Annotated in this window: 44 protein-coding genes (1 of these 44 running past the window's edge); 29 read left to right on the top strand and 15 right to left on the bottom strand. The window is 66.8% G+C overall.

Going from position 1 to position 57671, the window contains the following annotated elements; all coding sequences use genetic code 11:
* Positions 1-37: 37 nt before the first annotated feature.
* From ACOQFL_RS19045 to ACOQFL_RS19035, 3 genes are all read left to right on the top strand, one after another.
* Positions 38-424 carry a DUF5313 family protein gene (locus tag ACOQFL_RS19045; RefSeq protein WP_435545537.1) on the top strand — a complete coding sequence of 129 codons (387 nt, stop codon included), beginning with the start codon at positions 38-40 and terminating at the stop codon, positions 422-424.
* A 171-nt stretch (positions 425-595) separates the two neighbouring features.
* Positions 596-1918 carry an aspartate aminotransferase family protein gene (locus tag ACOQFL_RS19040; protein WP_435545536.1) on the top strand — a complete coding sequence of 441 codons (1323 nt, stop codon included), beginning with the start codon at positions 596-598 and terminating at the stop codon, positions 1916-1918.
* Between the two features lie 203 nt (positions 1919-2121).
* Positions 2122-2781, top strand: coding sequence for a class I SAM-dependent methyltransferase (locus ACOQFL_RS19035; protein WP_435545535.1), 660 nt, complete (start codon positions 2122-2124; stop codon positions 2779-2781).
* 45 nt (positions 2782-2826) lie between these two features.
* Here ACOQFL_RS19035 and ACOQFL_RS19030 read toward each other — a convergent pair whose 3' ends face one another.
* The gene (locus tag ACOQFL_RS19030; RefSeq protein ID WP_435545534.1) at positions 2827-4362 is read right to left on the bottom strand and encodes a glycosyltransferase family 39 protein; all 1536 of its coding nucleotides are present in this window, start codon (positions 4360-4362) and stop codon (positions 2827-2829) included.
* A gap of 191 nt (positions 4363-4553) precedes the next feature.
* Here ACOQFL_RS19030 and ACOQFL_RS19025 point away from each other — a divergent pair, with 191 nt between their 5' ends.
* The 15 genes from ACOQFL_RS19025 (at position 4554) to ACOQFL_RS18955 (ending at position 22897) form a co-directional block, all read left to right on the top strand.
* Positions 4554-5174 carry a TetR/AcrR family transcriptional regulator gene (locus tag ACOQFL_RS19025; protein WP_435545533.1) on the top strand — a complete coding sequence of 207 codons (621 nt, stop codon included), beginning with the start codon at positions 4554-4556 and terminating at the stop codon, positions 5172-5174.
* A 695-nt stretch (positions 5175-5869) separates the two neighbouring features.
* Positions 5870-7750: a 2-oxoacid:acceptor oxidoreductase subunit alpha gene (locus tag ACOQFL_RS19020; protein WP_435545554.1), complete on the top strand. Its 1881-nt coding sequence runs from the start codon at positions 5870-5872 to the stop codon at positions 7748-7750.
* 23 nt (positions 7751-7773) lie between these two features.
* Complete coding sequence (locus tag ACOQFL_RS19015) at positions 7774-8808, top strand: 2-oxoacid:ferredoxin oxidoreductase subunit beta (protein ID WP_435545553.1); 1035 nt, start codon at positions 7774-7776, stop codon at positions 8806-8808.
* Positions 8809-8898: 90 nt separating this feature from the next.
* Entirely contained in the window at positions 8899-9639 is a 741-nt protein-coding gene (locus ACOQFL_RS19010; protein ID WP_435545532.1) for a polysaccharide deacetylase family protein, read from the top strand.
* A gap of 162 nt (positions 9640-9801) precedes the next feature.
* Positions 9802-11169 carry a nucleotide sugar dehydrogenase gene (locus ACOQFL_RS19005; RefSeq protein WP_435545531.1) on the top strand — a complete coding sequence of 456 codons (1368 nt, stop codon included), beginning with the start codon at positions 9802-9804 and terminating at the stop codon, positions 11167-11169.
* An 11-nt stretch (positions 11170-11180) separates the two neighbouring features.
* Complete coding sequence (locus ACOQFL_RS19000) at positions 11181-12536, top strand: carboxylate--amine ligase (protein WP_435545530.1); 1356 nt, start codon at positions 11181-11183, stop codon at positions 12534-12536.
* A 12-nt stretch (positions 12537-12548) separates the two neighbouring features.
* Positions 12549-13778: an NAD(P)-binding domain-containing protein gene (locus ACOQFL_RS18995; RefSeq protein ID WP_435545529.1), complete on the top strand. Its 1230-nt coding sequence runs from the start codon at positions 12549-12551 to the stop codon at positions 13776-13778.
* On the top strand, positions 13775-15229 hold the full coding sequence (locus ACOQFL_RS18990) for a sugar transferase (protein ID WP_435545528.1): 1455 nt from the start codon (positions 13775-13777) through the stop codon (positions 15227-15229). Before ACOQFL_RS18995 ends, ACOQFL_RS18990 begins: the two co-directional genes overlap by 4 nt.
* Positions 15229-16380, top strand: a complete 1152-nt coding sequence (locus ACOQFL_RS18985) for a glycosyltransferase (RefSeq protein WP_435545527.1) — start codon at positions 15229-15231, stop codon at positions 16378-16380. Before ACOQFL_RS18990 ends, ACOQFL_RS18985 begins: the two co-directional genes overlap by 1 nt.
* Positions 16377-17381, top strand: a complete 1005-nt coding sequence (locus ACOQFL_RS18980; protein ID WP_435545526.1) for an NAD-dependent epimerase/dehydratase family protein — start codon at positions 16377-16379, stop codon at positions 17379-17381. Before ACOQFL_RS18985 ends, ACOQFL_RS18980 begins: the two co-directional genes overlap by 4 nt.
* 21 nt (positions 17382-17402) lie before the next feature.
* Complete coding sequence (locus ACOQFL_RS18975; RefSeq protein ID WP_435545525.1) at positions 17403-18551, top strand: glycosyl hydrolase family 18 protein; 1149 nt, start codon at positions 17403-17405, stop codon at positions 18549-18551.
* 42 nt (positions 18552-18593) lie between these two features.
* Positions 18594-20006 carry a glycosyltransferase family 2 protein gene (locus tag ACOQFL_RS18970; RefSeq protein ID WP_435545524.1) on the top strand — a complete coding sequence of 471 codons (1413 nt, stop codon included), beginning with the start codon at positions 18594-18596 and terminating at the stop codon, positions 20004-20006.
* A 152-nt stretch (positions 20007-20158) separates the two neighbouring features.
* Positions 20159-20827: a LuxR C-terminal-related transcriptional regulator gene (locus tag ACOQFL_RS18965; RefSeq protein WP_435545523.1), complete on the top strand. Its 669-nt coding sequence runs from the start codon at positions 20159-20161 to the stop codon at positions 20825-20827.
* A gap of 5 nt (positions 20828-20832) precedes the next feature.
* The gene (locus ACOQFL_RS18960; RefSeq protein ID WP_435545522.1) at positions 20833-21963 is read left to right on the top strand and encodes a glycosyltransferase family 4 protein; all 1131 of its coding nucleotides are present in this window, start codon (positions 20833-20835) and stop codon (positions 21961-21963) included.
* 265 nt (positions 21964-22228) lie between these two features.
* Positions 22229-22897 carry a LuxR C-terminal-related transcriptional regulator gene (locus ACOQFL_RS18955; RefSeq protein ID WP_435545521.1) on the top strand — a complete coding sequence of 223 codons (669 nt, stop codon included), beginning with the start codon at positions 22229-22231 and terminating at the stop codon, positions 22895-22897.
* A 123-nt stretch (positions 22898-23020) separates the two neighbouring features.
* Here ACOQFL_RS18955 and ACOQFL_RS18950 read toward each other — a convergent pair whose 3' ends face one another.
* The gene (locus ACOQFL_RS18950) at positions 23021-24091 is read right to left on the bottom strand and encodes an aldose 1-epimerase family protein (RefSeq protein ID WP_435545520.1); all 1071 of its coding nucleotides are present in this window, start codon (positions 24089-24091) and stop codon (positions 23021-23023) included.
* 121 nt (positions 24092-24212) lie between these two features.
* Positions 24213-26069 carry a glycoside hydrolase family 2 protein gene (locus ACOQFL_RS18945; protein ID WP_435545519.1) on the bottom strand — a complete coding sequence of 619 codons (1857 nt, stop codon included), beginning with the start codon at positions 26067-26069 and terminating at the stop codon, positions 24213-24215.
* A 1213-nt stretch (positions 26070-27282) separates the two neighbouring features.
* On the opposite strand from ACOQFL_RS18945, the gene ACOQFL_RS18940 reads away from it, so the two are divergent.
* The 7 genes from ACOQFL_RS18940 (at position 27283) to ACOQFL_RS18910 (ending at position 39236) form a co-directional block, all read left to right on the top strand.
* Positions 27283-28980, top strand: coding sequence for a glycine/sarcosine N-methyltransferase (locus ACOQFL_RS18940; protein WP_435545518.1), 1698 nt, complete (start codon positions 27283-27285; stop codon positions 28978-28980).
* A gap of 66 nt (positions 28981-29046) precedes the next feature.
* Positions 29047-30240 (top strand): methionine adenosyltransferase, encoded by a 1194-nt coding sequence (metK, locus tag ACOQFL_RS18935; RefSeq protein WP_435545552.1) that lies wholly within the window; start codon positions 29047-29049, stop codon positions 30238-30240.
* Between the two features lie 146 nt (positions 30241-30386).
* A complete protein-coding gene (locus tag ACOQFL_RS18930; RefSeq protein WP_435545517.1) occupies positions 30387-31361 on the top strand; it encodes a carbohydrate kinase family protein in 975 nt (324 codons plus the stop codon).
* A 21-nt stretch (positions 31362-31382) separates the two neighbouring features.
* Positions 31383-34988 carry a methionine synthase gene (metH, locus tag ACOQFL_RS18925; protein ID WP_435545516.1) on the top strand — a complete coding sequence of 1202 codons (3606 nt, stop codon included), beginning with the start codon at positions 31383-31385 and terminating at the stop codon, positions 34986-34988.
* A 63-nt stretch (positions 34989-35051) separates the two neighbouring features.
* Positions 35052-36515 (top strand): adenosylhomocysteinase, encoded by a 1464-nt coding sequence (gene ahcY / locus ACOQFL_RS18920; protein ID WP_435545515.1) that lies wholly within the window; start codon positions 35052-35054, stop codon positions 36513-36515.
* A gap of 163 nt (positions 36516-36678) precedes the next feature.
* A complete protein-coding gene (locus tag ACOQFL_RS18915) occupies positions 36679-37572 on the top strand; it encodes a methylenetetrahydrofolate reductase (RefSeq protein ID WP_435545514.1) in 894 nt (297 codons plus the stop codon).
* 314 nt (positions 37573-37886) lie between these two features.
* Positions 37887-39236, top strand: coding sequence for an alkaline phosphatase PhoX (locus ACOQFL_RS18910; protein WP_435545513.1), 1350 nt, complete (start codon positions 37887-37889; stop codon positions 39234-39236).
* 93 nt (positions 39237-39329) lie between these two features.
* On the opposite strand, the gene ACOQFL_RS18905 is transcribed toward ACOQFL_RS18910, so the two are convergent.
* The 6 genes from ACOQFL_RS18905 to ACOQFL_RS18880 all read right to left on the bottom strand — a co-directional run bounded on the left by ACOQFL_RS18905 (position 39330) and on the right by ACOQFL_RS18880 (position 47666).
* The gene (locus ACOQFL_RS18905; RefSeq protein WP_435545512.1) at positions 39330-39758 is read right to left on the bottom strand and encodes an ester cyclase; all 429 of its coding nucleotides are present in this window, start codon (positions 39756-39758) and stop codon (positions 39330-39332) included.
* Between the two features lie 42 nt (positions 39759-39800).
* On the bottom strand, positions 39801-42020 hold the full coding sequence (locus ACOQFL_RS18900; protein ID WP_435545511.1) for a thiamine pyrophosphate-dependent enzyme: 2220 nt from the start codon (positions 42018-42020) through the stop codon (positions 39801-39803).
* Between the two features lie 58 nt (positions 42021-42078).
* A complete protein-coding gene (locus ACOQFL_RS18895) occupies positions 42079-43038 on the bottom strand; it encodes a LysR family transcriptional regulator (protein ID WP_435545510.1) in 960 nt (319 codons plus the stop codon).
* Between the two features lie 68 nt (positions 43039-43106).
* The gene (locus ACOQFL_RS18890; RefSeq protein ID WP_435545551.1) at positions 43107-44585 is read right to left on the bottom strand and encodes an aldehyde dehydrogenase family protein; all 1479 of its coding nucleotides are present in this window, start codon (positions 44583-44585) and stop codon (positions 43107-43109) included.
* A gap of 583 nt (positions 44586-45168) precedes the next feature.
* Complete coding sequence (locus tag ACOQFL_RS18885) at positions 45169-46794, bottom strand: amidohydrolase (protein WP_435545509.1); 1626 nt, start codon at positions 46792-46794, stop codon at positions 45169-45171.
* Positions 46794-47666, bottom strand: coding sequence for a hypothetical protein (locus ACOQFL_RS18880; protein WP_435545508.1), 873 nt, complete (start codon positions 47664-47666; stop codon positions 46794-46796). Before ACOQFL_RS18880 ends, ACOQFL_RS18885 begins: the two co-directional genes overlap by 1 nt.
* Before the next feature lie 417 nt (positions 47667-48083).
* Here ACOQFL_RS18880 and ACOQFL_RS18875 point away from each other — a divergent pair, with 417 nt between their 5' ends.
* A complete protein-coding gene (locus ACOQFL_RS18875) occupies positions 48084-49019 on the top strand; it encodes an NAD-dependent epimerase/dehydratase family protein (protein ID WP_435545507.1) in 936 nt (311 codons plus the stop codon).
* Positions 49020-49110: 91 nt separating this feature from the next.
* On the opposite strand, the gene ACOQFL_RS18870 is transcribed toward ACOQFL_RS18875, so the two are convergent.
* From ACOQFL_RS18870 to ACOQFL_RS18845, 6 genes are all read right to left on the bottom strand, one after another.
* On the bottom strand, positions 49111-49296 hold the full coding sequence (locus ACOQFL_RS18870; protein ID WP_435545506.1) for an Rv3202a family protein: 186 nt from the start codon (positions 49294-49296) through the stop codon (positions 49111-49113).
* Between the two features lie 148 nt (positions 49297-49444).
* A complete protein-coding gene (locus tag ACOQFL_RS18865; protein WP_435545505.1) occupies positions 49445-50221 on the bottom strand; it encodes an enoyl-CoA hydratase-related protein in 777 nt (258 codons plus the stop codon).
* Positions 50222-50364: 143 nt separating this feature from the next.
* On the bottom strand, positions 50365-50799 hold the full coding sequence (locus tag ACOQFL_RS18860) for a thioesterase family protein (protein WP_435545504.1): 435 nt from the start codon (positions 50797-50799) through the stop codon (positions 50365-50367).
* Positions 50796-51758, bottom strand: a complete 963-nt coding sequence (locus ACOQFL_RS18855) for a 3-hydroxyacyl-CoA dehydrogenase NAD-binding domain-containing protein (protein ID WP_435545503.1) — start codon at positions 51756-51758, stop codon at positions 50796-50798. The genes ACOQFL_RS18860 and ACOQFL_RS18855 overlap by 4 nt, the downstream gene beginning before the upstream one ends.
* A 65-nt stretch (positions 51759-51823) precedes the next feature.
* Positions 51824-52705 (bottom strand): beta-keto acid cleavage family enzyme, encoded by an 882-nt coding sequence (locus ACOQFL_RS18850; RefSeq protein WP_435545502.1) that lies wholly within the window; start codon positions 52703-52705, stop codon positions 51824-51826.
* A 96-nt stretch (positions 52706-52801) separates the two neighbouring features.
* Positions 52802-53686, bottom strand: a complete 885-nt coding sequence (locus ACOQFL_RS18845) for a TetR/AcrR family transcriptional regulator (RefSeq protein ID WP_435545501.1) — start codon at positions 53684-53686, stop codon at positions 52802-52804.
* A 412-nt stretch (positions 53687-54098) separates the two neighbouring features.
* On the opposite strand from ACOQFL_RS18845, the gene ACOQFL_RS18840 reads away from it, so the two are divergent.
* The 3 genes from ACOQFL_RS18840 to ACOQFL_RS18830 all read left to right on the top strand — a co-directional run.
* Entirely contained in the window at positions 54099-55715 is a 1617-nt protein-coding gene (locus tag ACOQFL_RS18840; protein ID WP_435545500.1) for a BCCT family transporter, read from the top strand.
* Between the two features lie 129 nt (positions 55716-55844).
* Positions 55845-57296: an MFS transporter gene (locus ACOQFL_RS18835; RefSeq protein ID WP_435545499.1), complete on the top strand. Its 1452-nt coding sequence runs from the start codon at positions 55845-55847 to the stop codon at positions 57294-57296.
* A 203-nt stretch (positions 57297-57499) separates the two neighbouring features.
* Positions 57500-57671 carry the beginning of an acyl-CoA synthetase gene (locus ACOQFL_RS18830; RefSeq protein ID WP_435545498.1) on the top strand. It continues 1301 nt past the right edge of the window, so only the first 172 of its 1473 coding nucleotides appear in the window; it begins with the start codon at positions 57500-57502; the stop codon falls past the right edge of the window.

The raw sequence follows: 57671 nt of genomic DNA, 5'->3' as shown, positions 1-57671 counted from the left end.
GCGAGCGATTCGCGCCAAGGGGACTATCGTCGAGGCGATGGGCAAGCACCGTCCCAATCCCCTGCAATGGGTCTGGTACACGTTCGGTGGCAAGCTGCCCGCTCACCTGGCCGAATGGGTACTGCACGACGTGACCTGCCGTACCTGGGTGCTTCGCCATCTCTTCCGCGCCCTGACGCAGCTCGCCCCGTTCTGCGTGGTGGTGCTGTTGTTGCCGGGCCCGCTCTACATCCGGTGGTCCTCGGTGGCACTGGGGCTGCTGGTGGGATTGTTCTACTCGGTCAGCGCCATGGGCGAGAGCTGTGAACACCGCGTGATCAAACACGGCTATCCCCCGGGGATCGGGCGGGAGACCCGCGCGATGTACCGCGAGATCCGCAGGGCCACCCGGGAGGAGGCGCGCAGGCGTAGACCACCCGAATGAGCCCATCAGAACGAGCCCACCCGGACGAACACAGCCGAATGAGCCGCTTCCCGAGTTCGGGTCGTTCGCGCGCTTCGGTATTGCCCCGACCCCGGTTCGCCCATAGGTTCGAGACCACGCTGGCCCGAAAGACGGTCCGGTGGCACAACGGCGGGGCTGACAGGAGTGACGATGAGCGTCGAAGCGGGCTTCGAACAGGGCGGAGAGCACGCACGTTTGGCGCGGCGGCGTGCCGCGGTGATGCCGTCCTGGCTGTCGACCATGTACTCCGAGCCGATCGACATCGAGAGCGGCTCCGGCAGACACGTGTGGGACGGCGAGGGGAACCGCTACCTCGACTTCTTCGGCGGCATTCTCACGACCATGACCGGTCACGCCGTGCCCGAGGTGACCAAGGCTGTGGCCGAGCAGGCGGGCAGGATCCTGCACTCCTCGACGCTGTACCTGAACCGACCGATGGTGGACCTGGCGGAACGGATCGCCGAGTTGTCGGGCCTGGACGACCCCAGGGTCTTCTTCACCACCAGTGGCACCGAGGCCAATGACACCGCCCTGCTGCTGGCCACCGGTTACCGGGCCTCCAACCAGATCCTGGCGCTGCGCAACAGCTACCACGGTCGTTCGTTCGCCTCGCTGGCCGTGACCGGCAACCGGAGCTGGTCGCCGAGCAGCCTCTCACCGGTGCAGACCAGCTATGTCCACGGCACCCGCAGGCGCGGCACCATGCTGGAGGGGTTGACCGACGCGGAGTTCACCGAGGCCTGCGTGCGCGACCTGGAGGACACCCTCGATCAGCTGCACGGCAACGTGGCGTGCCTGATCGCCGAACCGATCCAGGGCGTCGGCGGGTTCGCCGCGCCCCCGGACGGCCTGTTCGCGCGGTTCAGGGAAGTGCTGGACCGGCACGGCATCCTGTGGATCAGCGACGAGGTGCAGACCGGCTGGGGACGTACCGGCGAGCACTTCTGGGGTTGGCAGGCGCACGCCGACAACGGCGCGCCGGACGTGGTCACCTTCGCCAAGGGCATCGGCAACGGTCTTCCGATAGCCGGGGTGGTAGCCAGGGGAGATGTCATGGACAGCGTCGCCGCGAACTCGATCTCCACCTTCGGCGGCAGCCCGCTGACGGCCGCCGGTGCGCTGGCCAACCTCGACTACCACCAGCGCCACGACCTGCGGGAGAACGCGCGTCGGGTCGGTGCGGTGCTGCGCGAGGAACTCCGGCCCGCCGAGTCCCTGCGCTCGGTCGCCGAGATCCGCGGCAAGGGGCTGATGCTCGGTGTCGAGCTGGTGCGAGCGGACGGAAACCCCGCCCCCGAGGTGGCCGCCGCCGTCACCGAGCGGGCGCGGGAGCGCGGAGTGCTGATCGGTAAAGGGGGCCTGGAGGGAAACGTACTGCGTATCGCCCCGCCGCTGAGCGTTACCGAGGAAGAGGCGACCGAAGGGGCACGGGCGCTGATCGAGGCGTTGCGCGCCGCGGCATCCGTGGTGTGACGTCCGAACGGACGTCGTCGCGGCCACGGCCGCGGCCTCGCTTTGCCGGGCGCTAGGCTGGTGGCCAGTAGGGCGGGTTCGCTCGGCGGAGCCGTCCCGAACCCCGTGACGCCCGGAATCAGAGCCCGTGCCGGGTTTCCGGTCGAAATATCGCCACGATCGGTGATCCCGGCGTGGACAGGACCGAACGAGAAGGCCATTCGTTGACACGATCCCAGCAGACCGGATCCGGTGACCTCGCCGGACCGGCAGCCCACAGCAGTTCGTTGCTGTCCGAGTACCGCACTTTCGTGAACCGGGCGGTCCGCGAACCCTCGACCGTCGGTGCCGTTCTGCCCAGCTCTCCCGTGCTGGCCAGGGAGATGGCAGTCGTCGTGCCGAGCGTCGAGCAGCCGGTCGTCGTCGAGCTGGGGCCCGGAACCGGCGCGCTCAGCGGTGCCATCGCCGAGCGCGTCCCGGAAGGTGGACGCCACGTCGCCGTCGAGGTCGACCCAGGAATGTGCGAGCACCTGCGCACCGCGGCGCCTTGGCTGGAAGTCGTGCAGGGGGACGCGATGCGACTGGGCGAGTTGCTCGCCGAGAACGGGATCGAGTCGGCGGACGCCGTCGTCAGCGGGCTGCCCTGGTCGCTGTTCGCCGCCGAATCGCAGCGCCGGATCCTGCGCGAGATCGGTTCCGTACTCGCACCCGGCGGCGGATTCACCACCATCGCCTATGCGCACGCGTTGGGGATGTCGGGTGCCCGGCGATTCCGTGATCGGCTGGGCGCGGCATTCGACGAGGTGATTACCTCGCGTACCGTCTGGCGCAACGTGCCGCCCGCGCGCGTCTACGTCTGCCGCAGGCCCGTGGCGCGTCGCTGAGCTTCCGGGCACAGCCGAACTTTTGGTCGGCAGGGTGAAGCGCACTCACATCTTCCGGATGCGTGGCCACAGCTCGGACCAGCTCAGCTGGGGCTCGGTGTAGAGGGTGACGGCGACGCCACGCGCGATGTTGACCACGTTGTGCTCGGTGCGCACGGTGTCCAGCTGCCGCCGCTCGCCGAAGTGGGGAGCCAGCGGGTGCTCGCTGCCGACGTAGAGCATCGCGCGTGCCGAGTCGGGCGGGGCCCCGAAGAACCAGTACCCCCGGTGCGGGCTGTAGACCCGCGGTATCCCGAGTTCCCGCCCGTGCACGTCAAGTGCCGCCGCCAGCGGGTAGTTCGCCGCGACCACCACGGTGTCCTCGCGCAGTTCCGCGGGCAGCTCGCGGTAGGCCCTCGCGGTGGTTCGTGCCAGGGCTCGCCATCCCGTCTCGTACATTCTGCTGTAGCTGGGCAGCTCGGGGTGGGCGGCCAACAGCGGCAAGGGATAGATCGGCAGCAGCGCGATCGGCAGCAACGCCGACAGCGGGTAGACCACCCACGGGACCAAACGGGCCCTGTTGCGCCCGCGTAGTTCGCGGCGGCGTCGCAGCCCCACCGCACCCGCGGCGAACAGCAGCCCGAACGTTCCCGCCGGATAGTTCGGTCTGCCACTGGCCGCGAGGAAGAACAGCACCAGGCCCAGTACCGTCCAGCCCAGGAACCGGTACTCGGCGAGTTCGGGAGCTCGCAGCAGTTGCCACAACCCGTAGCAGCCCAGCACGGCGCCCACCGCGACCCCGGAGTAGAGCAGCGCGTTCGGTACGAACAGCAGGCGCCGTGTCTCACCAGCCACCACCGCCCCCATCTCCAGGGCGGGCCAGCCGTTCCGGTGCTGCCACCACAGGGTCGGCAGGGAGGTGACCAGCACGACTCCGGCGCCGAGCCACAATGGGGGACGGCGCAGCATCCGGCGCGGCCCGACGGCGAGAACCGCCAGTAACACCGCCACGCACAACAGGAGCACCTGGAACTTGGTCTGCACCCCCACGACCACGAGCGCCGACGTGCCCCACAGCAGTCTGTCCCTGCGTAACCCGGCTCGGTGCCACCTGCTCCAGCGGATCAGCGACCACAGGATCAGACCCCACTCCAGTGGTGCCAGCGTGGCCGCCGCCAGCCAGTGACCGCTGAGCAGCAGCCACGGCGAGATCGCGTAGGCAGCGGCCGCCAGGGTCTGCGCCCGGTGATCCCCGCCGAGGTCCCGGGCGATCAGGGCGGTGAGCACGATTCCGCCCGCGGTCACCAGGGCTGGGACGAGCCGAAGCACGAGCAGTGAGTCCGGAGCCAGTGCGTCGGCCCACCGCGCCAACAACGGGACCAGCGGTTGCTGGTCCATATAGCCCCAGTCCGGGTAGTACTTGCCCGCGGCCAGGAAGTACAGCTCGTCCGAGAGATAGCCGTAGCGAGGGCTGAGCAGCAGCAACAGAGCGCTGATGGCTCCCGCGAGCAGCAGTACCGGTACGCGGGCGAACGAGGTGCCCTTCAACGCCCCACACTTGCTCGGGTTGCGTTGCTCGGACGTGGACAGGGACACGGACACCGAAACTCCTCCAAGCGAACTCGACCACGATCAGCTTAGAGCCAGCTTCGGCCGGGTGAGACCACGTGCCCGAGGCCGATCGGCCCGTGGGTGGAGAAGACCGGACCGCGAGCGGGGGAGTCCTCGTCGGCCGGGGCCTCCGCCGCACTGTTTCCCGGCGAACTCGCGCGTGCGCCCGGATAATGTCGCCGATGACCGGTGGGAATCGGAAGAGCGGCAGGGAGCGCGGTTCCGGGCGCAGGGCGGAGTTGTTGACCATGGCGGCCCGGATGTTCGCGACTCGCGGGATCGCGGCCACCACTATGCGTGAGATCGCCGACGAGGCGGGAATCCTGTCCGGCAGTCTCTACCACCACTTCGACTCGAAGGAGGCGATGGTCGACGAGATCCTGCGGGAGTACCTGAACGCGCAGCTGGAGCGGTTCCGGCGGGTGGTCGATGCCGGTCACGACCCGCACACCACGGTGGGCGAGCTGATTCACGAGGCGTTCGCGGCGTTGCATCGCCATCGGTGGGCGATGGCCGTCCTGCACAACGAGGCCGGGTACCTCGCGGGGTTCGACAGGTTCGGCTACATCGACACCGCGAACCGCGACTTCGAGCGCCTCTGGGTACGTGTGCTGCGGCAGGGTCAGCGGACGGGGGTGTTTCGCGCCGAGCTCAGTCCCCGGCTGGCGCACCGGTTCATCCGGGATTCCGTCTCCGCCGCAGTGCGCTGGTACAACCCCAGTGGCCGCATGAGTGTCCAGGGGATAGCGGAACAGTACACTCGTATTTTCCGCGACGGCATGGTGGTTTCCGAGCGGGGCTGAACCGCGGGAACCGGACGCGGGGGCGCCATACTTCACGACCCGTGCCGAACGAGGACACCTCGGCTTACCCGTCCCGGAGTGGGTGGGCCGAGCGTCGTGGGGTGTAGCTGTCACCTGGTGGCTGCGGAAGAGTTCGCCGTTCGATATGGTGGAAATCACATTTTCCTTTTCGCTCGAACGGTGGGAAATCGTACTGCCGATCAGATGTCTCGTGGAATGGGCCTCCGCCGTTTCGAATGCACGGACAGGAACGGGTTCTCGCGCCCAGGTCCCGCAGCCGTTCACGTTTGGACTCGAAACGCACGACCGGCACCGTGCCGAGTCGGTCGTGCCTGCCCCGCCTCGCTCGGCCGTCGCTGGGTGGGGGGTCTCCGCCTCCCCGTACCGGTCGCGGCGGTTTTCACTCTGGGGCGAGGTATTCGAGACGGTCGCGGTGGTTTTCGTTTCCGTGCTCGCTCGCGGTTCCTCCTCGCTTCGCGAGGAATGGAGTTTCCCGGAAAACGGAATGCGACGACTGCCGTGTTCGTTGTGCCACGAGTATGCTGCGTACGAGTTGCGGCTTGATCGCCGGACGCGGCTCACGGTACGAACAGCGGCGGTGGACGAGTCGCCCATTCCGCGATGGGGACTTCCTCGCACGGTGAAAGGGAACTGGTCAAGTGGTGGCGACGAACGGGCAACAACCCGCTGAGCGGATGGGACCCGGGGCTGACGAGCAGCAGCCGGACACGCAGCGCAAGGTGAACCGTGTCGTGATCCGGTTTGCGGGGGATTCCGGTGACGGTATGCAGTTGACCGGTGACCGTTTCACCTCGGAGGCCGCTGCGTTCGGTAACGATCTGGCCACCCTGCCGAACTACCCGGCCGAGATCCGGGCACCGGCGGGGACGTTGCCGGGGGTGTCGAGCTTTCAGTTGCACTTCGCAGATTACGACATTCTCACGCCGGGGGATCGGCCGGACGTGCTGGTGGCGATGAACCCGGCCGCGCTCAAGGCCAACCTCGGCGATCTTCCACACGGCGCGACCGTGGTGGTCAACACCGATGAGTTCACCAAGCGGAATCTGAAGAAGGTGGGCTACGAGCGGTCTCCGCTGGAGTCGGGTGAGTTGGACCGGTTCACGCTGCATCGGGTGGCGATGAGCGAGCTGACCAAGGGTGCGGTGGCCGAGACGGGGTTGACCCGCAAGGAGGCGGAGCGCTGCAAGAACATGTTCGCGCTCGGGCTGTTGTCGTGGATGTATCACCGTCCCACCGACAACACCGAGCGGTTTCTGCGTGAGAAGTTTTCCGGTAAGCCGCAGGTGGCCGAGGCGAATGTGCTGGCGTTCCGTGCCGGGTGGAACTACGGGGAGACCACCGAGTCGTTCGCGGTGAGCTACGAGGTCGAGCCGGCCAGTCTGCCCGAGGGCACCTATCGGCAGGTCACCGGCAATCTCGCGCTGTCCTACGGTCTGGTGGCGGCCGGGCAGCGCAGCGAGCTGCCGGTGTTTCTGGGCAGCTATCCGATCACGCCGGCCTCGGACGTGCTGCACGAGATGGCCAAGCACAAGAATTTCGGTGTGACGACGTTTCAGGCCGAGGACGAGATCGCGGGTGTGGGGGCCGCGCTGGGAGCCGCCTTCGGTGGTTCGCTCGGTGTGACGACCACCTCAGGGCCGGGGCTGGCGCTGAAGTCGGAGACGATCGGACTGGCGGTGGCCCTGGAGTTGCCGATGCTGATCTGCGATATCCAGCGTGGCGGCCCCTCGACCGGGCTGCCCACCAAGACCGAGCAGGCCGATCTGCTGCAGGCACTGTACGGCCGCAACGGCGAGTCTCCGGTGCCGGTGTTGGCACCGCGGTCACCGGCCGACTGCTTCGACATCGCCCTGGATGCGGCACGGATCGCGTTGACCTACCGCACGCCGGTGCTGCTGCTGTCGGACGGAGCCACGGCCAACGGCTCCGAACCCTGGATGATCCCCGACGTGGCGGACCTTCCCGACCTGCGGGTCGACTTCGCGACCGAGACCAACGCCACCGACGGCTCCGAGGAGTTCTGGCCGTATCTGCGTGACCCGCAGACCCTCGCCCGGCAGTGGGCGATTCCCGGCACGGCCGGTCTGGAGCACCGCGTCGGCGGGCTGGAGAAGCTGGACGGCAAGGGCAGCATCTCCTACGACCCGGACAATCACGACGCGATGGTGCGGCTGCGGCAACGCCGGGTCGACGGCATCGAGGTCGACGATGTCGAGGTGGATGATCCCGACGGGCAGGCGCCGGTGTTGGTGCTGGGGTGGGGCTCGTCCTACGGGCCGATCGGCGCGGCCTGCCGCCGGTTGCGGGCGCGCGGCATGTCGATCGCGCAGACACATCTGCGTCATCTCAACCCCATGCCGGGCAACCTCGGCGAGGTGCTGCGGCGCTACGAGCGTGTGGTGGTGCCGGAGATGAACATGGGGCAGTTGGCGATGTTGCTGCGATCGCGGTACCTGGTGGATGTTCAGTCCTACACCAAGGTGGCGGGCTTGCCGTTCCAGGCCGAGGAGTTGGAAACCATGCTGGTCGATGTGGTTGGAGGAGTCGAGCTGTGACGACGAATCTGGGACTGCCCACGATGGGCGGGCTAGACGGGGTGCCGGCCACCGACGAGGAGTACTCGGCCAAGGACTTCACCAGCGATCAGGAGGTGCGCTGGTGTCCCGGCTGTGGTGACTACGCGGTGCTGGCGGCGGTGCGTGGCTTTTTGCCCGAGCTGGGCATCAAGCGGGAGAACACCGTGTTCGTGTCCGGTATCGGCTGCTCCGCCCGTTTTCCGTACTACATGAACACCTACGGGATGCACTCGATCCACGGCCGGGCACCGACGATCGCCACCGGACTGGCCACCACCCGCCCTGACCTGTCGGTGTGGGTGGTCACCGGCGACGGCGACGGCCTGTCCATCGGTGGTAACCACCTGATCCACGCGCTGCGGCGCAACGTCAACATCACCGTGTTGTTGTTCAACAACCGCATCTACGGGTTGACCAAGGGGCAGTACTCACCCACCTCGGATCAGGGCATGGTCACCAAATCCACCCCGGCTGGTTCGGTGGACACCCCGTTCAACCCGGTCTCGCTCGCCCTGGGCGCCGAGGCGAGTTTCGTGGCCCGCACCCTGGACTCCGACCGCGCTCACTTGACCGAGACACTGCGGGCCGCCGCGGCCCACCGTGGTTCGTCGCTGGTGGAGATCTACCAGAACTGCCCCATCTTCAACGACGGCGCGTTCGAGGTGCTCAAGGATTCCGACGAAAAACAGCGCAGGCTGATCCAGTTGCGGCACGGTGAGCCCGTCACCTTCGGCCCCGAGACCGAACGCTGCGGAGTGGTCCGCGACGAGCGGGGCGAGCTGGCAGTGGCCAAACTCGACGAGACCGACGAGCGCGACCTCATCATCCACGACGCCCACCGCGCCGACACCGGGCACGCCTTCGCCCTGTCACGGCTGGGCGGGCAAGACCTCGACCCCACCGTCACCGGTATCTTCCGCGACGTCGACCGCCCCACGTACGACGACCAAGCCAGACAGCAGCTCGACGACGCGGCCCAACAACGTCCCGCCGACCTGCAGCAGCTACTCACCGGCCGCGACACCTGGACAATCTGAGGTAGACACGATACCCGCCTTGACGGATCCGTCGGGGCGGGTCGCCGATTACCGTCGAGTCCGCACGAGTGCCCGTCGCGGAGGAGGACGATGATCGGCTCGGAAACGGCAGGCACTGTTCAGCGGCTGTCGAGCGGCGTGCCGCCGGTGCTGATGTATCACTCCGTGGCGGAGTACACCACTGACCCCTATCGGGTGACAGTTCGCCCTGAGAGATTCCTCCGGCAACTGCGTTGGCTCCGCCTGCGTGGCTGGACCGGGGTAGGAGTGGGGCAGCTGCTCCGTGCGCACCGGCAGGGACGCGCGCGTGGGCTCATCGGGCTCACCTTCGACGACGGCTACGCGGACTTCGACACCACCGTGCTGGGCGCACTGCGTGAACACGGTTTCACCGCGACCGTGTTCGTGCTGGCACGACGGATCGACGGGCACAACGCGTGGGACGGTGACGGTCCACGCAAGTCCCTGATGAGTGCCGAGCAGATCCACCGTGCCGCCGAACTGGGGATGGAGATCGGCTCCCACGGGCTGCTGCACCGCCCGTTGTCCACCCTCCCCCGCGCCGAGATGGCCGAGGAGGTTCACCGCAGCCGTTCTGAACTCACAGAGTTACTGTGTCAGCCGATCGAGGGTTTCTGCTATCCCTACGGCGATCTCGATCGGAACACGATACGCGAGGTTCACGAGGCCGGTTATTCCTACGCCTGTGCCGTTCGGCCGGGTTCGCTCGCCTGCGGATTCGCCATACCGCGAATTCACGTCGGTGACCGTGACAACGGGCTGCGACTCGAAGCAAAGCAGTGGCGCGCCCGGCTACGCCCGAGCCGCTGACGGTGCGCCCGGTGCGGCCTCCGGGCGAGTGGTGGAGGAGTTCCCTCCTGTCGGGTGGGTAGACGCTTTTCCCCACTGCGGAGGAGGACCCCACGGGGCCGCCGATGGCATGGTCGAACGGCATCGGCAGTGATACCGCACCGTCGATCCTGGGGAGGAATCGTGGGGGAACTTCCGCTCTCGCTGGCGGTCAACGGCCGGGAATACGAATTCAACGATCGGCTGGTGACCCATTCGCCGCTCGGGGACGGCGAAGACGGTCCCGCCGCTTCCGCCCCCGCCAGAGTGGCGGTGGTGGGATTGGGGTACGTCGGTCTGCCGACCGTTGTGGAGTTCCACTCCAAACGGATCGAGGTGATCGGAGTGGACACGAGCAGCGAGCGGCTGCGCACCATCCTGGACGGCGACGTGGAGTTGGCCGAATCCGATCGGGAAGAGCTGCGGCACGCGCTCGGCACGGGAGGAATCCGACTCACCTCCGACAGCGGAACCATCGCCGAAGCGGAGGCGATAGTCATATGCGTTCCCACGCCGGTGCGTGAGGACGGAACTCCCGAACTGGCCGCGCTGCGGGCCGCCTGTACCGAAGTGGCCTCGCAGGCCCGGCCGGGCCAAACCCTGATCCTGACCTCGACGACTTATGTGGGCACCACGCGGGAGCTGCTGGTCGAGCCCCTGCGGCGACGTGAACTGGTCCCGGGGCGGGACGTCTACGTGGCATTCAGCGCCGAACGGATCGATCCGGGAAATCCGGACCACCGGCAGCAGGACACGCCGCGTGTCGTGGGCGGGGTCACCAAGGGCTGTTCGGCGCGCGCGGCGGACGTGATCAACCAGGTAACCGACTCGGTGTTCCTGGTCAGTTCTCCGGAAGCCGCCGAACTGACCAAGTTGTACGAGAACATATTCCGCGCGGTCACACTCGCGTTGGCCAACGAGTTCGCCGAGGTGTGCCGGAACCTCGAACTGGATCCCATCGAGGTCACCCTGGCGGCGGGGACCAAGCCCTACGGGTTCCTGGGTGGCTTCCCCGGCCCCGGTGTGGGAGGTCACTGCATTCCCTGCGATCCCTACTACCTGCTGTGGCAACTACGCTCGCAGGGAGTGTCCGCTCCGTTGCTGGAGCAGGTGATGCGTGTGATCCGGGACCGGCCGCAACAAGTGGTGGCGCGGGTCGCCGAACTGCTCGAGGAGGCGGGGCTCACGCCGGACGGGGCGCGCGTTCTGCTGGTCGGGGTCAGCTACAAGGCCGGCGTTGCCGATCTGCGGGAGTCACCCGCACTGTCCATTCTGTCCGGGCTCGCGGAGCTGGGGGCCGAGATCGGATACTACGATCCGTTGGTTCCGCGAGTCCGGCTCTCCGAAAGCACCGAGCTGGCCAGCGAGCTCAGCCCCGCCGAGGGGCCGTGGGATCTCGTGCTGGTGCACACGCCCCATCCGGAGTTCGACTACCGCTGGGTCGGTCACTTCCCACTGGTGCTCGATGCCACCTATCGGTTCGACCACGCGCCGCATCGCAGGCTCGTGTGAGGAGGTGTGCCGTGCCCGGTTCACGAAACACACCGTCGCCCGCCGCAGGGGCCTTCGACACCGCCACACCCGTGGTGGTACTCAAACTGGACGACAATCCGCTGCACCACGGCGGTCTGGGGGTAATCCGTGGTCTGGGCAGGCTGGGGGTGCCGGTTTACGGGGTCTGCGAGGACCCGTTGGTGCCCACCGCCCACTCCCGTTACCTGCACGGCCAGTGGCAATGGCGTGCCGGGGAGGGCACCGAGCTCGACGTCGTGGACGGGCTGGCACGGATCGTCGAACGGCTCGGAGGACCGACGGTGGTGTTGCCGACCGACGACGCGGGGGCCATCCTGTTGGCCGAACACGCGGCCGGACTGCACCCGTGGTTGTTGTTCCCCCGCCCTCCCACCGACCTGCCGCGAAAACTGGCGGGCAAGGACTCGCTGTACCGGCTCTGCCGGGAACACGGAGTTCCCGCCCCCAGAACCGAGACGGTCACCACCTGGCCGAGAGCCCGCGCCTTCGCGGCCTCGGTCGGTTATCCACTGGTCGCGAAGCTGGCCAGCCCCTGGCGCCGCGCCGGCCACCGCGTTCCCAGCACAAGCGTGGTGCGCACCCCGAATCAGCTCGCGGAGCTGCATCGCGCAGCGGGCCAGCCGATCGTGTTGCAGGAGTTCCTTCCCCACGCGATGACGCCGGGACGGGGCCAGGACTGGTTCCTCCACGGTTATCTTGGTGACGATCCGGCACAGAGCCCGGTGTGTACCGGGGTCAAGGAACGCTCCTACCCGGCCGCGGCGGGACTGACCAGCTTCGGTCGCTGGGTGGCCAACCACGAGCTGGGAAAACAAGCCGTCGAACTGCTGTGCCGTACCGGTTTCCGGGGCCTCGTGGACATGGACTGGCGTTGGGACCCCAGGGACGGCCACTACAAACTGCTCGACTGCAACCCCAGGTTGGGCGCCCAGTTCCGACTTTTCAGCGATCGGGCAGGGTTGGATCTGGCGGTGACGGCCTACCTGGACCTGACCGGACAGCGTGTCCCGCACATAGCGCACGGTCCCGAGCGTCGCTTCGTGGTGGAGAACTACGACCCACTGGCGGCGTTCGGGGGATGGCGCGGCGGGCGCCTCGGTCTCCGAGAGTGGATCACCTCGCTACGCGGCACCGAGGAAACCGCCTGGTTCGCACGGGACGACCTCGCTCCGTTCGGGCTGATGTGTCTGCGTATGGGATGGCGAGCGCTGTCGCGCCGGATACCGGTCTCGCGTCGACCACAACGAGCGCGCGCACCCGAGTTCCGTTTTGGACGAGCGGGTTCCCGGCGGGGCTCGCCCATCGTGAACCAGTCGCACGAGTCGAATACTTCAGTTCCGAGTTGAGGGGGTCCAGCGATGAACGAAACAGTCGACGTCGCCATTGTCGGAGCCGGTCCCTACGGCCTGTCGTTGGCGGCCCACCTGCGAGCCGCCGGAGTGAGCCACAGACAGTTCGGAGTTCCGCTCAACCTCTGGCGCACCGCCATGCCTCGGGGGATGTACCTCAAGTCGCAGGGATTCGCCTCCAACCTCTCCGATCCCCACGCCAGCCACACACTCGAAAAGTTCTGCCGCGAGACCGGACGGGCCTACGCCGACATCGGAATACCGGTTTCGCTGGAGACCTTCCTGGAATACGGTGCGTGGTTCGAGCGCAACCACGCACCCGACGTGGAGCAGGTGCTGGTCGAGGACGTTCGGCGCGCCGGGGACCACTACGAACTGGAGCTGACCGACGGCAGGAGCGCCACCGCCCGAAACGTCGTGATAGCCACCGGTGTCGAACACTTCACCCGGGTTCCGGACGTGCTCGCCCAGCTACCGGCCCATCTGGCCTCGCACAGCAGCGCTCACGTGGACCTCGGAGTGTTCCGCGACCGCGAGGTGGCCGTTGTCGGCTCCGGACAGTCCGCGCTGGAGACCGCCGCCCTGTTGCGGGAGTCCGGTGCCTCGGTCCGGATCATCGCCCGAGCCAGTGACATCGTGTGGAACGGTCTACCCCCCACCGACGACAAATCGCTGCGCCGCAGACTCCGCGAACCCGAGGCAGGACTCGGCTCGGGCTGGGCGACCTGGTTCTACTCCGAGCACCCCGACCTGTTCCGTAGACTGCCGGTGAGTACCCGCGTTCGGTTGGCCCGCACCGCGATGGGTCCCGCAGGGGCTTGGTGGTTGCGGGAACGCGTGGACGGACGTATCCCGATGCTGCTGGACCGCCAACTGGACTGGGCCGATCCCACCGGGGACCGGCTGAGGCTGGGACTGCGTCGAGGCGCAGAGACCACCACGCTCACGCTGGATCACATCATCAGCGCCACCGGTTACCGCCCCGATCTCGGCCGATTGCCCTTCATCAGCCCCGAGCTGCGGGGGAGGGTGGGGACGCTGGACCGCGCGCCGCGGGTGGATCCCGGCTACCAGTCCACTGTGCCGGGACTGTACTTCATCGGACCCGCCGTCACTCCGACGTTCGGTCCGGTGATGCGGTTCGTCTACGGTGCTGACCACGCTGCTCGCGCCGTCACCGGCCGGATCTCGCCCGCCAGGGAGCGCCGCGCGTTCGCCCTGCCGGGGGTGGGTAGATGAATTGGCAACCGGTGCGCGATCGGCATCGGGCGGTGCCCGCTCCACGAGCGGCGGGACCGGGGGAGACGCGGTGGCCCGGTGAGTCGGAGGGACTCACCGGGGCCCCCGGCACCGAGGCGCCGCTGCCCCCGAGCTGGACGCCCTCGCTGCTCCCACGGCTGTTTCCGGCTGTCGATCTGCTCGTGCTCGGCGCGGTGGCGATCGCGCTGCGACTGCCGGTCCCCGCGGCGTTGCTCTACGTACCCGCGGTGCTGCTGTCGCTGGCGGTTCGCGGGACGCAACGGCTCCCGCTGCGTGGCAGGATCTCCGACGACGCCGGAGCCCTGGTGACCGCGGCCGGTCTTCCGCTGCTGGTGTTGTTCGCCTGGTTACCGGTACCTCGTGTGCTGCTGCTGGGAGCCTGCTCCGCCGCGGCGCTGCTGTGCGGTAGGTCGGTGACCGTGTTGGGGCTGCGCGCGGCCCGTAGCCGGGGAAGGCTGCTCGAATCCGTGGTGATCGTCGGACGCAACGAGGCCGCGACGGAGCTGGCCCGTGCAATGACGCGGCGTCGTGAGCTCGGGCTGCGGTTCGTCGGATTTCTCGATCACCCTCACACGGCCGAGGAGACGGGGCGGGACGTGCTGGCCCGCCCAAGGGATCTGGCCGAGGTCGTTCGGCGCTACCGCGTCACTCGCGTGGTGCTTTGCTGCACCGACGAGATGATTCCCGAGGTCACCGGTGTGGTGCGCCGGTGCCGGAGCTCGGCGTTGGACATCTGCGTGCTTCCCCGGATGCCCGGGCTGGGGGTGGCCGCCTCGCGAGCGTCGCTGGACGAGGTGTGGGGGATACCGCTGTTGCCGCTCCGCCGCGGCGCACACGTTCTCGGTGGGAGTTTCGCCAAACGAACCCTCGACCTGCTGCTCGCCCCGGTACTGCTGTTGGCGACCTTGCCGGTACTGCTGCTGCTGAGCATCGCTGTGCGCTGCCGGAACCCCGAGGCGTTCTTCCGGCAGGAGCGGATCACCGCGGCCGGAGCTTTGACCCGCGTGACCAAACTCCGCACCGTCGACGTGAACGGTCATACGGGGTGGACGCCCACCCCCGCGCAGTGCGGAAAGCTGGGTGGCTGGCTGCGCGGCAATCACCTCGACGAGTTACCACAGCTCTGGAACGTACTACGGGGCGGGATGTCCCTGGTCGGGCCACGTCCCGAACGGCCGTACTACGCGGTGCGCTTCGCGGCGGCGATACCGAGCTACTCCGACCGGCATCGCGTTATGGGAGGGCTCACCGGGTGGGCACAGGTGCACGGATTGCACGGTGACACCTCGATCGCGGAGCGGGCCCGTTTCGACAACCAGTACATCGAGTACTGGTCACCCTGGCTGGACCTGGTGATTCTCGTGCGCACGGCCGGAGCCGTGCTCAGGGGACTCCTCGGGTCGCGCCGCAACCGGCAGAGGGGGCAATAGTGCGAGTCCTACACGTGATCACCGGATTGGGGATCGGCGGAGCCGAACTGCAGCTTTACGAGCTGGTACGCCGCAGCAGACACGAATGCGAGGTCGTGACGCTGTACAACGCGGGCGAGGTCGCGGACATGATCTCCGGGTCCGGGATTCCAGTACACGATCTCGGCATGACCAGCAACACCGAGTTGGGCGCGCTGTTCCGGCTCCGTTCCCTGATGCGCTCCGGCGGGTTCGACGCCGTACATACGCATCTCTACCGTTCCTGCGTCTACGGCCGCATAGCGGCGCGACTCGCGGGCGTTCCCGTGGTGGTCGCCAGCGAGCACTCCATCGGCGAAACCCACCTCGAGCGCAGACGCATGAGTGCGGGTGTGCGGCTGCTCTACCTGGGCAGCGATCTGTTCTCCGACACCACCATCGCGGTCTCGGACACCGTGTCCGCCCGGTTGCGTCGGTGGGGGCTGCCCGCGCGCAAGCTGCGTGTCATCCCCAACGGTGTCGACTTCGACAGGGTTGCCTTCGATCCGGATGCCCGCGCACGCACCAGGAACGAACTCGGACTCTCCGAGCGACACCGTGTGGTCGGAGTACTCGGCAGGCTCGATCCGAACAAACGGTTCGACCTGCTCATAGAGTCCGCCACCCCGTTGTTGGACGAGGAGACCAGGCTGTTGCTGGTGGGTGACGGTCCGGACCGGCAACGGTTGGAGGAACTCGCGGAAGCCAACGGGGTCTCCGACAAGGTGATCTTCGCGGGCAAGCGAAGCGACGTGGCGTCCGTGCTGTCCGCGCTGGACCTCTTCGTGGCCTGCTCCAAGCAGGAGACGTTCGGGTTGTCGGTACTCGAGGCCCTTGCCAACGGGCTCGTGGTGCTCTACACCACCTGCCCGGCACTGGACGGGGTCAACACCGACCGTGCGATCGAGGTGGCGGGCGAGGTCGAGGAGCTGCGGTCCGCGTTGCTCGCGGAGCTGTCAGCCGCCCGGCCACGTACCCAGGTGCCCGAGCTGCGGGAGTTGTACGGGATGGACGCCGTCACCGAGCGGATCGACCGGCTCTACGACGATCTGCTGAGCGGCCGCCGTGACGGACGACGGGTGCGCCAGCAGGGGGCCGTCGAGGACCCCGCGAGTTCGGGGGTGAAGCCATGAGAGCACTCGTCACCGGGGCCGCGGGGTTCGTGGGGTCACACCTGGTTCGGTATTTGCTCACGGCGGGACACACGGTCGTCGCGCTGGACGACGGCAGCACGGGGGACTGGGCCAATCTCGCGGGGTTGGCCGATCACGAACGCCTGCACCCGGTCCCGGGCAGCATCGTGGACAGGGAGATCGTGGAGCGGGCCACGGCTGGTTGTGACGTGGTTTTCCACCTCGCTGCCGCCGTCGGGGCCTTCGTCATCCGCGACCGCACACTGGAAAGCCTGCTCACCAACATCCACGGCACCCATCGCGTGCTGGAGGCGGCCCACCGAAACGACAGCCGGGTGCTGATCGCCTCCACCAGCGAGATATACGGGAAGAACGACAAGATCGGCCTCACCGAGGACGACGACAGGGTCCTCGGTTCGCCGTTGAAGTCGCGGTGGTCCTATTCGGAGGCCAAAGCCGTCGACGAAAGCATGACCAGGTCCTTGGTGGACGAGCAGGGGTTGTGGGCGGTCATCGTGCGGCTGTTCAACACCGTCGGCCCCGGGCAGAGCGGTCGCTACGGCATGGTGCTGCCCCGTTTCGTTTCGATGGCGCTTCGCGGGCACCCGCTCACGGTTTTCGGGAGCGGCGAGCAGATTCGTTGTTTCTGCCATGTGGACGACGTGGTTCCCGCACTGGTCTCGCTGGTGCACAGTGACTCGGCACGCGGTCGTGCGGTCAATCTCGGCAGTACCGAACAGGTCTCGATCGAGGAACTCGCGCACCGGGTGATAGCCACCACCGGCTCTCCGAGCGACATCGTGCACAGCCCCTACGAGGCCGTCTACGGCTCCGGTTACGAGGACATGCTGCGGCGTGTGCCCGACTGTTCGTTGGCGCGGGAGCTGGTCGATTTCCGGCCCGCCCACGACCTGGACTCGATCATCAGGTCCGTCGTCGACGAGCACACCCGCGCAGGGGAGGGCGTCACCGCCAGATCGGGTCGTGGCGAGACCGGCTGAAGCGCGGTTGGGGGTGTGCTCATGCGTGGGAAGGCCGGAACCCGGCGGTTCGTCGTGCTCGGATCCAGGGTGCGGCGCATCGCACTCGTGGGAGGGGTGGCGGTGCTGTGCCTGACGTTGCTACTGGTTGTGCTTTCGGTCCGACGCGACCCGACTCCGCGCCCCGCCGCCGGCTCCGGTGAGGTGGTCGCCGCCCTGCCGTTCTGGAACTTTCAGGGCGGGGCCTCGGAGGTGCTGCGGCACACAGCGGGGTTCACCGAGGTCTCCCCCTGGATGTACGGGCTCGACCCCCAGGGCCACGTGGTCAGCCAAATCCCCGCGGACCGAGCCGAACAGACCCGTGAGGCCCTGAGCTCGCTGCGGAAAACCGAACTGCGGTTCACCCCCAGCGTGGCGAACATGACCCACGGTGCCTGGTCCTACGACTCGGTGGCTCCGATCCTGCACGATCCCCAGCGCAGGCGGCAGCACGTACGGGAGATCGTCGAGCTGGTGCTTTCCAACGACTACGCCGGTATCGACATCGACTACGAGGACCTCAAGGCAGCGGACCGCGACGAGTTCAGCGTGCTGGTCCGGGAATTGGCGAAGGCGCTGCATGCCCACGACAGAACACTGTCGGTGGCGGTGTTCGCCAAGGCCAGCAGGCGTGGTTACGACGAACGCAACGTCGCGCAGGACTACGCGGCCATCGGCCGAGCCGCGGACCAGGTGCGGCTGATGGGGTACGACCGGCACTGGTCGACCTCGCCGCCCGGCCCGGTGGCGCCGGTCGACTGGATACGAGACGTGCTCGACTACGCACGCGGCACCATACCGCCCGAGAAGATCGTGCTGGGAATACCGCTCTACGGATACGACTGGTCACAGGGCAAGGGGCAGCCGGTGACCTGGGGCGATGCCACTCGAATCGCGCGGCGGCACGACGTGCGTATCCGGTTCGACGAGGACAGCCGTACCCCGTGGTTCCGCTACACCGACACGAACGGGACGCGGCACGAAGTGTGGTTCGAGAACGCGGCCAGCTCGCACGCCAAGCTCGGAGTGGCGGACCGTTCCGGCATCGGTGGCGTCTACCTGTGGATGTACGGCCCGGCCGATCCCGCCACCTGGCCGCGACTACGTCAGACCTTTCCCGTGGCCCGTCGTTCCGAGCGGGCACGCCGATGACGTCCGTCCACGAAGTGGTTCGGGTGTGTAGGAGGTGGCCAGGTGCTTCCGTGGTGGCTTGTGGCCGTGCTGATTTTCGGGGCGAATTTCGTGCTCTGGGGCAGTATGGGGCTGCTCCGGAGGATCACCACGAGCTGCGCCGCGTGCTACGACCGCGTGGCACGCCGGATCCGAGCACCGTTCTCGCTCCGAGGCTCCGGTTGCTTTCCCGGTGACACCGACCTTGGGCGGAGATGGGGCGCGGGGGGTGAAGCCCCCTTCGGCACCGATCGGGTGGCGGTGCTCATGGCCGCCCACAACGAGGAGCTCGTGATCACCGACAGTCTGGAGTCGGTGACCGAGCTCGTGCCGCGCGCCAACGTGTACGTGGTTTCGGACGGCTCCACGGACCGAACCGTCGAACTCGCCGAACAGGCGGGCGTGCACGTGATCAGCACCTGGAGCAACGTGGGGAAGGCGGGCGCGCTGCAACAGGCGATCGAGCGATTCCACCTCGTCGAGCAGTATCCGGCCGTGCTGCTGCTGGACGCCGACACCCGGCTCGACAGGAACTACTTCCGCGCGGCGCTGCCGTTGTTCGGCGATCCGAAGGTCGCCGCGGTCGCGGGCTTCGTACGCACCGACTGGGACCGCGGCGGACTCTCTCCACTGGGCAGGTTGCTGGTGTGCCACCGGCAGCGGATCTATGCGCTGAGTCAGTACCTGCTCAAGTTCGGTCAGACCTGGCTGCGGTGCAACGCCACGCACATCGTCCCCGGCTTCGCCAGTATGTATCGCACCGAGGTGCTGCCCCACATCGAGATGAATCCACCCGGTCTGGTCATCGAGGACTTCAACATGACCTTCGAGGTGTATCAGAAGCGGCTCGGCAAGGTCGGTTTCACGCCCGCCGCGGTGGCGGTGACCCAGGATCCGGACAACCTTCGCGACTACGTTCGGCAGACCAAGCGCTGGGCGCTGGGACTGTGGCAGACCGTACGCAGACATCGCCCCAGGATCAATCTGTTCACCTGCATGCTGTTGCTGCTGTTGACCGAACTGCTCACCAGCAGCCTGTTGATGGTCGCGTTGCCGCTGATTCTCCTGCTGCTGCTGTTGCCGCTGCTGTTGCCGGGCACGGCCGATCTCGTAGTGCTGGGGCCACTGCACGACGCGGTGTCCGGCTACGTCAGCCTGTTCTCGTTGCTGCTGGGTGTGGTGGTCGTGGACCTCTCCCTGACCCTGCTGGTGGCTCTGGCGCTTCGCAAACCACGATTTCTCGTGTTCGGTGCCTTCTTCCTGTTCCTGCGGATACTGGATGCCGCCCTGTCGCTGTACACCCTCCCGATGGCGTGGCTGACCAGGTCGACGGGGCGGTGGCGGAGTCCGGGACGGCGTGCTCCCGCGCCATCACCGGTGGAACCGAGCCTTTCGGTCGAGGCCGATGTCCCCACCTCCAGTGGTTCAGGAGCGTGAATCCCACCTCGTTCGGCGCTGAAAACGTCTCGTGCGCCGCTGGAGCGGCGTTCTTCGTGCTGCGCGTGCTGTGCGGCTACTGCAGAATTCGCCGGTACGGGAGGTAATCGCGCCAGCCGTTTCCTGGGGGGAACATGCTCCGCCTGTTGCTCGTGGACGAACAGCGTATGTTCGTCGAGGCTCTTACGCAGTACCTGTCCACCGAATCGGACCTCTGGGTCTCCGACAGCTCGTATCCGAGCGAGACGGATCTGCTCCATCGGGCGCGAATCGCCTGGCCGGACGTTGTTGTCGTCGACATCGCGGTACTGGGAAATCGTGTGCGCGAAGTGTTACGAAGACTCGAGGAAGTGTCTCCCGAGATGAAGGTGGTGGTGCTGACCTCGACCCCCGACTCGGGGCTTGCGGTGCGCGCCGCGCGGGCCGGTGCGGCCGCCTGGCTGCCCAAGGAACGTGGCATCACCGAACTGGTGGAGGTCATTCGGTTGGTCGGTCGCGGACACGCCTGGTATCCCCCCGAAGTGCTCGGTGAGGTGTTGTGCGCGTTGCGCCAGGAGGCCGGTCCCACCGGGGCGGGCAATGATCCGCTCGCGGTCCTGAGCGTGCGCGAGCGCGAAGTGCTGGCCGTCATGGCAGAGGGCAAACGTGGTCGGCAGATAGCCGCCGAACTCTTCATATCCGTGCAGACGGTTCGCAAGCACACTCGTGGCATCCTCACCAAGCTCAACGTGCACACTCAACTCGAGGCGGCCATGCTCGCGAGTTCCGGAGAGAAGATGCCCGCCCTCTCGGAAAACGCCGTGCGCGCCCTGCCTCGGTAGACGACATGGGCGAGCACCCACGGGTGGCCACCGTCATCACGCGGCTGGAAGGTGGGGCCGGATTGGTGGCCCTGCGCTGCGCGCTCGCACAGCATGCCGACTCCTGGCCGGTCACCCTCGTCACCGGCAGCGCCGGAGAACTGGTGCGAAGTGCCGAACGGGCCGGGATCGACGTCGTGGTGGAACCGGCGCTGCGCAAGCCGATCCTCCCGTGGTGGGATCTCGTCGCGCTGTTCCGGCTGACCGCGTTGTTCGCCCGAGGGGAGTTCGACGTCGTACACACCCACACCGCCAAGGCCGGGGCGTTGGGGCGGGTGGCCGCTCGACTGTCAGCGGTGCCGCGAGTGGTGCACACGTACCACGGATTCCCGTTCCACCGGTTTCAGCCCCGGTGGCTGCGAGTGTGTTACGCGGCGGTGGAACGGCTGCTGGGCAGACTCACCGACGATGTGCTGTGTGTGGGGGACGGCGTCGCGAACGAGGCGGTGCGGCTCGGGCTGGCCGCTCCCGAGCGGATCCGCGCCGTCGGCGTTCCCGTTTCGCTGGAGTCGCCCCGTGCGAACACCGAGAGTCGACGACGAGCCCGTCGCGCGCTTCGCCTCCCCGAGGACCGGCTGGTCGTCGGTGCTGTTGGGAGACTGACCTACCAGAAGGCACCGGAGGACCTCGTCGACGCACTGGCCCGGCTGCCCCGAACGGATGTCTGTGGAGTCTGGCTCGGCGCGGGAGAGCTGCGGAACCGGATCGAACGTTTGGCGCGGGACAGGCTCGGGAACCGTTTCGTGTTCGCGGGTCAGCGCTCGGACGTCGCCGAGCTGTTGCCTGCCTTCGACGTGTTCGTCCTGCCCAGCAGGTACGAAGGATTGCCATTGGCGGTGATCGAGGCCATGCTGTGTGGCCTCCCCGTGGTTGCCACCGCGGTCAACGCTGTTCCGGACCTCGTCGTGCCAGGACACAACGGGGTGCTGGTTCCGCCACGCCGCCCCGATCTGTTGGCCGGAGCGCTCTCCGGCCTGCTGGACGACCCGGCCGAACGGGCCCGCATGGGGAGTGCGGGTAATCGCGGCATCGACGGCGAGCGGTTCGGCATCGCGGCGGTCACCCGCGAGCTGGGATTCGTTTACCGGGGAGAATGAATCGTTTACTACGTAACGGATTCGGAAAACGACAGAGCGTGCGCGGTTCGTTCGCAACGGGTATAACACCAGTGTGGCGACTGTGGTGCTCTTTCGAACCCGAGTCGGCGGTGGGGCCGCCCGAGCCCGGCCGCACTGAAACGCCGGTGGACGCGTAGGGGACGTGTCCACATCGGTTTGTCGAGGCCGTGAGCGTGAACCGGGCTCCGTGGTGCACCGCGAACGAGCTCCGGCGGGATCACGGCTGACCACGAGGGGGAAAACAATGGCTGACCTGGTGCTGGGGGACAATCACACGGTGTTCGTGGAGGCACTGGTGACGGTGCTCCCACAGCGGGGACTCAACGTGCTGGACACCGCGCACAGCATCACCGAGACCGTACGCAGCGTGCGTCGCAACAAACCCGACGTATGCGTACTGGAGAGGTTCTTCACAGATGGCGACTCACTGAATCGCCTGGACGAGATCACGGCCGCCGGTGGATCACGAATGCGGGTGCTGTTGCTCACCGCGGACTCCGACGCGGAGGGTATGCGCCGCGCGATGCGGGAGGGGGCCATCGGTTACGTCACCAAGATGTGCGGACTGACCGCCCTCGTGGAGGCCGTGGGCAAGGCCGCGGCGGGGGAACCGGTCACCCGTTTGCCACGTTTCCCCGACGGTCGTCGCACCAGTGTCAACCTGCCGAACAACCGCGATCGCGCCTCGCCGCGAATGTCGTTGACACCTCGGGAGCAGGACTGCCTGCGTCTGCTCGTCTCGGGGGCTCGTACCACGACCATGGCCAAGCAACTGGGAGTGTCCAGCACGACGGTACGGACACACGTGCAGGCACTGCTGGGTAAACTGGGCGTGCACTCCAGGCTGGAGGCCGCGACCCTCGCGGTGCGACACAGTCTGCTGGAGCCTCCTGACGAGGATCAGGCGGGCTGACCGGAGTTCGGCGCCCACGAGTTCCGCGCGGATTCGTGGGTCGGCGCTGCGTCGTGGTGTTTTCGGCACGAGCGGACCGCCCGTACCGAAAACACCGCTCGCACCGGGGTAAAAGCACTGCCCTCACCAGGGGGCCAGCAGGCCCCAGGTTCCGGTGTGCCGTTCGCCGGGACGCAGCACTCGCACGGCCTCGCCGGTCACGAACGCGTTCGGCGGGCAGGTGTTCGGTTCCACCGTGATTCCCGAACGGGCAGGCTGCGGACGCTGCTCGCTGGGGGCGTCATCGGTGTAGACCTGGAGGTAGCCGTAGGACTCGTCCACCCACAGCAGCACATCGGGTCCGTCGGTGCGCCCGAATCGTACGGTCGCGTGGCCGCGCCGATTCCGTGCCAGATCCTTGAAGGCCGTGTCCATCGTGGTCGAACCGATGGTCCTACCACTTCGGAAGTCGTACTCGGTGCCCGCGACCGGGGCGGTACCCGTCGGGATGAGCCGGTCGTTGGTGCGGTAGTAGGTCGCCGCGGGCAGCCGCAGCTCCATGCCGTCGGTGCCACCCGTCCCGGCGGCGATGTAGGTGTGGTTCGCCCATCCCACGGGCGCTTCGTGACTGCCCCTGTTCTCGGCGGTCAGCGTGCACCGCACACCGTGGCGGTCGACGCTGTACTCGACCAGGAACGCCATGCGGAACGGATAGCCGTACTGCGGGTGCAACAAGTACCGCAGCGACACGCTGTCGGCTCGGTGGCGCACCGGTTCCCACTCCACGAAGTTCATCAGGCCGTGCAGTGCCGCCTGCCTCGATGGTTCGTTGATCGGAACCTGCAACCGCTCGCCGTTGAACTCGTAGGTTCCCCGATCGATCCGATTTGGCCAGGGCAGGATCGTTTTGCCCTGGAAGCCCTCACCCACCTCGTCCGGGGGATGGGTCAGCAGCATTTCCTCGTCCGCCACCCGCCAGGAGAGCAGGGTGGCCGCCACCCCACCCACGAGCGCGCGGTGGTGCCCCGAACGGATCTCGTAGAGCCTGCCGTTCGCGCTCTGTTCCCGATCCCGGTGGCCGGGAAAGTGGTGCTTGCTTCCGGCGGAGCGCGCGGCGGCTCTGCCGCCCAGCGCCGCGGCCGCGGTCGTCGCGGTGAGAGTGGTCAACGCCCCGCGCCTGCTCCAGTCGCTCCTCGTGGGCCCGACGTCGGTCATGGGGACTCCCTTTCTGTCGAAGCCCGCCCGGAGTTCTCCGAGCGGGGTCTTCGGGTTCTTCTGGTGGAGAAGGCCGGGTGGACGAACACACGGTTCGTCCACCGGGTCGATTACGAGGAGGTCACGGACTGCCGGCTTCGATGATCGCCTCGTTCTCCGCGCGAATCGAGGCGACATCCGGCTTGGTGATCTTCCTGTCGTAGGTCATCAGCCCGTTGACCTCGTTCTCCACGTCCGAGACCTGGGTGTAGACCGCAGCCGACAGACCGTTCCGCTCGATCGCGCTGATCAACTCGTCGCTGAGCTGGCCGTAGCGCTCGGTGAGTTCTGCCCGAGTGTCGGTCATCTCGTAGGCTCCCGGTTGGCCCGGCCAGAGGTGCCCCTGCTCGACCAGTCCGAGGCCGCCATACTCACCGTCGACCGCCGCTCGTTCGGGGGTGGCCTCCGGGGTACCCGGCCCCACGTAGGTGTGATCGTCGTAGATGTCACCCGCGCCCGTGTCAGGCAGTGAGTTACAGCAGTTCACACCGCTGGCGGCGTTCACGAGTCTGCTGGGGTCCCGCCGCTGGATCCGCTCCGTGATGCGTGCGGTGTCGAACTCACCCCATCCCTCGTTGAACGGCACCCAGGTCACCAGCGAGGTCACGCTGTCGAGCTGATCGACCACGGCGGTGGCCTCGGCCTCGAACTTCGTCCGGGCCTCCTCCGAGGGCACGCCGTTGGTGCCGCCGGTTTGGGCCGTCAGAGAGGGCATGTCCTGCCAAACCAGCATGCCCATCCGGTCGGCCCAGTAGTACCAGCGTTTCGGAGCGACCTTGATGTGCTTGCGGAGCATGTTGAAGCCCATCCGCTTGGCCTGCGCTATGTCGTGGCGCATCGCTTCGTCGGTGGGCGGGGTGTGCAGCCCGTCCGGCCAGAACCCCTGGTCGAGCATTCCCTGCTGGAACAGGATCTTCCCGTTGAGGGCGATTCGTTGTCTGCCCCGAGAGTCCTTGACCAGCCCGATCGAACGCATCCCCGCGTAGCTGGCGACGCGGTCCAGTTCACGGCCGTCGGCATCCAACAGGCGCACGGTCAGGTCGTAGAGGTAGGGATCCTCGGGGCTCCACGTGCGCGGGTTCGGCACCGGTGCCCGTACGGTCGATCCAGCTTCCGTGGTAGTTCGTGAGACCACCCCGCCTTCGGGACGCGAGATCACCGTTTCCACGCTCGCGGCTCGCGAGCCGCGGATCTCGGGTTCCAGCCGGAACGTCTCCGCCTCGAGGTGCGGTGTGATGTTCAGTTCCGTCAGGTGTGTCCGTGAGACCGGTTCCAGCCACACGGTCTGCCAGATGCCGGAGGAACCGGTGTAGAAGATCCCACCGGGAGTGTCGGTCTGTTTGCCGATGGGGTACCGGCCCCGTTCGTTGGTGTCCGTGGCAGCCACGGTTACCCGCTGCCGTGCTCCCGGTCGCAGCGCTTCGGTCACGTCGACCGTGAAGGAGGTGTAACCGCCCTGGTGGGAACCGACTCGCTCGCCGTTGACCCAAACCGTTGCCTCCTGGTCCACGGCTCCGAAGTGCAACAGCAGCTCGTCACCCCGCCAGTGGGGCGGCACCCGGAAGTGGCGCCGGTAGAGCATGTGGTCGTCGTGCCGCTGAATGCCGGACAGCGTGGACTCGACCGGGTAGGGGACCAGGATCCGTTCGCCCAGCTCCCGTTGGTTCCGGTCCGGCGGAGCGGCACCGCCCGCGTACTCCCATTCGCCGTTCAGGTTCTGCCAACGCTCGCGTTTCAGCTGGGGGCGCGGGTACTCGGGTAGCGCGTTGTCCGGTCCCACCTGATCCGTCCACGGCGTGGTCAGTGGTGCTTCAGCCGATGGCTGGTGCCCGACGGGATGAGCTGCCGCCGCCGGAGCGGCACCCAGCGCCAACGCGGCGGCCATGGAGAGCACACCCAGGTGCTTGGCCGTCACACGACGCGGTGGTCGTGACTGCATCGATCCTCCTCACGGTCTCGGGCGATCCTCATCCGTGTTGAGAGCGTCGCAGCCTCCACTTCGGAAGCACATACAACAACAAAGAGCAACACAACCGGACTTAAATCACCATTAACAAACATTAATGAGCCAGAACACATCTCACGTCAACACCGGTGCACGAGATTGCTCCGTCCGGTGCAACACTGTGAAGTCGAATGGCGGCACAGCGTCAGTTTGGGAGCTCGTTCGCGTGTCATCCGGCAGACGCGCCGAGCTGGCGGCGACGGTCCGGCTCGGGCAACACCGACGCCGGAGCGCGAGTACCGGTTCCGAGCGTCGCGAGTCCGTGGACGAGGCGAGACGCGGTTCCGGGCGGCGACCACTTCCGCGGCTCGCGGGGCGAGCGGCTCGGAGTGCGTCGTTCAGGCGGGCGGGGTGGGGCGCTCGGGTCCGTGTTCCCCGGACGAGTGGCGTCCGGACGGCGGAACAGGAATCCAGCACAATCGATTAGAATGATTGTCGACAATAATAAAGTGGGAAAAGGGTCGATTTCGCGGATCTCGCGAGGTGCTGTCGACGGGTTTGTGAGTCATTGATCATTCTTCTCGTGGAGAAGTGGTGTTGACCTGGACGAACAGTGCCTTCTCCGCGGAAGAGTGGGGTATCCCACCCCGAGCGGAGCCGGGGCGTAACATCCGGGGTCCCGCCTTCGATGGAAGGGGCACAGGCGAATAAAGAATCAGTGCGGCACCGGGTTCGCGTTGTTTATTTCATCGGATCGTACGGTTGCACTATTCGTCTTCGTTGTGGTATGTGGCGCACGCGCATTGTACTGCATCTTTGGCGTGATTGCCTTTGCCGGATCGTGACCCCTGGCGCGAAAAACTAAACTTTCCCTGGTGACAGCCTATTTTTTACTTAGGGTAACTGTGCGAATCACGCGATCATCCTATTTCTATGATTAGGGTCACAGCTGAATGTGCTTGCATTTTTCGTGAATGCGAATAAGTTGGGTTCTCGGCGTACGGAATCTGCGTCGGGATCGGGCGGCAAAGGTGCCGACCGAGTGTGCTGACCGGTGCCAGTGCGCGGCCCGCCAGTTGGCTGCCCGCACCGGTGCGGTGTGCCCCTTGTGAGGTGCCCCGGCGCGCCCGTGAAGGCTCGGGACGGTGAATTCACCGTGGTTCCGAGCGATGCAGTGGCGCTTGACCAACGCGAGTGGGAGCTGAGTATGACCAAGAGCGTGGACGATCTTGCACGTGGTGACCAGGGGTCGAACGACCAGGACTCGGTTCACCTCGAGGAGCAGGCGTTCGGCGACAATCCGTTGGAAGTACGCGACACTGATCACTACACTCAAGAGTATGTCGGTGGATTCGTCGACAAGTGGGACGATCTGATCGATTGGAAGGCTCGCTACGAGAGCGAGGGGACCTTCTTCATCGATCAATTGCGTGCCCGTGGTGTCAAGACCGTGCTGGACGCAGCGACCGGGACCGGTTTCCACTCGGTCCGGCTGCTCGAAGAGGGTTTTGAGACCGTCAGCGCGGACGGCAGTCCGCAGATGCTGGCCAAGGCCTTCAGTAACGGACTGGAGTACGGCGGCCACATTCTGCGCGTGGTCAACGCGGACTGGCGCTGGCTCAACCGCGACGTGCACGGTGAATACGACGCGATCATTTGCCTGGGTAACTCGTTTACCCACCTGTTCTCGGAGCGGGACCGCCGCAAAACGCTGGCGGAGTTCTACGCGATGCTCAAGCACGACGGTGTTCTGATCATCGACCAGCGTAACTACGATTCCATTCTGGACACCGGCTTCTCCAGTAAGCACACCTATTACTACGCCGGTGAGGACGTTTCCGCCGAGCCGGACCACATCGACGACGGTCTGGCCCGGTTCAAGTACACGTTCCCGGACAAGTCCGAATTCTTCCTGAACATGTACCCGCTGCGGAAGGACTACGTCCGGCGGCTCATGCGTGAGGTCGGCTTCCAGCGGATTGACACCTACGGTGACTTTCAGGAAACCTACGGTGACACGGAGCCGGACTTCTTCATCCACGTGGCGGAGAAGAACTACCGTACCGAGGACGAGTTCCTGGACATGTACTCCAACGCGGTGCACACCGCGCGGGACTACTACAACTCCGAGGACGCGGACAACTTCTACTACCACGTCTGGGGAGGAAACGACATCCACGTCGGTCTCTACCAGACTCCGCAGGAGGACATCGCCGCCGCGAGCGAGCGCACCGTCCAGCGGATGGCGAGCAAGGTCGACATCGACGCCAACACCACCATCCTGGACCTGGGTGCCGGCTACGGCGGTGCCGCCCGCTACCTGGCGCGCACCTACGGCTGCAAGGTGACCTGCCTCAATCTCAGCGAGGTGGAGAACCAGCGCAACCGCGAGATCAGCCGTGCCGAGGGGCTCGATCACCTCATCGAGGTGGCCGACGGCTCGTTCGAGGACATTCCCTACCAGGACAATGCCTTCGACATCGTCTGGTCGCAGGACTCCTTCCTGCACAGCGGTGACCGCACCAGGGTGATGGAGGAGATCTCCAGGGTCCTCAAACCCAAGGGCTCGGTGCTGTTCACCGATCCGATGGCCGCCGACTCGGCCGAGAAGAGCGCTCTCGGGCCGATTCTGGACCGGCTGCACCTGGACTCGCTCGGATCCCCCGGCTTCTACCGCAAGGAGCTGAGCAGGCTCGGGCTGCAGAACGTCGAGTTCGAGGATCTCAGCGAGTACCTGCCGCTGCACTACGGCCGGGTGCTGGAAGTTCTGGAAAGCCGGGAGAACGAACTCGCCGACTTCATCGGCGAGGAATACCGGACTCGCATGAAGACCGGCCTGCGCAACTGGGTGCAGGGCGGCAATGGCGGGAACCTTGCCTGGGGCATCATCCACGCCAAGGCATGACAGGCCGTCGAGTACGAAGAATAATCGAAGTAACAAGCAGTGAGGTGAAGATCAGCCGTGACTGAGATGAACCGCAGGTTGTTTACCAGTGAGTCCGTGACCGAGGGCCACCCGGACAAGATGGCCGACTCGATCAGCGATGCGATCCTGGACGCGATGCTGGCGCAGGACCCGCGTTCGCGTGTGGCCATGGAGACCATGATCACCACGGGCCAGGTGCACCTGGCCGGTGAGGTCACCACCGCCGCCGACGTGGATCTGCCCGCGATCGTGCGGGAGAAGGTCCTGGAGATCGGGTACGACAACTCGGCCAAGGGCTTCGACGGCGATTCCTGCGGCATCAACGTCTCGATCGACGCGCAGTCGCCGGACATCGGTCAGGGTGTCGACACCGCGCACGAGTCCCGTGTCGATGGTGTCATCGACGAGATCGCCCAGCAGGGTGCCGGTGACCAGGGGCTCATGTTCGGCTACGCCTCGAACGAGACCGACGAGCTGATGCCGCTGCCGATCGCTCTGGCGCACCGCATGTCCCGCAGGCTCACCAGGGTCCGCACCGAGGGTGTGCTGCCCTACCTGCGTGCCGACGGCAAGACCCAGGTCACGGTCGAGTACGCCGGGGACCAGCCGGTCCGGCTGGACACCGCCGTGCTGTCCACGCAGCACGCGGGCGACATCGACCTCGACGCCATGCTGGCTCCCGACATCCGTGAGCACGTCATCAACCCGGAGATCGAGCGTGTCGGCCTCGACACCACCGATCTGCGCCTGCTGGTGAATCCGACGGGTCGGTTCGTCACGGGTGGTCCGATGGGTGATTGTGGTCTGACGGGCCGCAAGATCATTGTGGATACCTACGGTGGTATGGCGCGGCACGGTGGTGGCGCGTTCTCGGGTAAGGACCCGTCGAAGGTGGACCGGTCGGCGGCGTACGCGACTCGGTGGGTGGCCAAGAACGCGGTGGCCGCGGGCTTGGCGAACCGGATCGAGGTGCAGACGGCCTACGCGATCGGTAAGGCGGCTCCGGTGGGGCTGTTCGTGGAGACGTTCGGCACCGAGAACGTGGATCCGGTCAAGATTCAGGCGGCGATCAACGAGGTGTTCGACCTGCGTCCGGCGGCGATCATCCGGGATCTGGACCTGCTGCGGCCGATCTACGCGCCGACGGCGGCCTACGGGCACTTCGGGCGTACGGATGTGGACCTGCCCTGGGAACGCACCGACCGCGTCGAGGCTCTGAAGAGCGCCGCGGGCCTCTGACAGCCGCATAGCGACGTTTCGTCGACGCCGCGGGGCGCGGAAGCTTCCGCGCCCCGCGGCGTGGCGAGCAATGCCAGGTTCGCTCATCCACGACCGCGGGCCGGTGCCGCGACACGGTCACCGGCCCTGGTGAAGGAGTTTTCCCAGTGCAAATTGCGGTGACCGGTTCAATCGCCACCGACCATCTGATGTCCTTCCCGGGCAAGATCGCCGACCAGCTCATCGCCGATCGGCTCGATCAGGTCTCGCTTTCCTTCCTCGTGAACCAGCTTGAGGTGCGCCGCGGCGGCGTCGCGGGCAACATCACCTTCGGCCTCGGCCAGCTCGGCGTGACGCCGCTGCTGGTGGGTGCGGTCGGCGAGGACTTCGCCGAGTACCGCGCGTGGCTGGACCGGCACGGTGTCGACACCAGTGCGGTCCACACCTCCAAGACGGCGCACACCGCTCGGTTCACCTGCACCACCGACGAGAGCCAGAACCAGATCGCCTCGTTCTACCCCGGTGCGATGTCCGAGGCCAGCGAGATCGAGCTCAAGCCCATCTCCGACCGGGTGGGCGGCCTGGACCTCGTGATCGTCTCGGCCAACGATCCGGAAGCGATGGTGCGCCACAGCCAGGAGTGCCGCGATCGCGGTTTCGAGTTCGTCGCGGACCCGGGCCAGCAGCTCGCTCTCATGGACGGGCCGCAGATCCGTAAGCTGGTGGAGGGTGCCAAGTACCTGTTCACCAACGAGTACGAGCACAGTCTGCTGCTGCAGAGCACCGGCATGTCGCACGCCGAGGTGCTCGACCAGGTCGGCATGTGGGTCACCTCGCTCGGTGAGCACGGTGTGCGCATCGAGTCCAAGTCGGCGGAGACGGTAGAGATCGCCCCGGTCAAGCCCAAGCAGGTCGGCGACCCCACGGGCGTGGGCGACGCGCTGCGTGCGGGCTTCCTGGCCGGTCTGGCCAACGGTCTGGGGCTCGAGCGTTCCATTCAGCTCGGGTGCACCCTGGCGACAACATCCCTGGAAACCGACGGGCCGCAGGAATACGAGGTCGAGAAGGGCTCGTTCGTTTCGAGGTTCGCCGAGGCCTACGGCAAGCAGGCCGCGGGCGAGATCGAGTCCGTGCTTCGCTGAAGCGTTCGGGAAGGCAGCGTGATGACGAAACAGGAAGAATCGGGCCGGCGGGACAACGACCCGAGCGGGTTTCTCACGGCCATCGCCGAACGTGTGCTCGTCGGGGACGGCGGCATGGGTACGGCGCTGCAGGAGCACGACCTGACCCTGGAGGACTTCAACAACCTCGAAGGTTGCAACGAGATCCTCAACGAGACGCGCCCCGACGTCGTGCGCTCGGTCTACCGGGGCTTCCTGAAGAACGGCTCGGACGCCATCGAGTCGAACACGTTCGGCTGCAACCTGCCGAACCTCGGTGAGTACGGGATCGAGGACAGGATCCGGGACCTCTCCGAGAAGGGCGTGGCGCTGGCCAGGGAGTGCTGCGACGAGTACTCCACGCCGGAGAAGCCGCGTTTCATTCTGGGGTCGATGGGACCGGGTACCAAGCTGCCCACCCTGGGACACGCGCCGTACGCCGACCTGCGGGACGCCTATTACGAGCAGGTACTGGGCATGCTCGACGGCGGAGTCGACGTGATCCTGGTCGAGACCTCGCAGGACCTGCTGCAGACCAAGGCGTCCATCGTCGCGGCCAAGCGCGCGATGGCCACGCAGCGGAAGTGGGTTCCGATCATCGCCCACGTCACCGTGGAGCAGACCGGCACCATGCTGGTCGGTTCCGAGATCGGCGCGGCGCTGACAGCGCTGGAGCCACTCGGCATCGACATGATCGGCATGAACTGCGCGACCGGGCCCGCCGAGATGAGCGAGCACCTGCGGGTGCTGGCCGATCACGCGCGGGTGCCGATCTCGGTCATGCCGAACGCGGGCCTGCCGGAACTGGGCCCCAACGGCGCGGTGTACCCCCTGCAGCCCGCTGAGCTGGCCGACGCGTTGGTCGACTTCGCCAACAACTACGGCGCGCGGCTGGTCGGTGGTTGCTGTGGTGTGACCGGCGAACACGTTCGCCAGGTCGCCGAGGCCGTCTCGCCCCTCAATCCCCCCGAGCGGACCCCCGAGATCGTTCCTTCGATCTCCTCGATGTACCAGGCGATCCCGTTCGAGCAGGAAGCCTCGCTCCTCAACGTCGGTGAGCGCACCAACGCCAACGGTTCCAAGGCGTTCCGCGAGGCGATGCTGGAGGAGCGCTACGAGGACTGTGTCGAGATCGCGAAGGGGCAGACACGCGAGGGCGCGCACATGCTCGACCTGTGCGTGGACTACGTGGGCCGCGACGGCACCCACGACATGCGTGAGCTGGCCTCTCGGCTGGCCACTGCCTCAACGCTGCCGGTCATGGTGGACTCCACCGAGGCCGAGGTCATCGAGGTCGGTCTGGAGCACCTCGGCGGTCGGTGCGCGATCAACTCGATCAACTACGAGGACGGCACCGAGGAGGGCGGTCGCTACGACCGGGTCATGAAGATGGCCGTCGAGCACGGCGCCACCGTGGTGTGCACCTGCATCGACGAGGAAGGCCAGGCCCGCACCGCCGAGTGGAAGCTGCGGGTGGCCGAGCGGATCATCGAGGATCTGACCCAAAACTGGGGTCTGGACAAGTCCGCGATCATCATCGACCTCCTGGTGTTCCCGATCACCACCGGTCAGGAGGAGGTCCGGCAGGACGCCATCGAGACGATCAATGCCATTCGGGAGCTCAAGACGCGGCACCCGGAGGTGCAGACCACGCTCGGTCTGTCCAACGTCTCGTTCGGTCTCAACGCCGCGGCCCGTCAGGTACTCAACTCGGTCTTCCTCAACGAGTGCCGGGAAGCCGGTCTGGACAGTGCCATCCTGCACGCGTCCAAGATCCTGCCGATGAACAAGATCGACGAGGAATCTCGCCAGGTCGCGTTGGACCTCGTCTACGACCGGCGGACCGAGGCCACCGAGACCGAGGACGCCTACGATCCGCTGCAGAAGCTGATGGCCCTGTTCGAGGGCAAGTCGGCCGAGAGCACCGGTTCCTCCAAGGCCGAGGAGTTGGCGGCCCTGCCGCTGTTCGAGCGGTTGGAGCAGCGCATCGTCGACGGCGAGAAGAACGGCCTGAATGCCGATCTCGACGAGGCGATGCAGGAGAAGAAGCCGCTCGAGATCGTCAACGACACGTTGCTGTCGGGGATGAAGACGGTCGGTGACCTCTTCGGCGCGGGCCAGATGCAGCTGCCGTTCGTGCTGCAGGCCGCCGAGATCATGAAGACCGCGGTGGCCCACCTCGAGCCGCACATGGAGAAGGACGACTCGGGCGGCAAGGGCAGGTTGCTGCTGGCCACGGTCAAGGGCGATGTGCACGACATCGGCAAGAACCTGGTCGACATCATCGTGTCCAACAACGGCTACGAGGTGGTCAACATCGGCATCAAGCAGCCGATCAACACCATCCTCGAAGAGGCCGAGAAGAACAACGTCGACGCGATCGGCATGTCCGGACTGCTGGTCAAGTCCACGGTCATCATGAAGGACAACCTGGAGGAGATGAACTCCAGGGGAATCGCGGAGAAGTACCCGGTTCTGCTGGGTGGTGCCGCTCTGACCAGGTCCTTCGTCGAGAACGATCTCGACGAGATGTACCAGGGCGACGTGCGTTACGCCAAGGACGCCTTCGAGGGACTCAAGCTCATGGACCGCATCATGCAGTCCAAGCGCGGTGAGAACCCCGAGGAGGACGAGGCGGAGCAGGCCAAGAAGGCCGAGCGCAAGGCCAGGCGCGAGCGTTCCAACCGGATCGCGGAGAAGCGCAAGGCCGAGCAGGGGCCGGAACCCGACGAGCGCGACGACAGCGTCCGCTCCGACGTCGACGCCGATGTCCCGGTTCCCACGCCGCCGTTCTGGGGCGCCAAGGTCGTCAAGGGGCTTTCCAGCAACGAGTACCTCGCGCTGCTCGACGAACGTGCCACGTTCTTCGGACAGTGGGGGCTGCGCGGAGCCAAGAAGGGCCAGGGGCCGAGCTACGAGGAGCTCGTCGAGAGTGACGGCCGTCCCCGGCTGCGCGCCTGGATGGACGAGCTCGCGACCAAGGGCATCCTGCAGCACGCGGCACTGGTCTACGGCTACTTCCCGTGCGTGTCCGAGGGCAATGACCTGATCGTGCTCGACAAGGATTCCCCGGACGCTCCGGAACGGTTCCGGTTCAACTTCCCGAGGCAGAAGCGGGACCGCAGGCTGTGCCTGGCCGACTTCTACCGCTCCAAGGAGAAGGCCGAGGCCACCGGCCAGGTGGACGTGTTGCCGTTGCAGCTGGTCACGATGGGGCAGCCCATCGCCGACTACGCCAACGAACTGTTCGCCGCCGACGCCTACCGGGACTACCTGGAGATCCACGGTCTCGGTGTGCAGCTGACAGAGGCGATGGCCGAGTACTGGCACCGTCGCATCCGTCGCGAGCTGCAGTGGTCCTCCGGTGAGACGGTCGCCTCCGAGGACCCGGACAACGTCGAGGAGTTCTTCAAGCTCGGCTACCGCGGTGCCCGGTTCTCGCTCGGCTACGGTGCTTGCCCCGACCTGGAGGACCGCGCCAAGATCGTCGAGCTGCTCGGCGCGGAGAACATCGGCGTGGAACTCTCGGAGGAGTACCAGCTCCATCCCGAGCAGTCCACCGACGCCATCGTCGCGGTCCACCCCGAGGCCAAGTACTTCAACACCTGACAGGCGGCAGGCGCGACACTAGGCCGAAAGCTGCCCGATAGAGGAAAACGAGGAAGGGAAAACATGAGCCCGAAGTTGCAGAAGGCTGGAGATATCGAGTTCGCCATCGCGGATCCGAAGCTGGCTGAGTCCGGCCGTCACCAGATCCGTCTGGCCGAACACGAGATGCCGGGCCTGATGGCGACTCGCCGGGAGTACGCGGACAGCAAGCCGCTCAAGGGTGCGCGTATCGCGGGTTCGTTGCACATGACGGTGCAGACCGCCGTGTTGATCGAGACGCTGGTGGAGCTGGGCGCCGAGGTACGCTGGGTGTCCTGCAACATCTTCTCCACCCAGGACGAGGCCGCCGCGGCCGTCGTGGTCGGCCCGAACGGCACGCCGGACAAGCCCGCCGGTGTCCCGGTGTTCGCCTGGAAGGGTGAGACGCTGGAGGAGTACTGGTGGTGCACCAACCAGCTGTTCCAGGGCTTCTCCAACAACCAGGGCCCGAACATGATCCTGGACGACGGTGGCGACGCCACCATGCTGGTCCAGAAGGGCGTCGAGTTCGAGACGGCCGGTGCCGTGCCGCAGCCGACCGAGGACGACCCGGACGAGTTCAAGGTCGTGCTCTCGGTGCTGCGCGAGAGCCTGGCCAACGACAAGCAGCGGTTCACCAAGGCCGCCAAGGAGATCAAGGGCGTCACCGAGGAAACCACCACCGGTGTGCACAAGCTCTACGAGCTCGTCAAGTCCGGTGACCTGCTGTTCCCGGCGATCAACGTCAACGACTCGGTCACCAAGTCGAAGTTCGACAACAAGTACGGCTGCCGCCACTCCCTGGTCGACGGCATCAACCGTGCCACCGACGTGCTCATCGGCGGTAAGGTCGCCGTCATCTGCGGCTTCGGTGACGTCGGCAAGGGCTCGGCCGAGTCGCTGCGTGGCCAGGGCGCCCGGGTCATCGTGACCGAGATCGACCCGATCTGCGCGCTGCAGGCCGCGATGGAGGGCTACGAGGTCAAGACGATGGAGGAGGTCGTCGACACCGCCGACATCTTCATCACGACCACGGGCAACTTCGACGTCATCACGGCCGAGCACATGAGCCGGATGAAGCACAATGCCATCGTGGGCAACATCGGCCACTTCGACAACGAGATCGACATGGCCGGTCTGGAGAAGACCCCCGGCATCACCAAGACCGAGATCAAGCCGCAGGTGCACGAGTTCACCTACCCCGACGGGCACGCCGTCATCGTGCTGTCCGAGGGCAGGCTGCTCAACCTGGGCAACGCCACCGGGCATCCGAGCTTCGTGATGTCGAACTCGTTCACCAACCAGACGATCGCCCAGATCGAGCTGTTCAACAAGACCGACGAGTACGACCGCGACGTCTACATGCTGCCGAAGCACCTCGACGAGAAGGTCGCCCGGCTGCACCTGGACGCGCTCGGCGTCAACCTCACCAAGATGACCAAGGCCCAGGCCGAGTACATCGGTGTGGACGTCGAGGGGCCGTACAAGCCGGAGCACTACCGCTACTGATCCGGCTCGGTCAGCACACTGCTGCGGTCCGGGGCGGCCACTGCCCGAGGTGGTGGCCGCCCCGGTCTACCGACCGGAACGGCCCCCGCTGCCGCTGTCGGGGCGACAGCTCCCGGCGGGGGCCGTTTCCGGGCCGGTGAGAACAACACGAGGAGGCCAGAACGTGACCCGGGTCGTGGACCGGCTACAGCCGGGCAGGACCGTGTTCTCGGTGGAATTCTTCCCGCCGCGTAACGACGACGAAGAGCGGATCCTCTGGAAAGCCGTGCGCGAGCTGGAACCGCTGGACCCCGCCTACGTGTCCGTCACGTACGGCGCGGGAGGCTCCAGCAGGGACCGCACGATTCGCACGGTCGGGCGTATCGCCCAGGAAACCACCATGCTGCCGATGGCGCACCTGACCGGTGTGGACCATTCCAAGGACGAGCTCCGGCACGTCGTCGGATCGTTGGCGAGCGAGGGTATCCAAAACATTCTGGCTATCCGGGGAGATCCACCCGGTGATCCGATGGGGGAGTGGGTTCCGCATCCGGACGGGATCCTCTACGCCGACGAACTGGTTCGGCTGGTTCGTTCCTGCGGCGATTTCTCGGTCGGCGTCGCAGCCTTCCCGCACATGCATCCGCGTTCGACGGACATCGAGACCGAGACCGATCACCTGGTCAACAAGATCAGGGCGGGATCCGACTTCGCCGTGGCGCAGCTGTTCCTGCAGCCGGAGTACTTCCTGCGGCTGCGTGACAGGCTCGCTGCCCGCGACTGCCACGCCCCGCTCCTGCCAGGGGTGATGCCGATAACCACGCCGAAGGTGCTGAGCAAGTTCCAGCATCTGGCGGGTCTCCCCGTGCCCGCCGAGGTATCCAACGTGCTGGACCCGTTGGTCGACGACCCGAAGGCCTTCCGCGCGGCGGGAATCGAGCTGAGCACCAAGCTGTGCGAACGCCTGATCTCCGAAGGGGTACCCGGCCTGCACTTCTACAGCCTCAACCGGGCCAAGGCCACCCGCGAGGTGGTGGACAACCTCGGGTTGGCAAAGGGAGTACTGCAGCCGGCCTGAGTCCTCCCACCACGGTGTTTCCCTCCGTCAGGTGCCGTCGTCCCCCGCGCGGGGGACGACGGCACCTTTCGTCTCACGGGAATTCGCTCTCCCCTCGACCAGTCTCGAGGAGTTCCCGTCGCGGAGCGCCCTCGCGGCCCGCGGCAGGATCGTCCCGTCGGTTGCGGGAAAGCTCCGATGCCGAAACGTGTTATTCCGTGTTCCTCAGGTGATCGCCGTCTCGTGGACAGTCGTCGTCGAGCCGGTGATCACGTCCCGGTTACCTTCCCACTGTTCCATCGATGAGTTCCCGGAAACCGACACGGGAGGATTCGATGAACCGCGAGTCCGAACCAGCCACGTCCCACCTCAACCGCCGCCGCTTCCTCGCCGCCACCGGTCTCGTCGGAGCCACCGGAGCGTTGCAGGCACTGATGAGCAACACCGCCGCGGCGGCCGGTCCCGGGCGCGGTGAGCGCAGTATCCGTGCCGCGGCCAACGGCGGCTACGGTGCGCTGCAACCGGCACCGCCCCACGGAGACCTCCTGCTGCCCGCGGGGTTTTCCTACGTCGCGTTCGGTGAGACGGGCAGCACCATGCGGGACGGCCTGGCCACACCATCACGCCACGACGGTATGGCGGCGTTCGCCGGTGAGGACGGCACCGTCCGACTGATCCGCAACCACGAACAGAGCAACGGGTTCGCCTTCGCCCAACCCAGCTACGACTCCTTCGGCGCGGGCGGCACCACCACGCTCGTCTTCGACCCGGCCGGGATGCGACTCGTCGAGTCCTTCGCCACGCTGGCCGGGACGGTGCGCAACTGCGCGGGTGGTCCGACCCCCCACGGATCCTGGCTGTCCTGTGAGGAGACCTTCACCGGCCTCGACCAGAGCAATCCGCACGGCTACGTCTTCGAGGTTCCGGTGGATGCCGAGGGGCCGGTCGAGCCGGTTCCGTACCCGGCCATGGGAAGGTTCACCCACGAGGCGGTCGCCGTGGATCCGGCCACCGGGATCGTCTACGAGACGGAGGACCGCGGCAGCGCCGGGTTCTACCGGTTCGTTCCCGAAAACCCCGCCGAGCTGAGTGCGGGCGGTAGGCTGCAGATGCTGGCGATAGCCGGGCAGCCCCGCTACGACACCCGTAACGGGCAACAGCCGGGGCAGGCACTGCCCGTGGAATGGGTCGACATCGCCGACCCCGACCCGGACAGCGATGATTCGCTGGCGGTGTTCTACCAGGGCAGGGAACAAGGTGCGGCCGTGTTCGCCCGATTGGAGGGTGCCTGGTTCGGCGACGGCTCGGTGTTCATCAACTCCACCAGCGGTGGCGACGCCGGTCTCGGCCAGGTCTGGCAGTACCGCCCCGACGGGGATTCCGGTGGCGAACTCCTGCTGGTCTACGAGTCCACCGACCCCGAACTGCTGGAGAGCCCGGACAACCTCTGCGTGTCCCCGAACAGCGGCGGTCTGGTGCTCTGCGAGGACGGCGGTGGCTCCGACATGCTGCGCGGAGTCACTCCGGGCGGCGAGATCTTCGACTTCGCCGCGTTGAACAACTCCAACACAAGTGAGCTGGCCGGTGCCACCTTCAGCCCGGACGGCAACGTGCTGTTCTTCAACGTTCAGTCGCCGGGCGTGACCTACGCCGTCACCGGCCCGTGGGGTGCCGGAGCGCTCTGATTCGGCAGCCGCGCGGAGCCTCGTCCCTATCGGTCCTCGAGCGGGGCCGGTAGGGACGCCTCGGGAGACCGCGAACGGTTCGGGGCGGGCGGCTCATCCACCCGCCCCCAGCTGTTTCAGCAGCCAGGTGCCGTCCGAGCAGACCCAGTAGGCCACGAACCTCCCGTCGTGGAACCGGAGTATGTCGTTGCCCGCGAACTCCACCTCGGTGCCCGGCGCCGCCGTGGCACCGGGCATGCCGCCCGCGTAGGTTCCGTTGCCGATCCATCGCGCGCTCAGCAGGTCGCCTTCCACGATCGGTCCCACCTCGAGCGTGAATCGAAGTCTCTCGAACGGTTGCCTGCCCAGTTCCACCAGCTTCGCCGCACCTGCCGGCCCGCTCAGCTCCCGTCCGGTGCCGGGGCGGATCTCACCGTGATGGATGGCGAAGTCCTGGCTGACGATCTCCCGCGCCACACGGTGGTCCCCGGCCCACAGCTCGTGCAGCCAGCGTCGGTACAAGTTCTTCGCCGTTTCGCGCAATGTTTTCTCCCACGACGTGTTCGTCCGGTTCGGGAAGGGGGGTCAGAGCATGTCGAGCGCCGTTCGTTCGATGCTGTCCTCGTCCAGCAGTACGTGATAGGCCGCCTCGCCGAGCGGGACGAAGCTGTCGGCGCTGCTGACTCGCCGTACGGTGCCGGTGAACCCGGCGTCGATCAGTGCGGTGATCACACGCTCCGAGATGCCGCCGGAGGCCCTCGTCTCGTCGGCGACCAGCACCCTGCCGCTGGCCTCGGCCGCCAGCGACAGCTGGTGCCGGGGCAGTGGCGCCAGCCAGCGCAGGTCCAGCACGCGCACCCCCACCCCTCGTTGCCGCAGCCGATGCGCCGCACGCAGACTCATCGCCAACCCGTTGCCCGAGGTGACCACGGTCAGGTCCGAGCCGTAGACGTACTCGGCCGCCGTGCCGATCGGGACGTGTCCCCGGGTGCCGGTGGGGAACTCGGTCGTCCAGCCACCGTCGCCCGCTTCGTGCAGATCCCGCGTGTGGTAGAGCGCGATCGGTTCCAGGAACAGGCACACCCGCCCGTCCACCTCGGCCGCCGCGAGACAACTCCGCAGCATCGCGGCCGCGTCGTCCGGCCTCGCCGGTGAGGCCACCACCACGCCGGGGATGTCCAGCAGTGCGGCCACACTGTTGTCGTTGTGGAAGTGCCCGCCGAAACCCCGCTGGTAGGCGTAGCTCGGCACGCGCACCACCATCGGGTTGCTGTACCGCCCGTTGGAGAAGAATCCCGTCGTGGCCGCTTCCCCGCGAATCTGGTCCGCGGCGTTGTGCAGGTAGGCCAGATACTGAATCTCGGGAATCGGGAGCATTCCCGCCAATCCCGCTCCGAGGGCGGTGCCGAGGATGCTCTGCTCGTCCAGCAGGGTGTCGAACACCCGCGCACCGCCGAATTTTCGGTGCAGGCCGCGGGTTACCCCGTAGACTCCGCCCTTGCGGGCGACGTCCTGGCCGAAAACCAGCGATCCTTCGTTGTGCGCCAGCTCCTCGGAGAGCGCGCGGTTGATGCTCTGGGCCAGCGTCAACGGAGTCCCGTTCTCCGACGGCGCGGCACCGGAGATCGTTGCCCGCTCGCTCGATTCAGCGGTGACCAGCCGCACTCGTTCGGCGATCCGCTCGGGGCGGTCGCACGCGATCGAAGCGCGTACCTCCGTCGAACTCGCCAGCTTGCGTTGGCCGAGAGCCCGTTCCGCGGTCTCGGCGACCTCGGCGCGTTTGGCCTCGTAGCGGTCGATCACCTGCCGCGCGTCCAACACACCGTGGTTGACCAGTGCTTCGGCGGTGCCCAGCAGCGGATCCCGCCGGTAATCGGCGGTGATGTCCTCGGGGCTGCGGTAGCCGGTTTCCACATCGGAGCCCGCGTGTCCCATGAGACGCACCGTGCGCAGCCGCAGCAGAGCGGGGCGGCGGTGGGTACGGACCCAGTTCGCGGCGCGTTCCGCCACCGCCAGGCACTCCAGCGGATCCCTGCCGTCCGCGTCGAACCAGGTCAGTTCGGCACGTGTGCTCAGTGACCGCTGTATCCAACCGTCCGGGGTGGACACGCTGATCCCGATCCCGTTGTCCTCGCACACCAACAGCAGGGGCAGGGGAATGTGCTGGTAGGCGCAGTGCGCCGCGGTGTTCAGCGCTCCGGCCGTGGTGGAGTGGTTCGCCGAGGCGTCGCCGAAGCTGCACACCACCACCGAGTCCCGCGGCCACTCCGTCCGCAGCCCCAGCTTCGTGGCGCGTTCGATGCTGAAGGCTAGTCCCACCGCCCGTGGCAGGTGCGAGGCGATCGTCGAGGTCTGCGGCACGATACTCAACTCGCCACGCCCGAACACCTTGTGCCTGCCCCCGGCGATCGGTTCCGAGGCGGCTGCCACGACCCCGAGCAGCACGTCCCACAGTGGTGCGACGTTCGACACTTCGGCGGCTCGACGCAGGTAGAACCCACCGGAGCGATAGTGCAGCAGCGCCGGATCCGTGGTGCGCAGCGCGGCGGCGACGGCGGCGTTGGACTCGTGCCCGGCGGAGCCGATGCTGTAGTAACCCACACCCCGAGCTCCCAGCTCACGCGCTGCCAGATCCAGGTGTCTGCTGCCGAGTTGGCTGTCGAAGAGTTCGAGCAGTTCCCGTCCGGTCCGAGCGTCGCCCTCCTCCGCCGGACTCCGGGGAACGTGTCCTTCCACCGGCCACGCGGCCACCTCCCGCAGGAAGTTGTCGTCGACCGGTTCGGTTCGCGGTGTTCGCCGATTCAATGTCGTTTCCGATCCCGCCGTGAACTCCGATGTGGAAAACTCCGGTGCGTGGGGGCTCTCATCCGGGTGCGGCCCACCTCTCGGCCAGTGCCGCACAGGATTTCGCCAGTCGCTCCAGTGCCAGCGGCAGCAGCGGGTTGGTGTTGTGCTGCCGGTAGATCACCTGGACCCGCCGGTGCGGTTGTCGTCCTGCGATCGGTTTGACTCCGACGTCCTCGTCACCGACGGCCATGGCCGGCAGCAGGGCGGGACCGAGGCCACGGGCGACCAGGTCGCGTATCACCTTGTAGTCGTTGCTGCGGAACACGATGTTCGGAACGAAGCCCGCCGCGGCCGCCAGCCGCACCAGCACGCGTGCCCCGGCGGTGTCGTCCCGGGTGCAGGTCCACGAGTCCGCGGTGAGTTCGTCCAGGCGCACCGCTTCCCGCGCCGCCAGTGGGTGTTTCGCCGGTAGGCAGAGCCGGAGCGGCTCGGCCAGCAGCTCCTCGACACGGAGCTCCGCGGGCCAACTGCGGGGGTCGAGATCGTACTCGAACACCACGGCCGCGTCCACGTTACCGTCGAGAACCTCCCCGATGACCTCGTCCGGTTCCCCCTCGTCGAGCTGCACCCGGGCGTTCGGGCGCTCGGCCACCACGGCAGCCAGCACGTCCGGAAGCAGCCGCGCGTTGGCGGTGGCGAAGCCTGCCAGCCGCAGACTTCCGGTCTCCCCTACCGCCACTGATCGCATCTCGCGCTCGATGGCTTCCAACTCCCCGAGCACTTCCTTGCTGCGCTGTGCCAGGCGTTCGGCCAACGGAGTGCACCGGATGCTGCGCGCGGTCCGTTCGAACAGGCTCGCGCCGAGAGCGCGCTCCAACAGCACCATCTGCTGTGACACGGCCGAGGAGGTGTAGCCGAGGACTCGACCGGCTTCGGCGAACGAGCCGGTTCGTACGCATTCTCTTAGGGTCCGCAGGTGTATCGGATTGAGCACGTTGCCTTCTCGGTAGGACTGCGTCGACTCGAGCTGTTCCACGTGCGGGTGGCGGTACCTCCCGCACGTTGTCGCTCGTTGGTTCCGGTCACGAGCAGCGGCCCGTGGGCTCACCGGTGCCCGCGCAGCTCCGTGGGCAGCCGGTAGTCGAGCTGTGGTTCCACGGCTCCGACGTCCATCTGCGCCTTCTGCAGCTTGCCGGAGAAGTCCCAGTTCAGCGACTGCCACCGGGTGAACTGGTCGATGACCCACATACCCGAGAGCCTGCTACCGTTGCCGGACTTGCCGTTACCACCGAACGGCAGGTGTGCCTCCGCCCCCGAGGTGGAGTTGTTGGCACTGACCATGCCCGCCGTGATTCCCTCCCGGAACCGGAACGCCGTCCCGGGGTCGGTGGTGTAGACGGCGGCGGAGAGCCCGTAACCGGGCATGTTGCCCAGTTCGATGGCTTCTTCCAGGGTGTCGAAGGTGGTGACCCCGACCATCGGACCGAAGGTTTCCCGCTGGAACAGCACGTCCTCGGTGCGCAGCCCGTCGATCAGCACGGGGTGGTAGTACAGTCCCGTGGAGTGGTCGCCGCGGAAGCCCTTGCGGGGGTTGGAGTCGGTGATGCGCCCCGTGGCTTCCGAGCCGAGTACCCGATGGTGCGGTCCTATCTCCTCGAGGAAGCTTTCGAACCTGTCGGCGAACTTCCGGTCCAGCATCGGGCCGTACAGCACTTCCTGGGTCGGGTTACCGATCGTGGCTTCCCGCAGTGCCGCGTCCAACCGCGAGACGAACTCGTCGTGTACGTCCCGGTGCACGATCAGATTGCCGAGCGAAGTGCAGCGTTGTCCTCCTGTTCCCCACCCGGAGAACAGTGCGCCCTCCACAGCCAGATCCAGCTCCGCGTCGGGGGCCACCACCATCGGGTTCTTGCCGCCGAGCTCCAGGCAGGGGGTCTGCAGGTATCTGCCGCAGAGTTCGCCGATGTCACGACCGACGTCGCTGGAACCGGTGAAACCGACCTTGTCCACCGCGCCGTCCTCCAACGCGGCCCGCAGCCCCTCGTAGGTCGGTTGTCCCTCCGCGTAGACCAGGTTCAGCACGCCTTCGGGGACTCCGGCGCGCCATGCCAGCTCCGCGAGTGCGCGGGCGGTGGCCGCCGCGTATTCGGCGGGCTTCCACACCACCGCGTTGCCGCAGACGAGGGCGGGCGCCAGGTACCAGGAGGGAACCGCGACCGGGAAGTTGCCCGCCGTGACCACGGCGGCCACACCTACGGGTGCGCGGAACGTGAAAAGCTGTTTGTCGGGCATTTCGGAGGGGACGGTCTGGCCGTACAGCCTGCGGCCTTCCCCGACGAAGTAGTCGCAGGTGTCGATGATCTCCTGCACTTCGCCGAGTGCTTCCGTGTACGGCTTGCCGATCTCGCGGGTAACCAGGCCGGCGAGGGCCTGCTTGTTCGACTCGACGAGCCTGCCGAAACCGGCGACGACGCGGCCGCGGACCGGTGCGGGTACGCGCGACCATTCCCGCTGTGCGTGTTTCGCCCGCCTCGCGGCCGCGAGGAACGTCTCAGGACCGTCCAGTTCGACGCGCGCCACCACATCGTCCAGTTCCGCGGGGTTCCGCGAAAGGTACTGGCCGTGTTCTCCGCGCGGCGTCGTGTGCTCAGCGGTCTCTCCCGCCTGCTCGGGAGAACCGATCACCGAGCGGCACGTCGTAGCCTCCACCTGCGCACCCCATTCCTGCCGGTGTGTTCTGCACTTCCGGGAGGGGAAGCGTCCACGCTCCCGGTACCGCCACCGTAGACCGTGTGCCCGGCGAGGTAGAGGACTTGAAGCACGACTCCTGTTCGTGTCGAGCGACAGCAGAGCTTGCGCTCCTCGGGGCAATGCAACAGTGAAGCTGGTGTGCCTCCTGATTCGCCGCCACGCAGTCCGCTCTCGTCGGTGACGGATCTTCAGCGGCGACAACAGCAGCTGTAGTTTCAGTTTTTAATGAAATAAAAGGTTCATCGAACAACCGCCGGCACGAACGGGCCGGAAGAAGAACCGCACAAGAACGAGGCGGAACTCGGACGAAGACGAAAACCGGGCCGCTGGGAGCGGGTGGAGTCGACATCGTTCGCCAGGCCGCGCGGCTCAGGCCCCAACGGGCGTTGTCCGTCCGGGCGGACAGCGCCCGGGCTCACCCGCGGGCGTCGTGCACCACCCTGCCGTCGACCACGGTCAGGTCCACACCGACCTCACCGATCTCGCGGGACGGCAATTCGAACGGATTCGCGTCGAGCACGGTCAGATCGGCGCGTTTGCCCGCCGTGATCGATCCGGTGTGCCGCTCCAGCCGGTGAACCCGAGCGCTGCCGATCGTCGCGGCGGCCAGAGCCTCGGAGAGTGTGATCGCCTCTCCGGCGAGCAGCGGTGGCTCGGTGTCCGCGAGCGCGGTGCGGTTGACGGCCACGTGTATCGCCCTCATGGGGTCGAGCGTCGAAACCGGCCAGTCACTTCCGATGGCCAGCAGCGTCCCCGTGGCCAGCAGCGAGCCGAACGGGTACTGCCGCGTGTACCGAAGCGGACCCAGGTAGGGAGCGGTCAGCTCCGTCATCGCCGCGTCGTTGTGCGCCCACTCGGCCTGGATGTTGGCCGCTACGCCGAGCTCCGCGAATCGGGTCAGGTCATCCGGGTGTACCACCTGTAGGTGGGCGATCTGGTGCCGGTTTCCATTGTCGCCGTTCGTGCCGCGTGCCGTGGCGACGGCATCCAGCGCCTGCCGGACGGCGCGGTCCCCGACCGCGTGAAAGTGCACCGCGAAGCCCACCTCGTCGAGCGCGCGGACCGCTTTGTTCAGCTCGGGGGAGCCGAGATACGAGATGCCGCTGCCGTGCCCGTGCAGGTACGGGTGCAGCATCGCGGCCGTGAAGTTCTCGCAGACTCCGTCCAGCATGATCTTGACCGAGTCGGTGCGCAGGCCCTCGCCGCGTGCTGCCCCGGCTCGCCCGAGAAGTTCGGGGATCTGTTCGGTGCCGCGTTGCCTGTCCCACCACAGCGAACCGGTCACCCGTCCGCTCAACAGGCCTTCGCCGTGCAGTGCTCGATAGTACTCGAACGGATCCGGATAGTTCAGATATTGACCGAGTATGGCGTCGTGCCAGGTCGTCACCCCGTGCGCGTGCAGGCTGCGTTGGCCCGCCAGCAGGGCACGCAGGTATTCGTCCCGGTCGCTTTCCGGAACGTGTCGGCTCACCAGCTCCACCGCGCTCTCGTGCAGCGTTCCCTGGGGAGTGCCGTCCCGCTCGCGTTCGATGCGGCCCCCGGGAGGGTCGGCGGTGTCCCGCTCGAGGCCCGCCGCACGCAGGGCCGCGCTGTTGGCCCAACCACTGTGCTGGTCCTCGCTGGTCAGCAGGGCCGGATGTCTGCCCGTCACTCGGTCCAGGCTTTCCCGGTCCGGACAGCCGCCCGGGAACAACGCCATTTCCCAGCCGCCGCCGAGTATCCACTCCGCTCCGGGGTTCGCACTGGTGTACTCGGCGATCCGCCGCAGGCACTCCGCGCGCCCACCGCTGTCGGTCAGGTCGCATCTGACCAGCTGCAGGCCGCCGTAGAGTGGGTGCACGTGGGCGTCCTGCAGCCCGGGCAACAGCAGCCTGCCGCGCAGATCGACGATCTCGGTACTTTCGCGGCGCAGCTCCTCGACCTCGGTGCGTCCCAGGGCGAGAATCCTGCCGTCGCCCACCGCCACCGCGTCGGTGAACGGCCGCGTGCGGTCCATGGTCGCCACCGGGCCACCCAGGTACACGGTGTCGGCGGTGATCATCAGCGGTTCTGTTCCGCCGTGATCACCGAAACCGCCAGTTCGCGGGCCTCGTCGTCCACGTAGGGGAGTTGGAATTCACGTTCGCGGATGTGTTCCACCAGTTCCGGTTGCGGGGCCAGTTCGTGGGTGCGCAGGTAGTAGCCAACGGCTCCCGGCCAGATCCAGCTTCCGTCGGTGTGAAACGTCATGGGAACAGCGGCCTTGCCGTACGGATCGAGCCGGTCGCTGTCGTAACCGCGTGCCGCGAGGACCACGGGTGCGCGTTCGAGGTACTCCAGCACTCGGTCCCGGTCTTCCGGGGGGAGCGCGCCGCGGTTCGTCACTGGGCGTCCCACGGCGTCGGTGCCGTCGAACACGTCGGCTCTGTGCAGTTGTTCCGGGCTCGTGGCTGCCCCGGGAGTGCTCAGCCCGGCTCGTTCGGCGAGCCAGCCGGGGATGTTGTGCGTCGCACGTGGATACCGGCTCAGCTCCGCGGCGAACTCGGTGTGTGGGGGTTCCTGTTCCCAGGCGGGATTGTGGTCGCCGTTGAAGTCGACGCTGTAACTGGCCGGTCTGCTGAGTCGGTAGGTGGCGCTGACCCACGTGCCCCGCTGCGGCTGGTACATCCCGTGTCGCAGCTCGGCGAACAGCTCGCCCACTCGGGATGTCATGGCGACCGGGATTCCCGTACCGTTGGGTGCGATCAATTCCGCGGCCAGTTCGCGGTACGAACCGACGGCGCGGTACCGCACACTCACTTCCTGCCAGCCGGGTGGCAACGAGTGCACGATTTCCCGACCGATTCGCTGGATCATTTCCTGTTGCCCGTGTTGATCCAACATTCCCGGCGTTTCGGTCTCGCCGGGGTCCCGCGGTGGTTCCGGTTGGCTCATACCTGCATCCTCCCGGTCTGATGGCCGAATTTGGCCGCTCCCGCGATTTCGCGACTGGTACTCGGAGCGCGGTGGTGGGAGACGACTCCGACACAAGCCTAGTAGTGCGTTCTTCCGGTTCGGGCCAGTCGTGCGAGTGCGCAGCCCGGCCGGTGGTGTGGTGTGGTGGCGTCGCGTCGCCACGCGTGCGCCCCGGCCGGTGGTGAGTTGTTTCGGCGCGTCGGACGGTCGGAGTCTCGCCGGGGGTCGGCAGCGCGGCTCGTGCCCGTGAGCAACGCTGTTTCGGGGGAGGAAAGCGAGCCTTGCCTGTCTCGAAGACTCTCAGTAGTCGAAATGGCCGTTCGAATTCATCCGTGTCGACGATGTTCGAAGCGGTAAGGTGCTGGGTGCTGCTGTCGATCGCGGTGCGAGGTCCCTGTGCCGTTGCGTGTGTTCGTAACCGGAGCCACCGGTGTGATCGGGCGACATCTGTTGCCGATGTTGGCGGAACGTGGCCACCGAGTGACCGCTCTGCTCGACGAAGCCGGGGAAGAACCCCGTGAGGGGGTCGAGACAGGCGTGTTCGGTGATTTGTTCGACTATCCGGCCCTGCGTGGTGTGTTGCGAGCGGCTTCGCCCGATGTCGTGCTGCAACTGGCCGGCCTCGACGGGATGGACAGTGACGAGGCGTTGCGGCGTACTGTCCGGTTGCGCGAGCAGGGGACCCGGAATCTGGTGGCCGCTTCCATCGATGCGGGGGTGCGTCGTGTCGTAACGCGCAGCTCAGCCACGGCGTACGCCCCGCAGGGGCACGAAGTCGCCGACGAACAGAGCCCGCTGTTCACCACCGCCCCGGACGAATGGGGGGCGGCCTGCCGTGCCGTGGAGGAGATGGAACGGATTCTGCTGCAGGAGTCGCACATCGAGGGTGTGGCCCTGCGGTTCGGTGCGCTCTACGGGGCCGACACACCGTTCGCCGAAGCCGGGAAGGTCCATCGGCGTGTGCTGGGCAGCTCCCTGCCGCTCGTCGAGGGTGGGGAGGGAATCACGTCGTTCACGCATGTGGAAGACGCGGCCGCGGCAGTGTTCGAGGTCTTGGACGATGTCGAACCGGCCGCGTACAACGTGGTGGACAACGAGCCGGCTGAAAGTGGGGAATGGTTGCCCGCCTACGCACGTCTGATCGGGGGGCCCGAGCCGGTTTCGCTGACGTTGGAGCAGGCCAGGCAGCAGTTGGACTGGGCGACGGTGCACTTGTTGACCGAACAGCGCGGGGCCAGCAATTTCCGCTTCAGGGAGGTCTCGGGGTGGCGGCCCCGCTGGCCGACTTGGCGAGAGGGGCTGGCCGGCCTTTTCGGGCTCTGGCCCGTCTGAACACCGTCGCACGACGGTTCTCGCGCTTCTGGTCGTCTGTGAACTGACGGACGATACGTTCTCGGAGAGTTGTTCCGGGATCGAGCGGGGCTCAGCCGTGCTCGTACTCCTCGTCCTCGGGCACCACCATGTGCTGTTCGGCGAGGTCGGCCGGGTCGGCGTCGGACAGTGTGTTCCCGGCGAACGGTTCGTCGGGTTCCGTGGGGCCCTCGGCCCCCTCCCCGTACTGTTCCGCCTGCTCGGCGGCGTCCCATTCCGGAGTCTCGAAATTCGTCAACGTCGCTCCTAACCGATGGTGTCGTCTCACCAGTGCCGTCCCGGGCCGCGTGGCCGGAAACCGCGCCTCGCCCCGAACGGTGACTCCCGAACCCGGCCGGCTGCCGTGCCTGTCCGGCAGTTCCGCACGTCCGGCATGGCCTGCCTGTTCAGTCCAGCGGGGGGAAGTGCGGATCACGGTATCGTCGCTGGTCGCGGCTTCGGAACAAGTGGGAGTCGCCACGCAACGCCGTGATCATGCGAGATCCGGCGTCGGAGGCGGCCGTCTCCAGCCCCGTGTCCAACCCACTGTAGACCTGCTGTTTGATGGCCGCCATCGATTCCGGGGAGCACTCCCTGGCCAGGGTGGCGGCGTACTCCATCGCCTCCGACAACACCCGATCACTCGTGACGAGTCGGTCCGCCAGCCCCAGCTGTTGAGCCCGGTTACCGTCGAGTGTCCGCGCGGACAGCAACAGATCCATGGCTGTGCCGAGCCCGACCAGTTTCGGCAGCAGCCATGCCAGGCCGTGTTCGGCCACGATTCCGTCCCGGCTGAATGCCGTGGTGAAGCCCGCCTCCGGAGCAGTGAACCGGACGTCGGTGAACAGCGCCGCGGCCAGGCCTGCCCCCGAAGCGACCCCGTTGATCGCCGAGATCACCGGTTTGCGCAACCGCATGCTCAGGCTCAACCGCCGATGCGTGTCGGCGGCCCCGATGTGTTCGTCGTTCGACAACGCCGTGATGTCGGATCCGGCGCAGAACCCGCTTCCGGCCCCGGTGAGCACCACGACCCGCACCGAGGTGTCACGCTCGGCCCGTTCGAGCAGTTCGCAGTAACGTCGTTGCATCGTCGGCGTCCAGGCATTGAGCTGTTCCGGACGGTTCAACGTCAACAGCAGTACCGTCTCGTGCTGTTCGGCAAGGACCTCGTCGGTGTCTGACATGTGATCACCTCCGCCGGGACTGGCTGGAAGTTACCCAGCTATGCGAAGTATCACAAGTCCGTTACCTCCGGTCGGGTGACTCGAGGCCGTTGGCTCTCGAAGCGCGAGACGTTCGTCGCGGGCAACCCGGTTCGCTGACCGGATCAACCGACAGCGCGTCCGGCGTAGTCGGGGAGGGGTTCCAGGAGTTCGCCCGCTTTCGTGGCCACGTGTTCCGGCATCGGAGTCGCGCGCCCCGACTCGGTGTCCACGTGCAGTGCGAGGAGCTCCTCGGTGGCAGCCAACACCCCGTCGACGGTCATCTCGTGGCACAGCCGCAGCTTCTTGCCTCGGGCCGCGACGATCCTGCTGGTGACCGTCAGTTCGCTGTCCGGGCCGACCTCGTTCAGGTAACGCACGTGCGCCTCCACGGTGTACAGCGAACACTTCGCGCTTTCGCGGTACTCGGAGTCGACTCCGATGGTCTCCAGCACCACGTCGGTGGCGAAACCGAAAACCAGAACGTAGTAGCCCTCACTGAGGTGTCCGTTGTAGTCGATCCATTCCGGCCGGACGTGGTGTCGCGAGAGTACGCTCAATTCTGCTCCCCCCGGATCCCTCGGACGGCACGCAGCACCGCGATGATCGCCCGGTCGCGTTCGTCCACCAGGTCGGCGATCCCGCGGTCTCCCGCCGACCGCTCACAGCCGTCGACCATCGCGTCGCGCAGTTCCGTGGTGAGTTCCGGGGCTTGTAGCCTGGTCCAGGGTGATTTCAGCGACGGTCCGAAGTGGTCCAGCATGTGTGCCATGCCGCCTTCACCGCCTGCCAGGTGGAAGGTCATGCAGGGGCCGAACAGCGGCCAGCGCAGTCCGGGGCCCTCGGTGATCGCGGTGTCGATCTGTTCCACCGTGGCTTCCCCGTTGTCGAGCATGTGCAGTGCCTCGCGCCAGATGGCCTCCTGCAGCCGGTTCGCCACGAAGCCGGGGACCTCCCGATCCATGGTGATGACCGACTTGCCGGTGAGTTCGAAGAATTCCGAGGCCCAACGAGTGGCCCACTGTTCGGTGCGTTCGCCGCCGACCACCTCGACCAGCGGGATCAGGTAGGGCGGATTGAACGGATGCCCGACGACCAGCCGACTCGGGGCGGAACAGTCGCGCTGCATGTCGCTCATCTCGTAGCCCGAGGTCGACGACGAGATCACCACTCCTTCGGGAGTGGCGGCATCGATACGCGCCAGTAGGTCCCGCTTGAGCTCCAGGTCCTCCGGTGCGCTTTCCTGCACGAACTCGGCTTCGGCCACGGCCTGTTCCAGTGTGGCCGCCACCGTCAGGTTCGCGCGGGTGGCTCCATCGGCCAGTCCGAGCTCGCGCAGGGCGGGCCAGGCCGAGTCGACCAGGCGGCCGAGCCGTTCTGCCGCGTCCTCGGCCGGGTCCCAGGCGACGACCCGGTAGCCGCGAGCGAGGAAGTGCGCGACCCAGCCGCCGCCGATCACGCCTGCTCCGATGCAGGCCACGGTGGCCACTTCGCCGGGGGGTGTGGGCTGTTGACTCAACTGTTTCCTCCGTGTGGGGGCGTGCTGTCCGCCGGGATTGGGCTGTCCGTCGGGGGTAACGGGGGTCAGCTCCGCAGCCCGAGTTTGCGCCTCGCCTGATCCGGGGAGGCCACCTTGCCGCCCATGCCCTCCAGGATCGTCACCGCGCGCTCCACCAGTGCGGCGTTGCTGGCCTTGACGCCCTTGCTCAGGTAGAGGTTGTCCTCCAGGCCCACGCGCACGTGCCCGTTGAGCACGGCCGACTGCGCCACCCACGGGAGCTGGTTACGGCCGATCGCGAAGCTGGCCCAGTTGGAGCTCTGGGGGAGCATGTTGACCATCGCCTGCAGCACACCCGGCTCCGCCGGTGCGCCGTAGGGGATGCCCATGCAGAACTGGAACAGGGCGGGTGTGTCGATCAGCCCCTCGGATATGAGGTTGTTCGCCAGCCACAACTGGCCGGTGTCGAAGACCTCGAGTTCCGGTTTGACCCCGAGTTCCTGGATGCGCTTGGCCCCGGCACGCAGCATGTCCGGAGTGCTGATGTAGAGCTGGCTGCCGTCGCCGAAGTTGAGCGAGCCGCAGTCCATCGTGCAGATGTCCGGCAGCAGTTGCTCGACGTGGGGCAGCCTGTCCAGGCCGTTGACCAGATCGGTGCCGTCGACCGGTTTGAGCGGGTCCTCCTGGTCGATGAACAGGTCCCCGCCCATCCCGGCGGTCAGGTTGATCACCACATCCGTTCCCGTTTCGCGGATGCGCCGGACGACTTCCGCGTAGAGCTTGTTGTCCCGGGACGGTTCGCCGGTTTCCGGATCGCGTACGTGGATGTGCACCACGGCCGCCCCCGCCTCGGCCGCCGCCACGGCGGATCGAGCGATCTGTTCCGGAGTCACCGGAACGTGCTCACTCTTGCGAGGAGTGTCACCGGCGCCGGTCAGCGCCGCGGTGATGATGATCTCGTCCTGCATCCTCGTCACCTTTCGCAGGTAGGGCAGCCTTCACCGGATCGCGGGGGCATGACGCGATCGGTGAACGACAGCGGTTGTTAAGGGGGTCGGAATTCCTCAGTCGCGGACGATTTCGCGGTCCACGAAATCGCGCAGTACTTCGCGCATCCCCGCCACACTGCGTCCGGGACGGTCGGTGATGACCTGGATGCCGAGCCCGTCGATGAGTGCGGTCAGGGTCATGGTCAGCTCCTCGGGATCGGTGTCGACGAACACACCTTGCTGCTGACCTTCCCGGATCGTGCGTGCGATGGTGTCGTGCCAACGCTCGTAGGAGTCGCTGTGCAGCACCCGCAGTTCCGGACGTAGCGTGCTTTCGTTCCAGATCTGCATCCACACCGACCACTCCAACCTGAGTAGTCCCGGCGTGGGCAGTTGCAGGTCGACCAGTCGCAGCAGCCGTTGGTAGGCGTCGGTGATCGTGTGCAACTCGGCGACCTGCCGGTCGAAGGCCAGCCGTACCGAGTAGCGCAACGTTTCCGTCAGCAGATCGTCCCTGCCCGGAAAGTAGTAGTGGATCGTGGCCGCACTCGTGCCGCAGGCCTGTGCGACATCGGAGATCCGCACCGAGTGGTAACCGCGCTCCGCGATCAGGTGCCAGGCCGCGTCGAGGATCTGCTGATACCTCCCGGCCTCCCCGGGAAAACCGTTTTCGGAGTCCACGCGCGCGCTGTGCCGTGGCACAGCGGCCACCGTCTCCACCTCGTCGCTGCCGTTGATCAACCAGTTCACGGTCACGTTGCCCGTTTCCGCGATGCGGGTCAGTTCGGACGGGGTGAACCGTCTGGTTCCGGACAGCGACTTGGACAGCTTGGTGGCATCCAGCCCGATCCGCTCGGCGAAGGCGCGCTGGCTCAGCGGGTTGTCCCGCAAGACCTTGCGGACCCGGTCACGAAGCTCGGCCGTGGATTCCTGCACGATGCCGAAGCATACCAATGGCATTGCGATTATCGCAACAATGGGTCGGGTGTTGCGATTTCGATCTTTCCGCTCAGTGCCGATGACGAGTGCTCATTGTCTCTATGAACAGCGAAAATAAAATCAGTCCTTGACTCTTCTCGGGGAGTCGGTCCAGGGTTATACCTCGTTGAATGACTGGCACGTCAGTTGAATCGCAACGTTTCGCGTCGGTGACTCCCGCCGCTGCCCGTTAGGTGCCGAGGCGGAGCCCGGAAACCGGACGTTGCCGAGCCCGGTGGCGAGCGCATCCGAGCACCATTCGTGATGCCCGTCGACAACCCCGAGTGGTCGACACCACCGAGTACGTGCCTACGCAGCGGCCGGCGCGCGTGATCCTCCGTGCCCGTCGCAGGACTTTGGAGGTGCTTTCGTCATCGCTGCCACAACCGGATCGGTGCGGGTGGACAGACGGGTGTTCTGGTGGTCCCTGCTGTTGGTGGGGGTCATCTGCGTACCGGTGATGATCGCGCCGGAACGTGGTCAGCAGGCCTTGGACGCCGTGTTGGGCCTGTTGACCGGTCAGTTCGGGTGGCTGTACCTGTGGTTCGCCATCGCGGTGTTCGGCTTCCTGGTGTGGCTGGGCTGCAGCCGGTACGGCAAAGTGAAGTTCGGCACCGAGCAGGACAAGCCGGAGTTCTCCACGCTGAGCTGGCTGGCGATGATCTTCACAGCCTCGATCGGCGGCGGCATCATGTACTGGGGGGTCATCGAGTGGGCCTACTACTACAACGATCCGCCCATGCAGCTGCGGTCGGGCAGTGTCGAGGCGGCGCACTGGGCCGCTACCTACCCCATGTTCCACTGGGGGTTCACGGCCTGGGGACTGTTCTGTCTGCCCGCCCTGGCGCTGGCCTACGTCTACCACGTGCGCAAGCAGCGCACCCTACGCCTCAGTGACGCCTGCCGCGGCGTACTCGGAAAGCACGCCGACGGCTGGATCGGCCGTGTCATCGACGTGCTGTTCATCTTCGGTCTCGTGGGTGCGGCGGGAACATCACTGGGGCTCGAGGTGCCAATGGTCTCCGGCGGACTCGCCGAGATCACACCCCTCCAGCCCGGCATGGTGCTCGACGTCGCGGTGATCGTGGTGTGGACCCTGCTGTTCGGCGCCAGTGTGTTCCTCGGATTGCAGAAGGGGCTGCGCAGGCTCGCCGACATCAACATCTGGCTGGCCTTCGGGCTCGGCGCCTTCATCCTCGTGATGGGGCCCACCGTTTTCATGATCGACACGTTCACGAACAGTGTCGGTATTCTGCTCCAAAATTTCGTGGAGATGAGCTTCTACACCGATCCGGTCGGCGGTTCCGGGTTCGAGGAGGACTGGACCGTCTTCTACTGGGGTTGGTGGATCTCCTACGCGCCCTTCGTGGGACTGTTCGTGGCCAGGATCTCCAAGGGCCGCACCATTCGGGGGATGATCGCCGGAATGTGCCTCGCGGGCAGCGCCGGATGCTGGGTCGCGTTCGCCCTGCTGGGTAACACCGCGATGTTCTACCAGATCGCCGACATCGTGCCGGTCGCCGACATCGTGCGGTCGCAGGGCAATGTCGCGGGCACCATGGCCGCGCTGTCGCAGCTGCCGTTGGGCACGCTCGTGCTCGCGGTGTTCGTGCTGCTGGTGGTGCTGTTCCTGGCCACCACGCTGGACTCCTCTGCCTACACCATGGCTGCCGTGTCCTCCCGCGAATTGCCCCGGGGAGCCGATCCCGCCCGCTGGCACCGGGTCTTCTGGGCGGTGGTGCTGGCCGCCGTCTCGATCGCTCTGATGTACGCGGGCGGCCTCGAGGCGCTGCAAACACTGTCGATCATCACCGCCTTCCCACTCATCTTCGTACTGGCGCTGGTCGCGGAGTCCCTGCGGCGGTGGCTCAAGGCCGACCACGGAAGTGGCGGCGCCGCGAGTGACTCCGTCGGAGCCGACAGCTCTTCCGGGGCCGTCCCGCGGTCGGAGTTCCCGGCCGCCACCGAGGAACCGGACGAGGAGCACCCCGTGTCAGCCACCAGCCGGTGAGAGCTCCGGCTTCGTCCCGGGCTCGGTTCGTCCCCGGGACGGGGCGGGGCTCCCGACCTCGTCGGGCGGGCTTCGCCGGGACGTGATGAGGTGGGGCGGTCCGGGTCGCAGGCGATGATGAGGTGGGTAGTGAGTCGAGCCGAGTCCGGGTCGTCCGCTACGACGGAAGAGTCCGGGAAGTCCCCGCATCGCTGGCGCATCCTGGCGCTGTGCCTGCTGGCCGGTTTCATGACCCTGCTGGACGTCAGCATCGTCAACGTCGCCCTGCCGTCCATCCAACAGGGACTCGACGCGCCGTCCGTGGCACTGTCCTGGGTGATCTCCGGCTACGCGCTGACCTTCGGCCTGGTGCTGGTTCCGCTGGGAAAGCTCGGGGACGCCCAAGGTCGCGGCAGGATGTTTTTGATCGCACTCGCGGCTTTCACGGTTGCCAGCGGCCTGGCCGGAATCGCCCAGAACTCCGTGTGGCTCGTTGTGGCCCGACTGTTGCAGGGTGCCGCGGGCGGGATGCTCAATCCCCAGGTGATCGGGCTCATCCAGCAGCAGTTCCACGGGCGTGAACGAGGTACGGCCTTCGGCTTGTTCGGGGCGGTCGTGGGAATCTCCACCGCGGTCGGCCCGTTGTTGGGTGGTTTGATCATCGAGTTGGCCGGTGCCCAGCACGGCTGGCGCTGGGTGTTCTTCGTCAACCTGCCCATCGGCCTGGCGGCACTGGTGGCCGCGGCGCGGATCATGCCGCGCGGGGTGGGGGACCGGCGACTTCGCGGCGCCGATGTGCTCGGGGTGTCGCTGTTGGGAGCGGCGCTGGTGTGCCTGCTGCTCCCCCTGGTCGACCAGGAGGGGTTCGCGGGACGTCCGAGGTGGTTGCTGTGGTCCGCCGTGCCGGTGCTGCTGTTGCTGTTCGTCCTGTGGGAACACCGCTACTCCCGCCGGGTCGGTTCCCCGCTGGTGGATCTGCGCCTGTTCCGCATCAGCAGCTACACGTTCGGCTCCACCCTGGGAATGCTGTACTTCGCCGGTTTCACCAGCATCTTCTTCGTGCTGGCCGTCTACTTCCAGCGCGGGCTCGGCTACTCCGCGTTGCAGGCCGGGCTGTCGTTGACCCCGTTCGCCCTCGGTTCGGCGGTCTCCTCCGCTCTCAGTGGTCGTGCCGTGCATCGACTCGGACGCAAGGTCGTCCTGCTCGGGCTGGTCGGAGCCCTGCTCGGGGTGTTGAGCACCGAGATCCTGCTGTCCCGGCACCAGGGCAGTGCCGCGGGGCTGGTCACCGCGCTGCCACTGCTGGTCGGAGGTGTGGGCAGCGGTCTGGTGATCTCCCCGAACCAGACCGTCACACTCAGCGAGATCGATGTCACCAGAGGCGGCACAGCCGCCGGGATCCAGCAAACCGGCCAGCGGATCGGCACCGCCATCGGCACCGCAGCGGCCTCCGGCCTGTTCTTCGCCACGTTGCCCAGCGGCTACGACACCGCCATATCGCACGGTCTGCTGGTCTCGGTCTCGTTCGTCGCCGCCGCCATGCTGGTCGGTCTGCTCGAACTCCTCGTCACCCGCCGCCGTGGCGTGAGCTCCGCCGGTTGAAGCTCCCGGCGTGACGGCACCAGCCACGACGCTGGGGAAAGACGGCCGTGGTCACGTGGGCTTCGCGGGGGCGAAGCGAAGCTTGTGCTGCCGGGAGGGATCCTGTGGTATTGATCGGTGATCGCCGAACCGGCCAAGCTTTCCGGAGGTCGAATCCGGTGCGGTGGCCGGTCGTACCCTAGACGGAGCCTTCGGGGGCTGGCATGTGTGCTGACCGCGCGGCGTTGTTGCCCAAACTGCGCGAACCCGACGAGAGCGAGGCCGTGCGCTTCGGGACGAGCGGCCTGAGCTACTCCCGCCTTTCCCTGGTCGCGGGTGAGACAGCCGCTCTCGTGGGCCGGGCGAGACGCGTCGCGGTGTGGGCCGACGCGACTC

The organism is Actinopolyspora sabaoui (genome assembly GCF_051225635.1).
Lineage (GTDB): Bacteria > Actinomycetota > Actinomycetes > Mycobacteriales > Pseudonocardiaceae > Actinopolyspora.
Note: the sequence above shows the minus strand (reverse complement) of the source record. Positions and strands in the feature narration are given on the sequence as shown.

Bases quoted from the DNA above. Each gene is read 5' to 3' on its own strand.
- ACOQFL_RS18955 (WP_435545521.1), top strand. From the start codon at position 22,229: ATGGCTGACCTGGTGCTGGGGGACAATCACACGGTGTTCGTGGAGGCA.
- ACOQFL_RS18865 (WP_435545505.1), bottom strand. From the start codon at position 50,221: ATGTCAGACACCGACGAGGTCCTTGCCGAACAGCACGAGACGGTACTG.
- ACOQFL_RS18975 (WP_435545525.1), top strand. From the start codon at position 17,403: ATGCGTGGGAAGGCCGGAACCCGGCGGTTCGTCGTGCTCGGATCCAGG.
- ACOQFL_RS19045 (WP_435545537.1), top strand. From the start codon at position 38: ATGGGCAAGCACCGTCCCAATCCCCTGCAATGGGTCTGGTACACGTTC.
- ACOQFL_RS18850 (WP_435545502.1), bottom strand. From the start codon at position 52,705: ATGCAGGACGAGATCATCATCACCGCGGCGCTGACCGGCGCCGGTGAC.
- metK (WP_435545552.1), top strand. From the start codon at position 29,047: ATGAACCGCAGGTTGTTTACCAGTGAGTCCGTGACCGAGGGCCACCCG.
- metH (WP_435545516.1), top strand. From the start codon at position 31,383: ATGACGAAACAGGAAGAATCGGGCCGGCGGGACAACGACCCGAGCGGG.
- ACOQFL_RS19025 (WP_435545533.1), top strand. From the start codon at position 4,554: ATGACCGGTGGGAATCGGAAGAGCGGCAGGGAGCGCGGTTCCGGGCGC.
- ahcY (WP_435545515.1), top strand. From the start codon at position 35,052: ATGAGCCCGAAGTTGCAGAAGGCTGGAGATATCGAGTTCGCCATCGCG.
- ACOQFL_RS18910 (WP_435545513.1), top strand. From the start codon at position 37,887: ATGAACCGCGAGTCCGAACCAGCCACGTCCCACCTCAACCGCCGCCGC.
- ACOQFL_RS18885 (WP_435545509.1), bottom strand. From the start codon at position 46,794: ATGATCACCGCCGACACCGTGTACCTGGGTGGCCCGGTGGCGACCATG.
- ACOQFL_RS18845 (WP_435545501.1), bottom strand. From the start codon at position 53,686: ATGCCATTGGTATGCTTCGGCATCGTGCAGGAATCCACGGCCGAGCTT.
- ACOQFL_RS18960 (WP_435545522.1), top strand. From the start codon at position 20,833: ATGGGCGAGCACCCACGGGTGGCCACCGTCATCACGCGGCTGGAAGGT.
- ACOQFL_RS19015 (WP_435545553.1), top strand. From the start codon at position 7,774: ATGGGCGGGCTAGACGGGGTGCCGGCCACCGACGAGGAGTACTCGGCC.
- ACOQFL_RS18945 (WP_435545519.1), bottom strand. From the start codon at position 26,069: ATGCAGTCACGACCACCGCGTCGTGTGACGGCCAAGCACCTGGGTGTG.
- ACOQFL_RS18990 (WP_435545528.1), top strand. From the start codon at position 13,775: ATGAATTGGCAACCGGTGCGCGATCGGCATCGGGCGGTGCCCGCTCCA.
- ACOQFL_RS18950 (WP_435545520.1), bottom strand. From the start codon at position 24,091: ATGACCGACGTCGGGCCCACGAGGAGCGACTGGAGCAGGCGCGGGGCG.
- ACOQFL_RS19020 (WP_435545554.1), top strand. From the start codon at position 5,870: ATGGGACCCGGGGCTGACGAGCAGCAGCCGGACACGCAGCGCAAGGTG.
- ACOQFL_RS19010 (WP_435545532.1), top strand. From the start codon at position 8,899: ATGATCGGCTCGGAAACGGCAGGCACTGTTCAGCGGCTGTCGAGCGGC.
- ACOQFL_RS18880 (WP_435545508.1), bottom strand. From the start codon at position 47,666: ATGAGCCAACCGGAACCACCGCGGGACCCCGGCGAGACCGAAACGCCG.
- ACOQFL_RS18980 (WP_435545526.1), top strand. From the start codon at position 16,377: ATGAGAGCACTCGTCACCGGGGCCGCGGGGTTCGTGGGGTCACACCTG.
- ACOQFL_RS18995 (WP_435545529.1), top strand. From the start codon at position 12,549: ATGAACGAAACAGTCGACGTCGCCATTGTCGGAGCCGGTCCCTACGGC.
- ACOQFL_RS19040 (WP_435545536.1), top strand. From the start codon at position 596: ATGAGCGTCGAAGCGGGCTTCGAACAGGGCGGAGAGCACGCACGTTTG.
- ACOQFL_RS18940 (WP_435545518.1), top strand. From the start codon at position 27,283: ATGACCAAGAGCGTGGACGATCTTGCACGTGGTGACCAGGGGTCGAAC.